We start from the raw sequence: 57,671 nt of genomic DNA, 5'->3' as shown, positions 1-57,671 counted from the left end.
CGCCCTGTCGCTCGGTTTATGGCACAGTTTTGGTCACGTCAACGCACTCGATGCGCAGCGCGCGCTGCTGCGTAAAGCGTTCGATCTGGGAATCACCCACTTCGATTTAGCCAATAACTATGGGCCACCCGCCGGCAGCGCAGAGGAGAACTTTGGCCGCCTGCTGCGCGACGATTTTGCCCCCTACCGCGATGAGCTGATTATCTCCACCAAAGCGGGCTACGATATGTGGCCTGGCCCGTATGGCTCCGGCGGATCGCGCAAGTATCTGCTCGCCAGCCTCGATCAGAGCCTTAAGCGTCTGGGCGTCGACTATGTCGATATCTTCTATTCCCACCGCGTCGATGAGAAAACACCGATGGAGGAGACCGCTGCCGCGCTCGCGCAGGCGGTGCAGAGCGGCAAAGCGCTCTACGTTGGCATCTCCTCCTATTCGACGGAGCGTACGCAGCAGATGGCCGCGCTACTGCGCGAGTGGAAAGTGCCGCTGCTTATCCATCAACCCTCCTACAACATCCTCAATCGCTGGGTCGATAACACCGGGCTTTTAGACGCGCTTGAGGAGAACGGCGTCGGCTGTATCGCCTTTACGCCGCTGGCACAGGGATTGCTGACAGGCAAATATCTCAACGGTATTCCCGAAGGGTCGCGCATGCAGCGTGAAGGCAAAAAGGTGCGTGGCCTGACGGAGAAGATGCTCACCGAAAGCAATCTCGCCAGCCTGCGCCTGCTGAATGAGATGGCTGAACGCCGTGGGCAGTCGATGGCGCAGATGGCGTTAAGCTGGCTGTTAAAAGATAGCCGTGTGACATCGGTCTTGATTGGGGCCAGCCGCCCGGAGCAGCTGGAGGAGAATGTGCAGGCGTTAAACAACCTGAGCTTCAGCGCCGATGAACTGGCGCAAATTGATAAGCATGTGGCCGACGGGGAACTGAACCTGTGGCAGGCATCGTCAGATAAATAAAAGTGACGTGCCGGAGGGCGCAGTTTGCCGGAGGGCGCTGCGCTTATCCGGCCCAGGCTCCACCAAAAATTAATGCTTGCCGCGGGTTAAACGATCCAGATAGCCCATCACAAACGCGGAGAGCACAAACGTCAGGTGGATAATCACGTACCACATCAGCTTGTTATCCGGGACGTTCTTCGCATCCATAAAGACGCGCAGCAGGTGAATCGACGAAATGGCGACAATCGACGCCGCCACTTTGTTTTTTAACGAGGTGGCATCCATTTTCCCCAGCCAGCTCAGCTTCTCTTTGTGCGGGCCAATATCCAGCTGCGAAACAAAATTTTCATAGCCGGAGAACATCACCATCACCAGCAGACCGCCGACCAGCGTCATATCCACCAGCGAGAGCAGCGTGAGGATCAGATCCGCTTCTGCCAGCGAGAAGATGTTGGGGATAACGTGAATAATCTCCTGGAAGAATTTGATGGCCAGCGCCAGGAGAGCAAGAGAGAGGCCAAAATAGACCGGGGCGAGCAACCAGCGCGAAGCGTACATTGCGTTTTCCAGAAAGCGTTCCATGTTCCGTAGTGTCTCGTCAGATAGCTAAACCGGCGCTCAGTATAGCCTGACACCGTCAGCCTTTTGCAACACTCCGTCTGACTTAACTACACCTCGGCGGGGTTAACCCACGGACGCTGGTTCTCCGGCCAAATCAGCACCACCAGCGCAGGATAAGCTTCGGTGCTGAACTCCTGGAAACACTGGCGCAGGTTGAGCACATCCAGATCGCTCGGCGAGACTTTTTCACCATTAACGCAGCGTTTTTTAATGTTGTCGTAGTACTTATACACAGCGGAGCTGAGATCGCTGCAACGGCGCTGGGCTTCAAATAAACCTGGCGTGTTATTTATCTCCGCCATCTTCATACGCTTAATCGTCGCTTGCAAAAAATCGATATATTCATGGTTAACACGCCAGTACCACTCCGGGGTAATCGCGTTCATTAACGTCGAAAAATGATCTTCGCCCTCTTCTTTTGACAGCGGCGTTAACTGTGGTGCTTGCTCATTAATTTCACTAAGGGGAGTCTTTTTATTGTACTCATGCATCAATAATAAAACGCCGCCCGTTAGCAGCAATAAAGTAATAACAAAATACAAAATACTGTCCATCGGCAGACTCCTTTTTTTTGATTTTAAAATTGCCTCATGATATTGTCAACGAACCTCGCCCCTTAATATTCTCTCCCCTGTTAAATAGTAAAGGATAATAGAAATGCTTCCCGAGAACCTTGTCCCGGCGCGCTTTCATCTTTCTGCCGTTGAAACCGGGGCAGCACCAGAGGGAAAAGAGCCTGATTTTCCTCAGGATATTGGCCCGCTTTCTGAGCATGCGCAAAATATATTAGCTAACGCCAGCCGCAGCGGGCAATCACGTAATATGCTGCTTGAAGAGCACGATCGCCATATTAAAGAGCGCTTATTCCGGGTCGTTAAAATTGAAACCTTTGCGCGTTTACTTAATGATTTGCAAGCCGAAGGTGAGATTGATGCTCAGACTCTGAGCAAAATAATTTCCGATAAGACGCAAACTATTAACGAGGCAGGTAATGAGATTTGGCTTAATCTGATTACCCGCGAAAAAGATGCGCCAATCTTTTATAAACTTGGGGATGAATAACGTGGCTGAAATTGAAAATAATAACGTCTATATCAATTACAGCGAAAGCAAAAGCGACGAATTTATCTTAAAGCAAAATATCGATGCGCTGGTACAGAGTAAAAACGAGACGATTCAACGCATTGCCCAGGATTTAGTCTCTATTCCTGCTGCGCTGGTGCGTTTGAAGTGGCAAAACCGCCGTGAAATTTACCCCTTGCAGGTGAAAGAGGAGATTTACGGCGCAGCGATTGCCGCCATTATCGAACAGCACCCTGAGCTGCGCGAAAAGATCATGGGCCGGCTGGAGGCTAACTATCAGCACCTGGTCAGCCGCGAAAGCGCGACACTGCGCTGGAGCCGCAAACTGAGCGAGGGCGTATACCGCACCTCGACAGTGCAGACGGTGGCGGTGAGCGAAAAGCCAGCCAAAGTGACCAGCAAGGGAAGCCACCCCACCGGATCAAGAAAATCCTGAATTTGTCTGCGAAGTCAGCGTGAACTTCTATCCTTAAGGTCTAAGCAACCGATATGGAGGATACTTAATGGCAACTGACCAGACAAAAATCCAGGATCCGACCACCCAGTACTACACCGGTGAATATCCTAAGCAGAAGCAGCCCTTCCCCGGCGTGCAGGCGAAAATGGAACCGGTTCCCGATTGTGGTGAAAAGAGCTATGTCGGCAGCGGGCGGCTGAAAGGTCGTAAAGCGTTAGTGACCGGCGGCGACTCCGGTATTGGTCGCGCAGCAGCGATCGCCTATGCCCGCGAAGGCGCAGATGTCGCTATCAACTATCTTCCTGCCGAAGAGGAAGATGCGCAGCAGGTGAAAGAGCAGATTGAAGCAGCCGGGCGCAAAGCCGTGCTGATCCCGGGCGATTTGAGCGATGAAGAATTTGCCCGTTCTCTGCCGCATACAGCGAAAGAGCAGCTTGGCGGCCTGGATGTGCTGACGCTGGTAGCGGGTACGCAAACCGCGATTGAGGATATTGCAGACCTCAGCAGCGAGCAGTTTATCTATACCTATAAGGTCAACGTTTTCGCGCTCTTCTGGATCACCCAGGAGGCGATTCCGCTGATGCCGCGCGGGGGTAGCATTATTACTACCTCGTCGATTCAGGCTTATCAGCCAAGCACCCATCTGCTTGATTACGCCTCGACCAAAGCGGCTATTCTCAACTACACCCGTGGGCTGGCGAAACAGGTCGCCGAGAAAGGCATTCGCGTGAACAGCGTCGCGCCAGGGCCAATCTGGACCGCGCTGCAGATTTCCGGCGGTCAGCCGCAGGAGAAACTGCCGGAGTTTGGCCAGCAGACGCCGCTCAAACGCGCCGGTCAGCCAGCCGAGCTGGCACCTGTTTATGTCTATCTGGCAAGCCAGGAGTCGAGCTATGTAACCGCTGAGGTGCATGGCGTAACGGGTGGTGAGCACCTGAGTTAAGCAGGCATAAAAAAAGCTGGCTCCGGCCAGCTTTTTTTTATCTCGTTCGCGGGTTACTTCGCTTTCGCGACCTCTTCCCCTACCAGACCGATCTTCAGATAGCCCGCCTGGTGCAGGCTGTCCATCACTTTCATCATCGTCTCATAATCAACGGTCTTATCTGCGCGGAAGAAGATGGTGGTATCTTTTTTGCCTTCGGTCACCGCATTCAGCTGGTTGATCATCGTCTCTTCCGTCACCGGATCGTTGCCGATAAACATGCTGTTATCCGCCTTCACGGAGAGATAGATCGGTTTTTCCGGGCGCGGCTGCGGCTGGCTGGAAGAGGCAGGCAGATTGACCTTAACGTCAACGGTAGCAAGCGGCGCCGCCACCATAAAGATAATCAGCAGCACCAGCATCACGTCAATAAACGGCGTGACGTTGATTTCGTGCATTTCGCCGTTATCGTCGAGGTTTTCATTAAGACGCATTGCCATAGCCAATCAACCTACGCGTAATTTCTGGGTGGTACGAACCGGCTGCGCGTTGCTGGCGGCCAGATCCAGATCGCGGCTTTGCAGCAGCAGCACCTGAGCGGCAACATCGCCGAGGTTGGCTTTATAGTTACCAATCATGCGCGCAAAGATGTTGTAGATCACCACCGCCGGGATAGCGGCGACCAGGCCGATAGCCGTTGCCAGCAGCGCTTCAGCGATGCCCGGCGCGACAACCGCGAGGTTAGTGGTTTGCGTCTGCGCGATGCCGATAAAGCTGTTCATAATGCCCCAGACGGTACCAAACAGACCGATAAAGGGCGAAATCGCTCCGATGGTGGCGAGAAAACCGTTGCCGCGGCCCATATGACGGCCCGTTGCCGCCACGCGCCGCTCAAGGCGGAAACCGGTGCGCTCTTTGATGCCTTCGTTATCTTCGCTGCCTGCGGAGAGTTCCAGCTCGTTCTGCGCTTCGTTGATCAACATCGCGCTCAGGCTGCGGGCGTGGAATGTCGAGGCGATCTCGGTCGCCTGATCCAGTGAGCGGGCATCAGCCAGCTGCTGCTGTTCACGCTTGAGACGGCGCTTTTGGCCGAGGATCTCAACGCTTTTACTGAAGAAAAGCGCCCAGGTGACGACTGACGCCAGAATCAGACCGATCATCACGATTTTCACCACGATATCGGCGTGCTGATACATACCCCATACGGAAAGATCCGTCTGCATCAAATTATTACCCACTCTGTTTCTCCGGGACGCAAATCACAAAAAACACTGCGCCATAATAGCAAAAAGTCGTCGAATTGATAGTAGTTCTCATTAGTATTTACATAGTGCACAACACAACCGGCTATTTCCTTGCGTTGACGCAGTAAACCGGCGCGTCTGCTGGTTTTATAGAAAAATTCACCGCCTCTGATGCATCATTTCGCAATCATGGTAGTCTGGACATCCAGACGTATAAAAACAGGTTGAGCAGACATGACGGCGAAACATCTTGATACCGCGCTGGTAAACGCCGGGCGGAGCAAAAAGTATACTCAGGGTTCGGTGAATACGGTGATTCAGCGCGCCTCCTCCCTGGTGTTTGAAACGGTCGAAGCGAAAAAGCACGCCACACGCAACCGCGCTAACGGCGAGCTTTTTTATGGACGGCGCGGGACGCTGACCCACTTCTCGCTGCAAGAGGCGATGTGCGAACTGGAAGGCGGTGCCGGTTGCGCGCTCTTCCCCTGCGGCGCGGCGGCAGTGGCGAACACTATTCTGGCCTTTGTTGAACAGGGCGATCATGTATTGATGACCAATACCGCCTACGAACCGACGCAAGATTTCAGCACCAAAATTCTCGCTAAACTGGGCGTTACCACCAGCTGGTTTGATCCGCTGATTGGCTCAAGCATCGTGCAACTGGTGCAACCCAATACCAAAGTGGTGTTCCTCGAATCGCCCGGCTCCATCACCATGGAAGTGCATGATGTTCCCGCCATCGTGCAGGCGGTGCGCAGCGTCGCGCCGGAGGCCATCATTATGATCGACAACACCTGGGCGGCGGGCGTGCTGTTTAAGGCGCTGGATTTTGATATCGATATCTCCATTCAGGCGGGCACCAAATATCTGATTGGTCACTCCGATGCGATGGTCGGCACCGCCGTAGCAAACGCCCGCTGTTGGGAGCAGTTGCGGGAAAACGCCTATTTGATGGGGCAGATGCTGGATGCGGACACCGCCTATATGACCAGCCGCGGCCTGCGCACGCTGGGGGTGCGTTTACGCCAGCATCACGAAAGCAGCCTGAAAATTGCCGAGTGGCTGGCGGCGCATCCGCAGGTGGCGCAGGTCAATCATCCGGCGTTGCCGGGCAGTAAAGGGCATGAGTACTGGAAGCGGGATTTCAGCGGCAGCAGCGGCCTCTTCTCCTTTGTGCTCAACAAGCGTTTAAATGATGCAGAGCTGGCTAACTACCTCGATAACTTTTCGCTCTTCAGCATGGCCTATTCATGGGGCGGCTTTGAATCGCTGATCCTCGCCAACCAGCCAGAGCATATCGCCGCTATTCGCCCGGAGGGGCGTGTCGACTTCGACGGCACGCTGATCCGATTGCATATTGGTTTAGAAAACGTTGATGATCTTATCGGTGATTTAGTGGCAGGCTTTCAGCGCATCATGTAAACCAGGATTAACGGGGCAAAAAGTAAGAATATTCTCCCTTTGTTGCGCCCCGGATCGAGGTCTTTTTGGCGAAGTGGAGTACAATAGCCTCCTCTACGCGGTTCCACAGGAAAGCCCATGGCTGTTATTCAAGATATTATTGCTGCGCTCTGGCATCACGACTTTGCTGCGCTGGCCGATCCGCACGTTGTCGGCGTTGTCTATCTCGTGATGTTTGCCACGCTCTTTTTAGAGAACGGCCTGCTTCCTGCCTCATTTTTACCGGGCGACAGCTTACTGCTGCTCGCCGGGGCGCTGATTGCGCGCGGCTGCATGGACTTTGTCTCAACGCTGCTGATCCTCACCTCAGCCGCCAGTCTCGGCTGCTGGCTGAGCTATGTTCAGGGGCGCTGGCTGGGCAATACGCGTATCGTCAAAAGCTGGCTGTCGCAGTTGCCGGTGAAGTATCACGAGCGCGCCACCTGTATGTTTGACCGTCACGGCCTGCTGGCGCTGCTGGCCGGGCGTTTTCTGGCCTTTATCCGCACCCTGTTGCCAACGATGGCCGGTATCTCTGGCCTGTCGAACCGCCGCTTTCAGCTCTTCAACTGGCTGAGCGCCTTGCTGTGGGTCGGCGTGGTGATCTCGCTCGGCTACGCCATTAGCATGATCCCATTTGTGAAGCGCCACGAAGATCAGGTGATGACCTTTTTAATGGTGCTGCCGGTGTTCCTGCTGGTGGTCGGCCTGATTGGTGCCGTCACCGTGGTGCTAAAGAAGAAGTTCAGCAACGCCTGATCCCCCGCCCTCTTCCCGCGAAGAGGGCGTCCGTTATGCCCCCTGCATGGTGCGAATGCGCGCCAAATCCTCTCCCGGCGTCACGCCGAAATAACGCTTAAATTCGCGGCTGAACTGCGACGGGCTCTCATAGCCGACACGCATCGCCGCCGCGCTCGCTTTCATGCCATCGTGTACCATCAACATCCGCGCTTTGTGCAGACGGTAGGTTTTCAGATATTGCAGCGGCGAGGTGCTGGTCACCGATTTGAAGTTATGGTGAAACGCCGAGACGCTCATATTCGCTTCCGCCGCTAACTGGTCGACGCTGAGGTTTTCGGTGTACTGGCTCTCAATGCGCTTTAAGACGCGGCTAATCAGGCTGAAGTGGGTCTGGCGGCTCACCAGCGCCAGCAGCGCACCACCGCGCGGCCCGGTCAGCACGTGGTAAAGCATCTCGCGGATAATCTGTTTACCCAGAATGCGCGCGTCCAGCGGCCGCTCCATCACATCCAGCAGGCGCTCCGCCGCGCAGAGGATCTCTTCTGATAACACCGCCGAGTTAATGCCGCTGGCGGCGTTCTCCGGGCGAAAATGCTCATCTTCACCGATATCCATCAGCAGCTCCTGCAATTGCAGGATGTCGACATTAAGACGAATGCCCGCCAGCGGCACCTCCGGCGTGGCAAAGGTTTCACACTCGAAGGGCAGCGGCACCGTTAACAGCAGATATTCGTTGGTGTCATAGCGAAAGACGCGCTCGTTGATATACCCGATTTTATGGCCGGAAAAGAGAAACACGATCCCCGGCTGATACATCACCGGCGTCCGGGTACCGGGCTGCGTACCATAGAGCAGACGAATATCCGGCAGCAGCGCGCTCAGTCTATTTTCATTATTTTTCAGTCTTTTAACTTTTTCAGTCAGATGCAGGCAGATCGCTTCACGGTTCATGGTTTGCCACCCCGGCGGCCAGTTTTAACCGCTCTAGTGTGCAAACTTTTGTGACATTTCTCCAGCCGGATAGAGAAACAGGCAAGACATCGGCAGGAATGTGCATTGAGCCTGTACACCCGCGCGCCCACAATGATCGGCATCGGGCGGCCTGCCGCTTCAGATTTTTCACCTCATAAGAAGGGAACGAGCAATGAATAACTTTAATCTGCATACCCCAACGAACATTCTTTTTGGCAAAGGCGCGATTACCGAACTGCGCGCGCAAATCCCTGACAACGCCCGCGTGCTGATCACCTACGGCGGCGGCAGCGTGAAGAAAAACGGCGTGCTTGATCAAGTTTATAGCGCGCTGGACGGAATGGACGTGCGCGAGTTCAGCGGTATCGAACCGAACCCGACCTACGAAACGCTGATGAAAGCGGTGCAGGTAGTGCGCGATGAGAAGATCACCTTCCTGCTGGCGGTCGGCGGCGGTTCAGTGCTGGATGGCACCAAATTTATCGCTGCCGCTGCGCACTACGCCGAGGGCGTCGATCCATGGCACATTCTGCAAACCCGCGGCAGCGAGATCAAAAGCGCCATTCCGATGGGTTCCGTGCTAACGCTGCCAGCCACCGGTTCTGAATCCAACGCCGGAGCGGTAGTTTCCCGTAAAGCGACCGGCGATAAGCAGGCGTTCCACTCCCGCTTCGTACAGCCGGTCTTCGCGGTGCTCGATCCGGTTTACACCTACACCCTGCCCCCGCGTCAGGTGGCGAATGGCGTTGTTGACGCCTTTGTCCATACTGTAGAGCAGTACGTCACTTATCCAGTGGATGCCAAAATTCAGGATCGCTTCGCTGAAGGCATTCTGCTGACGCTCGTCGAAGATGGCCCGAAAGCGTTGCTGGAGCCGGAGAATTACAACGTGCGCGCCAACGTTATGTGGGCGGCGACCCAGGCGCTGAACGGCCTGATTGGCGCGGGCGTGCCGCAGGATTGGGCCACCCATATGCTGGGCCATGAGTTGACGGCGATGCACGGGCTGGATCACGCACAAACGCTGGCGGTGGTACTGCCTGCGCTGTGGAATGAGAAGCGCGACACCAAACGCGAAAAACTGCTGCAATACGCCGCACGCGTATGGAATATCACCGAAGGCAGCGACGATGAGCGCATTGACGCGGCAATTACCGCCACGCGCGACTTCTTCGAGCGTATGGGCGTGCCGACGCGTCTTTCCGGCTACGGCCTCGATGGCAGCTCCATTCCGGCGCTGTTGGCTAAACTGGAAGAGCACGGCATGACGGCGCTGGGCGAGCATCAGGATATTACGCTGGATGTGAGCCGCCGCATCTACGAAGCCGCGCGCTAAGCGCTTCTCCACCCCGGCTTTCGTTTTTGGGTTTTTCGACCACACTTAATGCAAACCAGCTTACCGGGCCTGTCCCGGTAAGCCTAGCGAAAGGAGAAATGCATGACACATCCAACGGTGATTAAACTCGCTGACGGCAATCTGATGCCGCAACTGGGTCTTGGCGTGTGGAAAGCGAGCAACGAGGAAGTGGTTACCGCCATCCATAAAGCTCTGGAAGTGGGTTATCGCTCTATCGATACCGCTGCGGCTTACAAGAACGAAGAGGGTGTTGGTAAAGCCTTAGCCAGCGCGGGCGTGCCGCGTGAAGAGCTATTCATCACCACCAAGCTGTGGAATGACGATCAGAAACGCCCGGCCGAGGCCTTTAAAGAGAGCCTGGAGAAGCTTCAGCTCGACTATGTCGATCTCTATCTGATGCACTGGCCGGTTCCGGCAATCGATCACTATGTCGAGGCCTGGAAAGGGATGATCGAACTGCAACAGCAGGGGCTGATTAAGAGTATCGGCGTCTGTAACTTCCAGACCCACCATCTGCAAAAGCTCATTGATGAAACCAGCGTCATTCCGGTGATTAACCAGATTGAACTCCATCCGCTGCTGCAACAGCGCCAGCTGCATGCCTGGAATGCGACGCACAAGATCCAGACTGAGTCCTGGAGCCCGCTGGCACAGGGCGGCGAAGGGGTGTTCGATCAGAAAATCATTCGCGATCTGGCGGATAAATATGGCAAAACCCCGGCGCAGATCGTTATTCGCTGGCATCTCGACAGCGGCCTGGTGGTGATCCCGAAATCGGTCACCCCTGCGCGCATCGTTGAGAACTTTGACGTCTGGGATTTCCGCCTCGATAAAGATGAACTGAGCGAAATCGCCAAACTGGATGAGGGCAAGCGCCTGGGTCCGGACCCGGATCAGTTCGGCGGTTAAACGGTAATTAAGTAGGCCGGATAAGGCGAAGCCGCCATCCGGCATAATGCCAGCGCCATGCCTTGCCGGATGGCGCTGGCGCTTATCCGGCCTACAAATTACCTTATCGCGTCGCTTTTTTCCTCTGCTGCGCAATCGGCGTATGTTTGGTTAATGCCGGTCGCGCGCTGCGGCTCTGGCGACGCGCTTCGCGCATCTCTTCCACCGTTGGCGCAGGTACCAGGCATTCGCGGCGGGAACCAATCAGGTGCTTTTTCCCCATTGCTTCCAGCGCCTGGCGCAGCAGCGGCCAGTTAGCCGGATCGTGGTAGCGCAGCAGCGCTTTATGCAGGCGACGCTGCTTATCCCCTCTCGGCACCACCACCTCTTCACTCTTGTAATCGATCTTCGACAGCGGATTTTTGCCGGTGTAATACATCGTCGTCGAGTTCGCCAGCGGCGACGGGTAGAAGTTCTGCACCTGATCGAGACGGAAACGGTGGCGCTTCAGCCACAGCGCCAGGTTCACCATATCCTCATCACGCGTGCCGGGGTGCGCAGAGATAAAGTAGGGGATCAGATACTGCTCTTTGCCCGCCTGCTTCGAGTAGGTGTCGAAAAGCTGCTTAAAGCGGTCATAGCTGCCCATGCCCGGCTTCATCATCTTCGACAGCGGCCCCGCTTCAGTATGTTCCGGCGCTATTTTCAGATAGCCGCCAACGTGATGCGTCGCCAACTCTTTGACATAGCGCGGATCTTCCACCGCCAGATCGTACCGCACGCCGGAGGCGATCAGGATCTTCTTGATGCCGCGCAGATCGCGGGCACGCCGGTAGAGATCGATGGTCGGCTGATGGTTAGTGTCCATATGCGGGCAGATCTCCGGGTAGACACAGGAGAGGCGTCGGCAGGTCTGCTCGGCGCGCGGCGAGGTGCAGCGCAGCATGTACATATTGGCCGTCGGCCCGCCAAGATCGGAGATCACTCCGGTAAAACCGGGCACCGTGTCGCGAATCGCTTCGATCTCATTAATGATCGAATCCTCGGAGCGGCTCTGAATGATGCGCCCTTCATGCTCGGTGATGGAGCAGAGCGAGTACCCTATAATCTTAATCATTTAGAATTTTTTTTGCGTGTAAAATCAATGGAATGAAAGATTCCATTTTTTCTAAAAATGACAAAACAGATGAAAAGCCAGCCTAGCTCTGCTCATAAAACTCAATTTTTGCACTGCTGTATGATACCAGTGATTACAGGTGCCGAGTTTAACATCATGAAAAGTAGCCCCATTATGAATGATATAACGCCAGCAGCGGTGCCTGACTTCTGACTGAACACCATTGAAACATAGTACATATTTGGGGTAATAACAGACATAGCAATCACGAAAAGTAACTTATGCAGATAACTATTTATTAGGGTCTTAACCTCAACCCTTTTATAAAAAGCCATCGAAACTTAAGCAGCTATCAGTGAATAAAAAACCATGTCATATAATTCACCGACTCATTAAATGCCTCTCGCAAAACAAAAGCACTTCCTGGCATATCCTACCGCATTAAATAAATCAAAAATAATACTGAATATTTTTTAAAAGAAAAAACCACAGCATAACTTCAGTTGTTATGATTAATCCCTGAATGATGATTTCTTCGCATTATATATCATGCTTAATGCATACCAGGCAATAAGAGAGGAATACCCAAAGACCACTGCTGTGGCCTTCAGATATACGTTTAAAGAACGGATTCAGTCGGGGAGCGTACCACTATTTTCTGTAACGTCCGCTTTCTCTGGTAACATTCTGTTTTTAATATATTGTGAATTCCTGCAGATGAGAGGAAAAATCTCCGGGTTATTAATTATACAGCTCGTTGCCGTACGTGCATCCTCCGGAGACCACGATGAAAATGAAAATGTCTGACGGTCAAGCCATTGAGACAATGATTCATTATCAACAGAAGCGCTAAACAGCGCCGCGATAGCCCTGCGTTCAACACCCTTCTCAGGTTCAATAAACGACAACTCATTATGAAAACGGGTAATAATAGCAATACGGCTATCAGTACGAATATGTCTTTCAAGTAAGACATCGTGCAACTCATCAAGTACAGTCTCTCTCTGGGTATCATCCAGGCAAGACCACAGAAAATGAATGTTCCCGGCATTTGTGACAACGTCTGGCTCTGCATCACGGAACCATGATGCAAAGACACCCACACTGCCTCCCATCCGGATACGCAGTCCCTGTAGTTGCATTTGTTCAAGGATAAAGCGAATGTTTACAGGAAGAACCGTAAAACACTCAACAAGCCTTTCAGAAGAATTAAATACTCCACATGCCAGGGCGTTCAGCTTTTCCTTAAAAATATCAAAATGCTCACCTGACTGATATATGTCATGGAGGAATATTGGGCCCATAGCATTTACATCAGATTCATCGATTTTCTCTGCCAGGGCTTTTTGACGCTCCCGCACAAATGCCAAAAGAGAGGTTGTATCTGTTGCTTCTTTGATGACGTCATACTGACCTTTAACAAAACTCAGGGCAGGTATATTCTCCAGAAAACCTGCATTAACAATCCTGCCAACAGCATTTTTGATATACGGCAGTACATTTTTATCCTTGAGTGCTTTAAAGATACTCTCGGCAGAACGAAGATAACGAAGATATGCAGCCACAGCCCGGTCAAACTGCTCCTCACCAGTGTATTCACTGTACGACTCGATACCGGCATAGTTACCATGGAGCACCATGTGAGCAACAGCCTGTGCAGCAAATTCCGCAGGGAAGAGATTCCTCGTCGCCGTATTATTAAGATAATATTGATTTAAAACATTATTGTTCCAGTCCGGGCTCAGAACAATTTTTCTGAAATGGATAACGTCTTCAACAACCTGACGATTTTTAAGCGTCGTTATTGCAGAGCTAACTTGAACCCCACCTGTACCATCATTCCTTCCAATAACGTTTTGTACCGCCTTCGATACAATATTGATATGCCGGATTATTCCCGGATTAAAAAGGTCTACCTGCGGTTGCTCAGCTGCATAGCGTAACATCTGCTCCCGACCGTCATTTCCGATATCCAGTGTGCCAATTTTCAGGTTTGGCAAGGTATCTTCATTATTGACAAGATATTCCACATAAAATACGCCATCAACAAAGTTCGCCATTTTATCCAGTAGTGATTCACCGGCCAGAACAGAGTATGAATCAGCTTCCTGCAGCAATGCCTGCGTGGATTCAGCCTCCCATTTTCCTGAATCTTGAATTTCATCAAGTTTACTGACAACAAACGATATCTGCCTTTCGATGAAAGGCTCCATGCTTATCCGCCCGTCAGCCATCAGTCTCTGCAGACTCAGCACGAAACCTTCATCATACTTTTCTCTGAGTGAAACAGCATAACTCTGATTCATCATTTGCACTGCGACTCTGAGTTGCAGTTCGGCCAGAGCCTGACATTTCTCATCCATCCGGCTAAAAGAAACCAGCCAGTCACGCATCTGAATATGTGGTGCCACTCGCTGCCATGCTTCAGCGAAGCCCCACAAAGCCGTCTGTTCTTCAAGCCGTGGAATATTTATGGCGCCGATCGCGTCTTTAAGAGGCGTATCGAGCAACTCGCTCCTGGCAAGCTCCACTGTGGACTGATAGTGGATGCTCATCAGAAACTCGCTCCACCTTTCCGTATCATTATTAAAAATTCGGGATATTTGTTGATAAGTCAGCGAGAGCATCTCGTCAAAATCATCCGGAGCAATGCCGGGTTCGGTCTGACTAGCTTCGGGATCGCGCAGTAATACCTTAATATCCCGCTCTCCGTATCTGACCACCAGTAAGTAGAGGGCAATAAGAATATAGCGATGCTCTTCTGTTGCAGGAACGGTAAGGTTCAGAATATAAATATCATTAACAAACTTCTTCATTAATCGCGGTGTGATACGAGGATACTCAGAGGGTTTCCAGCGCTCAAGCAACACCGTAGCTTCCTGGCACGCTATCCCTGCATCCTCGTTTACTGTTTCTTTCCAGTACTGCCTTAACGCTTCCTGCCATCCTGCCGAAATAAGAGGAGGTACCTGAAAACTTACGGGAATCCGCTTTGCAATAAACTCCCGCCCGCTGAAACCCGCCACAGAAAGTGAGGCTGAAACCTGTCTTGCCGAATAGGGCACCACTATCCTGAAGTGTTCATGAGTGGCACCGGCAATAAGCTCCATATCACTCCAGAGCTCTTTCACTTTGTCTGCACTGATTCGGTCCAGGTTATCAATGATAAGGATGAAGCGATCTCCATGTGAAATGACCCCTTTTGAGGTAAATCCCTGCAGAGCTTCAGCCAGCTCAATAGCTCCGACCTCCTTATTAACCAGCCAGGTCTCTTCAATCCTGTCAGTACTATTGCGTTTGAACAAATCACCGATACTCGAATATCCTTTCTTTCTGTACCATTCCATGTTCTGCAGGCATGCCAGTCCTGCGACCATAATGGCAGGAGAAAGAAACGCGGCAACCTCAACATAAAAAAGCCACCCTATTAATGACTCCTTGTTAGCAAAATACTGATTAAGGTCTGTCAGCAAATAACGAAGCATCTGCACGGAAAGCAATGACAGAAAAATAAAAACGACGGTCAGCCAGCTCAGCGTGCTGCTGACTCTTTTATCGTATTCAACGATGTTACCCAGAGCCTGATTTTTATACTTATCCAGCACATCACGGGAACCCGGACATTGCAGGCTGACCCCATGATGGATGACATCGATAAGCGCTTTCTTGGTTGAGCCATGATGGTAACGTTCTGCATCAAAGTTAATGAACGTAAACTCACCTTTAAGCTTTTTCTGCAGAAACTTCAATATTGTTGACTTACCTGAACCCAGCTCTCCTTCCAGACCAATAATATTAACATCAGGTGTCCTGATGACCTGAGCCATATTTTCTGCCACTTTTTCATGACTGCTGCCTCTGAACATATCCTGGTCAGCGGGTGATTCCGTCTGCAATCGTAGAGTCATTCAGCAATTCCCTTCGTTATAACGTTAGATTTTTTCAGTATCAAACACGGTGCAGAGCCCGCAGCAACCAAATGACTGCAGCCGGGGCAGTTTAGTTTTAAGCATGCACAAGCCGATTATGATGGAACGCCTTTCACACATTAATATTGAACTGAAGCAATGAAAACATTAATGTGTTTGTTGTGACTGGCTGTAGGGGCCTGGAAGAAATTCCAGAGCCTGACAAACCGGAACGGGGCTGGCTCTGCTCCGGTTTTCTCTAGTTCATCCTGAATCCCACGTTCCTGTTACTTATCCCGTCTCACTCATTCAGCCATTGTTAAGCTTCTTCTGTGTAACCTGCGAATAATACGGATGCAGAATCAGTGCAATGGATTATACATACCTGCAGCGCACCTTACGCTGAGCTGAATCGAATTTTAGGGAACGTCCTTCGCCATTACCCTGACCAGCCAGCTGAACAAGTTTTATCGTCCGGTCCCAGGAATAACATGTTCTCTGCCTGGAACAGCCTTCATCAGGGTCAAACCAGACGTTATTCACAGGTAAAAGGAGACAGCAACAGAGCTGAAGTCTGACATTATTCATGACTATGTCTGCCATCGGATATTTTAGCTCATCTCGGTGACAGCGGTTGTGAAAAACTGCCGTTTTTTACATCGGCACATTGCCCGTGCGCAACCTCCCCCCATAGCGAAATACCGCCCTGCAGAAGATCGGTCATGCCCAGTAGCCCCTGGAACATCAGCATCTTTTCAAAAAAGGTTTTACAGCCTATAGTCTGTAAAACACAAAATACACCTCACCTGCTGTATTACAGTGCGGTCCTCCCTACTCAGTCTGCGAGGCAGATCACTTATGAATAATCAGTTCCCGATAAAAACGCTCAACCAGCTCAGACCTGTGCTAATCGGGTTTCGCAAAATGAAGGGCTTCACGCAAAAAGAGGTGTCTGAGCGACTTGGTGTAACGCAGCAAACCTATGCCCGTTTGGAAGCAAAGCCTGCCAGCGCCAGTATTGATCGCCTGTTCAGAGTATTCAGTATTCTGGGCATAGAAATAACGCTATCATCTCTTTCCCCTTCATTAGCCACATCCCGCACAGAAATGAGGGTTACTTTTGACAGCACTCCCGCCAGACGGGAGAAATGGTGAATTTTAGAAGTCAACTAGTTTTGCCGACTGGCGCCAATTACTCTGTCCGTATCCATTGAGTGGTAGTTTTAAGCCACGCTGGTTACTGGCTTCGCTGTCTTTTTACGATAACTCTCTCCTTTTAGTTCGAACATATAGGGGTCAGTTTGGATTTCGAAAATCATTGTAGGTTAAGGTTATTTTTTGCACTGCCTGGCTGCAATAAGGGAAATTGACCACGTTGACAGGCAGCTTTGAGCTTTGAGTTCAACCGATGGATGCAACACACTTATTAAACCGCTCTGCGGGTGATTCATAGTCTAGCTTTTTTCTCGGTCTTTCATCTAGCTGTCTGACAACACAGTTAAGTCTTTGCTGGCTGTGAACCGATAAGTCAGTTCCTTTTGGAAAATATTGTCTGAGTAGCTTGTTCGTATTTTCATTTGAGCCACGTTGCCATGGAGATCGAGGATCACAGAAATAAATCTGTATGTCTGTCGCTACAGTAAACCGAGTGTGGCTGGTCATTTCAGCGCCTCGATCCCATGTTAGTGTTTTATAAAGCTCAACAGGTAACTCCCGCGCTTGTTTGATGAGTGCAGATATGACAGTTATGGTTTTGTTATCCCTGATTTTGGTCAGAATAACAAAGCGGGAATGGCGTTCAACGAGGGTGACGATATAGGAGTTTTTCGAGCCTTGGATCAGATCACCTTCCCAGTGACCAGGTATGGCTCTGTCTGCGGCTTCCGGTGGCCTTTCGCTGATAGGTATCGCATTCGGGATTTTCCCTAATCCTTTCCCTTTAAGTGATGACGTTCGGGATCTACGCACCGCTTTTCCGCTTCTGAGGTAATCGCCTTTTGTTCTGGCGTGTAGTAAATGCGAGTTCTTCGTTTCATGACAACGTCCCCCTTGATCAAGGATAGCGTTGCATTGACCCGTTGAACTCACAGCGATTAAAGGACATTGCTAAAAGCATTCTGTGAGAAGTAACAGGGAGAAGGTTAATCCCATGATGTGTCTGATCATATAAGCACCGGTATGACTACATGTTTGTACTTATGTTTATATGAACGTATGGCGCAACATACCTATCATTACGTGTGGCGCCATGAGGGTCTCGGTTCGTCTAACCGTTTTATTATGGGTTCTATGGGTTCTGTTTCCAATACTGTATTACAACAGGACTGGCCCACACTGGCATCAATGAGTCAAATAAAAGGCTGAAAACGTCGTCGGGTTTTCCTCTAGTGAATATCCATCCTTTATCAATATGTTTCTCAGTAATGCCGAACACATCGCCATCATACATATACATATCGAATTTAGGATTTTTTATATTCTGAGATTTCACTTCCTTCATGTATTGGCCATTTTCATCCATGATAATTCCCTCTATTTTTTTAGCCCAAGCACAGATTTTATCTCGATAAATTGAAACTCTCGCAGCGGTTACAGCTGTCGTAACTCCCATTCCTAATGGTGCATAAACTTTACCTCCTATCTGGAGGGGAAGATTAATTCCACTTTTTCTCAAATTTGCAATATCCGTATCGGAAATTAGTTGGTTAGTAGCCAGTCCTGAAACACCTTTCATCTCATACACTTCTGCCTCAGCTGGCCAGTTGCGTATAAATGTTTCAATCAAATCTTTTTGAGAAAATAGATCGGGCTCGATAGCTTTATCATGACTTTTGATATCAATGAAAAACACTGCGTTATTGTACACCTTCAGGAATAACACCCACTCTGAACGGTCTGAGTATTTTTCAGCTGGATCTACTGGATTCAATGGCAGATGAAGGTGATGGATACCCCAATCAGCCCAAAGGTTATCCGTTCGTTTCGCCGTTTTTTTACCACTTGTGTCATTAAATAATGTCAATGTTTTACTCTGGTAAGGATTAACATTTTCACCTGAATTAAATAACTCCTCTATTCTCTGCAATCCCACTTTTGCATCATCTGGAACATTTGCCGTGAATCGGTCTGATTTAAGAACTACCCGTCTCCCTGGGGCTATATATCGTAAAACAAAATCACACCACCTCAGTAGAGGATCATGAAGATTCGAGTGCCCAGACTCATCGTATGATAATTCAAATGCCTGGATGCCTTTCTCTGCAATTTCATTAATATCTTTGATTAAATCAATATTTTTCTGTGTGCCTGACATACCAACTCCATTTAAAAATACAGATTAAAATTTCAGTTAAGTAACCTTTGTTCGCCGTTATAGCGAGTTTTCTTAGTGATTTCAGATCGCATTTAACAACCTCGAAAACTATAATAATAGTTGAAGCGATTTTTCAAGCTTTACTATATGTTCACTTTTCGCTCTCAGTGGACCTTAAAGTGGTTTATTACCTATAAAAGAGAATCAGATTATTGCGCAACCTCTTTTCAGCACCCGCTCCATGGTCGACAACGACACCCTGAACTCTTTGGCCACGGTTCGCAGGCTTTGCCCGTTGGCGGGGGCTGCAATGATCCCCTCCCGGTCTATCCGGGCGCTGTTCCCCTGCCCCACGGTTCGCCCGGCAGCACGCGCAGCGGCAATCCCCTCGCTATGACGCAGCAGCATCATTTCCCTTCCCATCTGGGCCATAACGTCCAGGAGGTAAGCATCAAGTTCCCCATCATGTTCTTCTCGCCGTCGACGGTGATCCCTTCTTTATGGAAGCGAATGCTCTCCTGCCAGTCAGGTCGTGAATGATGTTGGGCAGGTATCGGGTATTACGACCAAGACGGCTACCCGTGAGCCGAGCCATCTTTTTAATCCTGGGCGTAGAAAGCTGTTTTTGTTTGACTCAGCATGCGCTCTAACCGCTGACCCAACATTTTATTAAAGATATTCAGCATCATCTGGTTGTTTGCAGCCAAATTTGTTGGAGTTGTTCTTGCGTCATTTTCATCTCCTTTCAGGTTGCTGTGCCAGCGTTAAAATCATGACGCTATACTGTCAGTTGTATCTGATCAAAAGAGTTACGCAACTTCAAATACGGCAGCTGTATTCCGTACCATTCGCTGATGCTGGCCACCAGCTGCATGGCAAACCTGACCGAATTTCCACATCCTGCAAACAGCCGGCATGCTCCTGGGAATGAAGGGCTGCTCTGATTGAAAAGCGGAAGTTCGCAGTTTGATAAAGGCATTACTTTAATTCTAGCGTGTAAATAATAGGGGGCAGGTCAAGTAAACTAGCAGGCGTGGCGGAGAGACCATTGCGCTGACGCCTGAAAAATGCTAAAAGTATTTATACATAACCCTCTGGATATAAATATGAAATCTTTAAAGAATTCAATAATTTTCTCTGAAAAGCAAAAAATTGAATTCGCTAATGTAATAAAAAAAAATCTCTTCAGCGAAAAGCGTAATAAAGTGACAATTTTTTTATGTGGAGGAGATGTTAACGACAGTAAATATGGGCGATATAAAATTTCTCAAGTTTTATCTAGATATGAAAAGCTGGAGATTTTCTATCCAGAGGATTTGTTTGATGACCTTCTTGCTGGGCAGGGACAATATAGTCTTTTAAGCATGGAGAATATACTAGCTGAATCTGTTGATGCGATAATAATAATCCCGGAAAGCCCCGGCTCTTATTCTGAGCTTGGGGCTTTTGCAAACAATGAAAAATTATCATCGAAAATGATATGTGTACAAGATAATAGATTTAGATTTAAGAAAAGTTTTTTAAATTATGGACCTATTCGGTTACTTAAGAAAAATGGCTCCTCATCAGTGATTAGATGTGATTTTAACGCCCTTGATGATGTTTTATTAAATAAGGGGTTTTATCAATCCTTGATGAAAAGCATTAAAATCATTCAAAAGAAATCACCTGTAAAGAAAAGCGTAGATAATATATTGATGGCGGACAGGTTTATCTTGCCATGTATATATCTTATGGACGGTATCAATAATGTATTACTTTATGATTTATTAAGTAAGGCGACAGGAAAGGCAAATACATTGTGCGAAATTATCGTCAAATCTGTATTGTCAAAATTAATGAAAGAGCGGGTTATTGTTAGAACATCAGAAGGTTATCACATTACAGACGCTGGTATGGAATATGTACTACTTCGATTTGATCGGCTGGTTTTAGATAAGCTACGACTTGAAATGATGAACTTCGAAAATCGTAGAAATATATCATTGAACTATGATAGTATTTTCTCTGCGCACCCTTAGCGAGTCCCTTGCTAGAGGTGACTGGATAGTGTCTCGCTGTCCTGCATTAAATCTACTATTTTGGCAGTTTCCCTCGAACTAGGAGAACATCTCCCGATGTTCTCCGAGAGCGAGGAAACCTGGTATTTATGACGTAAGGGTGCGCGTATTCATGAAGAATTCCTCCAGGACCGATGTTTTTCGCTTACGTAACTTTGGTCTGCCTGTGATGTCTTCAGTAACGGATATGTCAAGAGAGATGCGACTATCTGTTGAACTTTTAACCTTGTTGATCACAAGAGCGGATGACTTTTACAAAGTTTATAGTGTGCCAAAAACAGGTAAAGCTAAAGGTGAAAGGATTATTTGTCAACCCTCTCGAAGGCTCAAGGCTTTGCAAGCATGGGTTTTAAGAAATATATTAGACAAACTCAATTCGTCGCCTTTTTCAACTGGTTTTGAACGAGGCCAGTCCATAAAAGACAATGCAAACCCACATGTCGGTTCGAACTTTATATTAAATATTGATTTAGAGGATTTTTTTTCCAGTATTTCTTCTAATAAAGTTTATACTGTTTTTAATTCGTTGGGCTATAATAAGTACATATCTTCGGTTTTAACAAAAATCTGTTGTTTTAAAAAAAAATTACCGCAAGGATCCCCCGCATCCCCTAAGTTGGCAAACCTTGTTTGCATGAGGCTTGATCACAGGATTAATGGTTATGCAGGAAGACGAGGCATTATATTTACTCGTTACGCTGACGATATAACTCTTTCAGCTCAGTCATTAAAGAAGATTGAAAAAGCAAAGTTTTTTTTATTTTCAATAATACCTACTGAACAATTAGTTGTTAATTTTAACAAAGTAATTGTTAGCGGCCCGAGAAAACAGAAAAAAATCACTGGATTAGTATTGTCAATTGATGATGTTGGCATAGGGAGACAAAAATTCAGAGAAATAAAAAGCAAGATACATTATCTTTCTGTAGGACGCTCTGAAGATTATGCGCATGTTGGTGGATTGTTGGCATTTACAAAAAGTGTAGATGAGAAAAACCACAGACGGCTTGTTGTTTTTGCGCAAAAATTAAATAAGAAATTCAACCTTGATTTGGATAAGTTATTTAAGCACGGTTAATGCTAAGCGTGCAATTTATGATCCCTTCCCAATATCGACGCCAAGTTAAATCAGATTCGGACCGTTTTGCTGACTCCGGATAAACGCCTCCGGCGTCTGGTTATTTAATTATGAATGGGGACTTTGCTGATTATATTCCTGCCGCCAGCACTCGATCTTCTCCTGAGCCTCTTCCAGTGACAGGAACCAGTGCACATTCAGACATTCATCACGGATGACTGCCATTAAATGACTCGACTAGCGAATTATCTGTGGGCTTTCCCGGTAGTGAGAAGTCCATCGTCACCTTATTTTCATACGCCCATCTGCCCAGCGATTTGGAGATAAATTCACTGCCATTGTCTGTCTGCAACCTGAGTGGCACACGGTGCTTTATTTGCTTCAGGCGCTCCATAACGGCAACCACATCCTCGTCATGCAAGCCTTGCCCAACGTGGATTGCCAGACATTCCCGACTAAAATTATCGACTACAGTCAGCGCCCTGATTCGACGTTCGTTGAATAGATCATCAGCAACAAAATCCATGCTCCAGCACTGATCCACCGCACCGACCTCCGAGCAGACGTGCCGGTGTCTGGCCGTGACATGCCGACGGGGACGTTTTGTTCGCAGATTCAGTCCTTACGTACAATAAATCCTGTAGGTTTCTTGTTGTTTACTAACCAGCCTTCACGCCGTAAAAGAATATGGATACGTTGGCAACCATAGCGAACCCGCGCCGCAGCAATCTCACTTATCCTCCGGGCCAGGGCCCTTTCATCTCAGCAGCTGCGATAGTTATACACCGTATGACTCTGCGTCATCTGACGGCAACCTCGGCGCAGACCAATACAATATGCGTCCAGCAGGTAAGCCTCCGTCTCCCATTTATGGACGGGCCTCAGAACTTTTTTCGAATGATATCCTGGAGCATTTCCTTATCCAGACTAAGGTCTGCCACCAGACGACAGAGTTGCTGGTTTTCATCCTCCAGTTGCCGCAGACGACGCAGTTCTGTCACGCCACTCCCGCCAAACTTTTCTTCCAGTTATAAAAGGTGGCTTCAGAAATGCCAATCTTTTTGAACACTTCCTCCACCCGCGTGCCAGTCTCGGCCTATTTCAGCGCAAACGCGATCTGCTCTTCTGTATAGTGGGTCTGTTTCATGACGGACAGGCCTCATTGTTCGTTGAAAGAAAGACCGTAGATTTCAGTTTAGACTGGCTCTTTTTACAGGGATGAGATCAATTTGGCCTGAATCTCAAAAAATGCCCGGAACTAAAACGGGTCTATTCACATACGTCACCAATACACGGTGGTGTTAAGGTAGGATGATTTTCACGATTTAACTTTTGAATAACTTGACTATGGATCGCAACTTGTTGAATCATATGAAACACGGCTGATGTCAGCTGTCGAGAGCATGCAAATAGGGTTTACGCTGCTTTAGCGTCATAAGTGTGAGAAAAGCAGGGAGTAATCGACTATCTCAATCTGTTGATGCACTTCCCGCGTGTGTATATCTATTTTAGTAACTAAAACATAATGCTTTTCTATTTATTGCTAGGTGAGTAAAATGCATAGGATAATCATAAACCAAATTCCCCAGTGCGTATAAATGCTAGAAATAATAGGAAAGAAATCAAACTAATATAATATGGGATTGCGAGATGAAATATTGGTGGGAGTCGGTAAGAACTACAGCATATTGGCGATATGCTCTATTTTCAGGCGAGGCAATAGCAAAGTTTTTTTCTGTCCTTGGCGTGTTATATTTGTTGATTAATTTAGCCGATACTTTCAAGATTTACGAGAAAGGGCAGTATAGCAATTATGGGATTTTCATTCTTATTGGTTTGGCCATTGTCTTTGTGATATTTACAAGGCGCCCAGTGTCACGAGTGTCTTACAAAGTGCCTAAGAAAGATTACTCATTTGAAGTGAAAATAAGTGATTTATTCAAGGAGAGTGGAGAGATAATAATTAGTTCAAACACCACATTTGATACTGATATGAGTTCGGGTCTAATATCTACAGCTAGTTTACAGGGTCAATTTGCAACTCAGTTTTTTAATGGGCAAACAACAGAAATAGACCGACAGATTGAAGAATCACTTGCGCGAGAAAACTATGTAGAAATTGATGGCAAGCCCGGCAAACTAAAAAAATACCCTCTTGGTACTGTTGCTCGCGTTTCAGCTCATGGCAAGAATTTCTATTTTGTCGCAATGTCAGATATTAATCCTGAAGGAACAGCATTTTCAAATAGTAGAATGCTGGACGAGGCTCTTGAAGGTCTATGGTCAAATATGGCACGAAAAGGAGAATTAGGTGATATTGTTATGCCTCTAATGGGGACAGGAAGAGGGCGGGTGGCTATATCAAGAAAGAAAGTAATAGAGCGCATTGCTCAGTCGTTTGCCGATGCGGCTCAAGAACGAGTGTTTTCCAATAAGTTATCTATTATAGTCCGGCCTGAAGATGCATCAAAATTCACTTTAAATTTGTTTCAAGTGAGGGATTACCTAAGTCAAAGCCTTAATGCTTAATTACATAAACGTTATTAAAATATTAATAGAAAGTCTCTGTGATCTACAGTAATTGGAGGAGAATATGGCTTACAGAAATGGAAATTATATAGCGTTCGATGGCTTAGGTGAAACTGATCCAACCAAATCGGATTTTCGCTATTATGCCTCAATTCAGGCATGGGCAGCGGGAAAGGGATACGATTTTAAATATGTAGACAGTCATGATAAAACTTTCGCAGTACGAGATTCTAGTCTGAGAGCAACACTCGAAGCGCGTATAAAAGAGCGTCTTGCTGCATCAAAAAATATTGTAATCATCTTAAGTGATAAAACACGTAAGACTGGAAGTATGCTTTCATATGAAATCGAGAAGGCTGTTGATATTTATAAACTTCCACTAATCTGCGCTTATACAGATTTAAATCAAATGTTGACTCCTTCTGCGTGGAGTCACCGCTGGCCTCTTGCACTCAAAGATCGTATAGAAAACGGAAGTGCTAGAGCTATCCATATTCCATTCAAAAAACTAGCTTTACTAGATGCACTGACCTATACCGTACATAGCCATAATTTGGAGAATGGGTTGCACTATTATTCTCCTGAGGCTCATCTTAAATTCGGGTGCATAGATTAACTGGCCTGAATCGCCACGGATAATCTAGACACTTCTGAGCCGTTGATAATATAGGTTTTCATATTCAGCCGGTGGCATCTGCTCGCTCGAACCATGCCGACGCTTACTGTTATAAAACATTTCGATATAATCAAAAATATCGCTTCTGGCTTCGTCTCTCGTTCCGTAGATCCTTTTCTTAATCCGTTCGCGTTTCAGTAGCTGGAAAAAGCTTTCCGCAACCGCGTTGTCGTGGCAGTTACCGCGACGACTCATGCTGCCTTCCAGACCGTGTGATTTCAGGAACGACTCCCACTCATGGCTCGTGTACTGACTGCCCTGATCAGAGTGAACCAGTACCTGCTTTTGAGGATTACGCCTCCACACCGCCATAAGTAATGTGTTCAGGACAATATCTTTTGTCATGCGGGGTTGCATTGACCAGCCGATAACTTTTCGGGAGAACAGGTCAATCATCACGGCCAGATACAGCCAGCCTTCGTGAGTTCGGATGTAGGTTATGTCCGTCACCCAACGCTCATCCGGTGAGTCCGGATTGAACTGCCGCTGGAGCCTGTTGGGTGTCACGATGCTGGCTTCGCCTTTACGTGCCCGTGTGCTACGGTACCCAACCTGAGCTTTTATTCCGGCACGCTTCATCAGCCGCCAAACCCGGTTCACTCCGCACTGCTGTCCGGTATCACGCAGATCGAGATGGAGCTTGCGATAACCATAGACGCAGCCAGACTCAAGCCAGAACTGTTTGATTGGCCCGGTCAGCATCTGGTCTGTCTGGTGACGCTGCGAATGTGGCTGCTGAAGCCAGAAATAAAATCCACTCGGATGGACATCCAGAATCCGACAGAGCAAACGAACAGGCCAGCAACGGCTGTTGTCGCGGATATATTAAATGACTCTGAGGTGTCGGTTAAACCCGTGGCGATTCAGTTGCAATAACTAATGACTATTCCAAGCAGGTTTTTGCATCTGTTAGTGAAAAGGATGAGGGCGTCGCCTGCGCAATGAAACTTTCACGGCTTTTAGGTTTGCGAACAGAAGAAACCGTTCAGTCTGTAAAATCACTTCAGACATGGAAAAAAGCACTACAGAATGGAGATGAAAAAGTTCGCGTTGTTTTTGGTACGTAAGGAGGACGGCCGAGAGATACCACAATAATAAACCGAACTGAAACTATTGAAGCCATTAACAGAGCAATAACTTATTCTGCTGAAAATAATGGAAAACTTAACGATAAACCTTCCATTCATCTGGCGATAGAACGATACAGGAATATCGTACGTGAGGCAGGACTTGTTGGCGAGTTTGCCCCCCATAGTTTGAGATATGCTTATACTAATGATGCCCTTAAACTCCATAAGGACAAAGGTTTTAGTCAAAAAGAATCAGAGGCGCTCACCTCGATGGATTTAGGCCATGGTGATGGAAGAAGACATTATGTTGCACGGGTTTATAACAAACTGAAGGAATAATCATTGGGCAATCCTTAATAACCCCTTAAAATCTAAATGAGTTTAAGGGGCAATGTTTTGATTATGACCATTTTTTACTTATCGTGATGTATCTTATACGAGAATGTTACGTGTTCCTTCACGTAATTTTCACCTTCAACTTCAGGTTGTATTTCTTCAATGGTTACTTCGCAAACCATTCCACTATTGTTTAACAGCATTGCTTTCTGCCCAACCATCAGAGATACTGTACGTGTTGGCCTCATTTCAGCCCTGAAATCTAATGGGTCTGAATTTTCTCCCTGAAGCTTCCATACAGCTTTGAGGTCATAATCTTTATAGATTCTGACTATATTACTGTTCGCTTCGTCGAACATGATATCGAATTTATGTTCACCGTAACCGACTCTATAGTAGCTATGGTCTCTATGATTGAATGTAACGCGTCCGTTAAGAGCTGGGTTGGTGTAATTCGCCGGATCAAGCAGAGTATCGGCATGCTCAAGTCTTGCGCAGCGCTCTCTGTGGGTTGCAATTGAAACCGCATTGCTTTTGTCGGCTGGCAAACCCGCGATCCAGCGCCAAATCGCTTCAATTTGGCTGGCCCCAGGGTAAGCCATCCTCTCTTCAGGATAATTGAAATCAAAACCTTTAGGATTATGTGGAGTAAGCCAGCCCGGCAATTCGCAACTAGGATTGTCAACAAACATAACTGACAGCCACGTCTCTGGCTTGGTTTCCAAAACATCGCTTATCCATCTGTTTTCAATGGCTACCCCTGAAAGTGGCATGTTATTCGCGCGTTCAACGTAGTTGGCGTCAACGATCATAAGAACATGCGCACAATCTGTCATCTCACGCATAAATCCGCTCAAGCTACTTCCATAGTCGACTCTTTCGTCAATTTTAACGATGAAACCTGCCATATGAAGATGAGAAGCAAAGAGGTGAACCCACTTACAATGCTCTGCTGACGTCCATGCGTAAGAAATAAATAAATCGGTTTTCATTTTTAATTTCCCTTTTTGGCAAAAATCTATTAATGAGGAACCTGTCTATAGGTAAACTCAGCTACTGTATTATTACTAACTATAACATTGGGATCTATGATTAAATTTTATGATTCAACTCGAGTTTTAGAGTTTGTTTCTCCGCTAAATCCAGCATGTGATGAGGTTTTTAACTGAAGAATTTTTCTAGGGACTTGCCGGGTTAAAAATCCTGCAGTACGATACTTCTGCTAACCGTTGTCATCACGACAACTGCCAATGTTCCGGGGATTTGAGAGGAACGCCTTCGGGTAATCACATGCTAATGTCATCACTACCTGAGAGATGACGCTTTCGGGCGGTAACAAATCTGTTTAACCTTTGAAAACAGAGACCCCAGCGGTTAAGGTCCTTTTCTACTTCGCATCGCACTCCCACACACCTGTTTTACTCGTCTGGCATTCTGTGCCTGATTCTCACTTCTGGGGGAAACTTTCCCTCTGGGACGGTTCCATTTTTTATAAGGAATCGTACCGATGCATTATGAATCGCCACGGATAATCTAGACACTTCTGAGCGGTTGATAATATAGGTTTTCATATTCAGCCGGTGGCATCTGCTTGCTCGAACCATGCCGACGCTTACTGTTATAAAACATTTCGATATAATCAAAAATATCGCTTCTGGATTCGTCTCTCGTTCCGTAGATCCTTTTCTTAATCCGGTCGCGTTTCAGTAGCTGGAAAAAGCTTTCCGCAACCGCGTTGGCTTCGCCTTTACGTGCCCGTGGGCTACGGTACCCAACCTGAGCTTTTATTCCGGCACGCTTCATCAGCCGCCAAACCCGGTTCACTCCGCACTGCTGTCCGGTATCACGCAGATCGAGATGGAGCTTGCGATAACCATAGACGCAGCCAGACTCAAGCCAGAACTGTTTGATTGGCCCGGTCAGCATCTGGTCTGTCTGGTGACGCTGCGAATGTGGCTGCTGAAGCCAGAAATAAAATCCACTCGGATGGACATCCAGAATCCGACAGAGCAAACGAACAGGCCAGCAACGGCTATTGTCGCGGATAAAGGCGTACCTCAGTCGGACAGCTTTGCGAAGTACGCCGCGGCTTTTTTTAATATGTCCCGTTCGTCCGTAACCCGCTTCAACTCTTTCTGAAGACGGCGAATCTCGGCCTGAGCATCTGACTGTTCATTGTGAGTGGGAGAATCCGGGCCGTACTTCTTTATCCAGGCGTAAAGACTGTGAGTGGTGATATCGAGACGTGTTGCAACACTGGAAACAGAATGACCACGATCAACAACCTGTTTGACTGCTTCAATTTTAAACTCTTCAGGATAACGCTTACCGCTCATGGGCACCTCTCTTAAAGTCATCTTAAATGACTCTGAGGTGTCTGTTAAACCCGTGGCGATTCAACCTGCCCCCAAGATTAGATACAACCTTCAGTTAGTAATGTCGGTTGGTTTTTCTTCATATTTCCTGTTTCGCCAGTCCGTTGCGAATTCAGCTGGTGTCTGGTAATCCTCGATGAATGGGGACGGCACCCGTTATAATCCTGCTGCCAGTCATTAATCGTTTTCCCGGCATGAAGAATATCGCTGAACCGGTGTTCATTCAGACACTCAACGCGAAAGAGTCCGTTAAAAATTTCAATAAATCCGTTCTGCGTTGGCTTACCTGGCTGGATAAGCCGTAGTTCCACACCATGCTCAAAGGCCCATTAATCGAGCGCGCGGCAGGTAAATTCCGGCCCCTGATCGGTTCTTATTGTCGTCGGATAACCCCGAAAAAACGCGATGCTGTCCAGAATACGCATGACCTGAACGCCTGAAATACCGAAGGCAACAGCGACCGTTGGCCAGAGCGTCCATAACGAAATCCATCGACCATGTAAGGTTCGGCGCATCCGGGCGCAGAAGCGGAAACCGTTCGGTCGCCAGCCCTTTACGGCGTCGTCTGAGTTTTACACTCAGTCCATTAAGGTGGTAAATACGGTATACCCGCTTGTGATTGACGTGAAGGCCCTCCCTACGCAGCAACTGCCAGATGCGCCGGTAACCAAAACGTCTGCGTTCAAGCGCCAGCTCAGTAATACGCCCTGATAAATGTGCATCAGCAGCCGGACGCTGAGCATCATAACGGCAGGTCGACAGGGGCAAACCTGTAAGCCGGCAGGCAAGGCGTTGCGACAGACCGATCGTATCACACATAAATACCACGGCTTCCCGCTTCTGGCCTGTCGTCAGTACTTTCGTCCCAGAGCCACCTTAAGCGCCTCCTTATCCAGCATGGCTTCGGCAAGCAGCTTCCTGAGCCTGGCGTTCTCTTCCTCTGGCGACTTCAGGCGCTTAACCCCGGGCACCTCCATACCGCCATACTTCTTACGCCAGGTGTAAAAGGTGGTGTCGGAAATGGCGCGCTTACGGCAGAGCTCACGGGCAGAAACCCCGGCTTCGGCCTTGCGGAGAATACTAATGATCTGTTCGTCGGAAAAACGCTTCTTGGTGGGGATGTCCTCATGTGGCTTATGAAGACATTACTAACATCGTGGTGTGTTAATCAACGGGGAGCAGGTCAGTTGATGCTCCCCACCAACTTCTTGGCGTGGTCGGGTCAGAGGCGTTTGGGATAACTTCTGCTAATCGAAATCATCGAGATCATCTCCAAAGTGATGGCCTGTTTCAATCATCCACTACATAGACCAATGCATGCGGTTATGCTAGTTTGACGTAATATTTGTTGGGGACAATGGGGAGATATTCCCCATTGCATTGGTAGGATCATCATGAGCGCCGAATTGGTTCGTTATTGCGAATGTAAGTAGCATAAATCGAATTTGAACGCTTTGCCTTTCCTGAACGCGGTGCTACCAACTTGAGCCAAATTTCACCGTTTGCATTTGGTGTTTCTATGGCTGCAATACACCACACACAGCCAAAGTTGGTATAGCTAAGGTGGATTAACATACCTACGTAGAGTTTGTCTCGAGGGATATGTTGACCAACATTATGACGTTGAGAATAAAATTTACTCTTCATGCGTTACTCCTTAGCCTCTAGCCGTTGAACTTCGCTTCGAGTTGAAGCCGTTAAGCTACCGTTTACACTAAGCACTTTCAGAATCACGTACCCAGCTCCCATTTTTTGAGCATCTTCATTAGAAAGATCTGGAATGTTTTCTTGTAGGTCTAGTGCTCTCATGGTTGCGAGTCGTTGCATACCCATAGGTCCGCTAGCTAAAATTTTCATTTCGGCATCATGTAGTTTCAGCACTTCGCCTGTGGCAGTTTTGCTTTCAGAACGAAGGGAAGGGAAATGTAGATCTTTATTCATGTCAGCTGCTCCTGAATGATTGTTTTGATTATCTCCGAGCTAGATTACAACCACCTCTTAATGAATGCAATATTGCTTAATTTTTAATTAGAATGAATTCAAAATCATAAATATTAATTTTTTAAATACAACCTTTGATAGTTTAATATTCAAATCTTATCTTCCTTCTTATTTGAAGTCTAAATGTAATTTTAATGATTGTTTTTTTATTTATTATTATCATAATGAATGCGTCTTACCTTAAAAGAGACCGCTATTATGGTTGCGGATGGAAAATATGAATTTTGAGAAAAGTGGAATTATTGTTGAAAACCCTTATCAAGATGCAAGTAACAACGTGTGTCTGGAACTTATTCAATTACTGCTTGTTGTCGAAAAAATTAAAGCATCGAAAGTAGGAATGAATGCGTTAGAGAGCCTTGTGAGTTTGCATAACTTTCTTAGAGACCAAGAAAGCATTCGAGGGTATTTCTCTTGGAGTTGGCATGTGTCGAGAATGCCGGAGGCTGAGGCTGACGAAATTTTCTCGACGGTTTGTCGAGTTTTAGATACAAAGCAGCAGCCTAGTCTCAAAGACTTTTTTATAGCAGCTAATTCGTATTTAAATCAATTTAGAGGCATGTCAAACCAACCACTAGATAAGCAAGCTATGGAGCGTCAAGAAGAATTTTGGTTAACCATCGCGCCAGAATTGATTAATGAACATGGTTATGACTTTAGAAGCCTACAAAATGATGCTCTGGGTTATTCTCATTTGAGCATTGTCTACGCTTATAAAGAGACTGCAAAGATTTTGGGTGTGATTGAGAAACTCCAAAGTATCGATGATAGCAAAATTGTAGAAGAAGCGATTGAAAAATATGCAAGTGAGATTCAACTCGATCGCTCAAGTATTTTTAAAAAATCAGAACGTTCTCTTCATTTTAGGCACCAGATAAACCAAAAAATTTGCCTCGATTTTGGCGAACATTTTTTTCAACTGGTAAAGTTTGTCAAGAGACTTTTTGCCATCGATAGCATCCCGTACGAAAACTATGATCTTAAAGTAACAATTGAAAATGAAGAATATCAGCACACTCTTTGTAAACCTAAGGTTTGTGATGTGGTGACCATAAAACTACCACGAGAGGCTTTCAACCACGCTAAAGACTCTGGAACTGTCATGTTACTGAACAGAGTTATTTTGACGCGTATTTGGGATACCGTGGATGAGCAATCTACTTTTCGGAGTTATGTCGATGAAAGATATCATCTTGAAAATTTGTCTGAATACTCTTATTGGGCTAGTAACCAAAATGAAACGCTACTAAGCATCGAATTGAGCAAAGGGAGAAAGCTATCAATTTCGTCGATGATGCGAGGATTGAAATTCTCCTATTGGTTCTATTCAGAAAAAGCAAAACAGCAAAAAAGATTGAATATAGGCGAAGCGGTTAAGTTATACGTCAAGGAAGAAGCGCTTCGAGACAGTGCAACAACAGTAAAGTTTTCATTTGAAGCCATCAAGCGAGTAGCTAAAACAGAGCTCGCCCCTTTGATTTGTAAACAGTTGTTCTGGCGTCTTAACAATGATCTCCCGAGTGTTAGGTATAGTTTTTGTCCTTTAAACGATTCTTTTTATCAAAAAGTTAAGCACACGGTATGCGATATAAGAAATATCTTAGACCCCCGAATAAATATAGAAAATTACAGTTCTCTTCTTGAGAAGATCCTTCAGATAGAGATATTTTTAAGGAATGATGATGGGGCTAACTATAGAGACTCTGATCTTGAGTTTTCATGGCAATCAAAATATCCTCAAGACGATGAGATACATAGACGTCGCTTAAAAGAATCAATCAAGCATAAAGACGTGCTCTTTATCTTGAATCATTAAATAAATAATTGTAACGGTAGAGTATGAAATCAAGTTAAAGAGCCTATCTACTTATTTGGTGGCTATTCAGACATCCACCAACAGTTCATTATTTTTGTATGTCAAAGTTACATAAACATCTTTGTTCGAATTTCGAGGTATAACCCATTTGGGGGCAAAAGTGATTTAGAGACGAACGTCCGAAAATGGCACTCATCAGCTCTAAGGTCCCCTCCGGCTCCCCAGTATACCGGGTCGTCAGCTCAACTGCGCTAACCGGTAACTGGGCTTCCTTTTCTGAGCAACGCATTTTTTCACTCTCGCTCCACTGGAGTTCTTCATTGCACAGCGTCAGCAGATAACGCGATGGAGCCCAGCCCTCCGCCAGGGTTCGTTTCTCCAGTTCATGCCATTCAGCACTGGCGCGGGTTAGACGCAGGCTACGCTCAAGGTGACCCTCTGGTCGTTTACCGCGACCGGGGACACCGGAAAGCAAGTGCAACACAAATCACCTCAATGGATAAATTACGCAAGCCCGCCGGCGGGTCAGAGTGTAGCGAGATAACGCACAATATTTAAGACATAATTAAGGGTTTTCCGAACCGTCAGACAACGGACCAATACCACGCGTCCTTCCGTTCAGTACAGCGCTCACTCCCTGACACCACCTGGGAACGAAATGACGTCCCCTTTCTCCCTCCCGGTGCTGCGTTCAAGCTCCCTGACATACTGCTGCAAAAGTATAAAGTTATGTAATAGCTCCACATTTTCAGCCATCAACTTTTTGATTTCTTCCCTTAGTTCATTTCTCTGGCGGCGATACTTTTCTTTCAGTTTGATCTGTTGCGCAATGCCCTGCTCATCAACTGGCGTGGTACCTTGGAGCACCTTTTTCAGACTGCGGATACTCTCCCTGACCAGTCTGTACTCTGGACAGTTATAATTCAGGGTGCCGTTCGCCAGCCCCGCCCGTTTTTCCACAGCATACTGGCTGATACGCTCCCCTGATAACATAAGTTCCCTCAGAGCCTGCTCTGCTCTTGCTTGTGTTTTTTTAACCCCCGACAGTTCATTCGTCATGCTCTATTCATCCTTTTCAAAAAAGCGGACAGCATCTGCATAAAAATCTCTTTCAAGCATTAAAAAATCCCTGTCAGCCTGAGGGGCATTATTTCGCACGGCAATCTCCAGAAGACTGTTATAATGAGCCATCCTGCGTTTCCACACGGGAACAGAATCCACTCCGGCCAGCATGTTCTCGCATCCCGGATTGCAGGACGCTGACTGAACCACCGCCTTAAACTCGCAGTCATGGCCATTCATGCAATAAAAACCGTTTCCAAGCGATACCAGTTTTTGTCCACCTCTTTTAGCCATACTCATCGCTTTTTTCAGCGTAGGAAACGTCATCTGATGTAAGTGCCCACCTCTCTGGGACATCAGTAACTTCCCGCCTTCGCCATAAAGCAGGCCTTCATGCTGATAAGAAACAGCCCTGGAAGCTGATAGTTCGGTCTCGACCCTCTCAATCTCGGCAGCGAATGCCTGCGGTATCGCCCGGCTAAAATGCGACGCGTTGAGTGCGCCGGACATATACCACTCCGTCATACCTCTGATTAAGTGTTTAAACTGCCGGATAAGGTCATTGGTAGAGATCAGATCAAGACGCCTGAGGTGTACAGCAAGTGAACGGCGAAACTGATGTGTTCGCAATGGCCAGAGAGCCCCCTCCCATATCTCCATCGCAACTCGTTCATCATCACGTATGTTTGGATTAAAAAGCCTGAACTCATCAATATCGTCACGTCGGATGAACAGATGGTGTTTTTTCACAAATTTCTTTGCCCACTCAGTCTGGCGCTGCGTCCCCATAAAAGAGAGTTTTTGCTCTGAGAACCACGACCTGATATTTAAAGACAATGGAACATTGTCCAGCGTCTTCCCGTCCAGGCCTGTCATGATTTGATTAATTCTGCGTAAATGCTGAAAAGGTTTTTCCACATAGCGACAAACAACCCAGTCTTCGTGACTTCCCCCCTCCGGCGCGAACTTTTGCAATACCGAACGAAGCCCCAGAATATCACCATCATAAATCAGTGAACCGTGCATCACGCCAAGCACTTCACTGTGTCTCATCCCCGACATAGCCTGTATCACGTTCATGACTTTTAGCGTCAGCTCAAAATGCCAAGCGTTCAGCTTTATGTGATCAACGCAGATAAAATCAGACGCCCAGCGCTTATTTTTGTGTACCGAGAACCAGCCCTGCATCCCGGGGCCAAGTGTAGCGAAAAGCGCCCGAATGTCCCCGGAAGCGATATTGTAGTAATACGCAGCCCGGTAATCAGGTATGCTTTTTGCTGTCCCTCTTTTACGGGCTTCCAGCATCGACGTATAGTAAGGCGAATCATGAAAACCGTTTATGATAGCGCACAGCCGAGAAAATCCGTCAAAATCGAAATCACTGATTTCAGCATCCAATTCAGCAATCAGTCCTTCCCAGACAGACATCATAAGACTGAAGGGCATACAATATGTCTGGTTTGAATCATCCACACAGTTGTAACTGTCGAAGCTCACATCAGGGAAGTAACCGTATTTTCGAAGGCGGGTATGGCCTGTCAGAGATATATCCGCCAAGTCCATAAAGTAATTACGTAATGTTCTTTCTGAACGCTTCCTACCATGCTCATCCTGCTCCTTCATTTTTACAATGAAAGCATTCCGGACAAGCGGAAAACGAAGCTGAAACAGACTGCGATACCCCATAGACTCAATAATACGGGCTCCCGCCACAATGTTTGCACATTTCCGTAGCAGAGACTGCGTCTTCGCGGTTCTCCCGACAATCCAGAGCAGGCTGGCTGAGATGATTTTGGCTTCAAGACGCAGTTCAGGATCCCGTATGCCTGAAAAATTAACAGTTCTTAACGTTTCACCAATACGGGTTCTGACATAGCGGTTGGTCCAGACATCATCCCTGAAATAAATATTCAGCGTCTCCTCATTGATAAAACGCATATCATGTTCATCTGAACTGGCGATAACCAGACAGTTATTCAGACGTTCAAAGCTATTGTTTTCCAGTGCCTCACAGATGATATCCTCAGTCGGAAATTCATCACCAGAGCGAAGCGGCGTTCCGGCAGGAAACTCCGCCATTCGACAACGGCTTACCTCTTTTTTCTTCAAATCTGCCATACTGGAGCCACACCTTCGCGCTGAAGCTTAACGCGTGCTTTTTTCAGGATCGCCTCATCTAACAGCCCAAGCCGTAAATCAATCTTAAGGAGTAACGTTTCATAACGTTCCACAGCATTGGCCGAACCGATGTACAACGGTTTTCCATACTCGATTGCATGCCTGAATGACAGCAGGAGCCATACAGACTCCAGCGTTTCCACAACACAACTTTTTGAACATTCGACACAATTAGAAAAATCCGCACATGCCTTTGGTGTCCGACCAAATCGTTTTTGCTTTTTTATAAAGCGCAATTCAATATCTGTAGGCGGCTCCTGCGATCGACATCCGAGGCCATTAAATAAAAGATCCACACCCTCATCGCTTTCACGCAGATCAATCCCCAGCTCATCGGCAACTTTTACCCGCTCGGATAACGCACGTGTAGCAATGCCCTGATTCATAAGCGTATCAAGTGCAGCACTGAAGTTTTTCTTCGCCACCTGTGGGTTACCTGCAGCATAATTCCGCCTATAAGTGCCCCAGTTATGCTGCGCTTTTTCCGCCGTAACCAGACCATTCTTTAATATTCTGTCCGTATACTGCTCAGATGTTTTGCGTAAGCCGGAAACGGTAATTGATGGAAGAGAGGGATTAAGCTGCCGCATCGTGGCCCATGCCCCCTCAGAGTTACAAAATTTAGTCAGATGACTGGGATTAAGAGAATAAAGCTTACGGTATTTCACCTGCGGCTCACTCAGAAACAGCGCCTGTACAGGAAGGAAGTTATCTGCGGAAACCAGATAGTTAACGATGTCGTCCCTGAGCCTAATAAAAGACAGAAACCAGTAATAGCCAGCACGTTTGGTCACATACTCAGATTTACCTATCGTCAGACGTATATACTTATTCGCTCTCCCCTTATAAACATAATCAGTACTGATACCCTTCTCATCCAGATGTATCTCATCCCGTGTCAGACCCAGAACCTGAGTGGTATTTCCCCATGTGTGGTAACAGAACAGAAAAAAAGAAGAAAGAAAGTAATTTTCCAGAACGCCCCTGATAATGATCTCTGCCCTGCTGACCCCGTTCTCTCCCGGATACCGGAAATGCGCTTCATAAACAGGCGCCAGCAAAGACGGTGAGAAATGTCTCAACCCTTTTTCCGATTTGGTAATATGCTCCCGGATAGATTCCGCAAGGAACTCATTCATGGATGACAACAGCCTCAGGATCTCGGACAGCTCATTCCTAGTATAGCTATCCCTTCCCTGCCGCAGATACGTTCCTTTTGGTAAGAATTCATACTCATACCGTCTTTGAATCTGCCCATCCGTAATCAAAAACCGGTTGACCACGGACAAATAGTGTCTTGCCATCCTGACTGAAATTTTTCGCCGACGAACATCATTCATAAGATGTTTAATATATATGTCCACGCCTTCAGCCGTGCCATAGTCATACTGATTGACTGACTGCCATATAAAAAACATATTGAGATAACGGAAAATGGTTAACCTTCCGGCGGGACGGTAAGACAGAAGAAATCGTTTCAGGGAGGCAATAAAATCGCGTTTTTCAGGGCGGGCAAGATGCGAATGTTCACTAAACCATCCGGGGAGCAACACATAATCTGAAAGATGAGCCTTAAGATAAACGTCAAGTAAATAATATCGGTTCAGATCGCGCTGAGTGATGTGTCCGCTACTTGTTTCCCATGACAGCACATTTTCGGCCATCCACGTTATCTGCGTTTCACTCCGGCTCATATATGGCTCCATCGCTCCCTGCAGCGCCATCTATCATCGCGTCCATGACTCCGGCGACTGCATCCGAAATCTGGTTTTGCTGAAGAAAGACGATGTATTTCATCGTCGTATTTTCGCTTTTATGACCCATCCAGTATTTTACTGTACCCAGCGCATTTGCGGCCTGATCAGGATAGCAACTCAGTGCCGAGCGTAAAAAATGGGTCGCAAACGTTGCCCGCAAATCATGGGGTTTATGTCTGAACACATTTCCCGGTGCAGACCGGGCCAGGCGATGGCGAAAGCTGTACCAGCGGGAGTAAAAGGCTTTTTCAGACACCCGTTTCCCATTTGCCATTAAAAATAAAGGCTCGTGCCGCCCTTCCCCACCATGTTGTGCCCGCCATTTTTGGATCTTCTTTTCATACTCCTCACCCGCCAGATAATCCAGAACATGCTCGTACAATCTTCTGGTGATGAAGAGTTCTCGCGTCATCCCAAACTTCGTATGAACACCGCATCCCGGACCAATATGAAGCCCCCTGATGGTTAACTCAGATACAGGAACACTGGCAAGGTACTCTTCAGTAAAGACTGACGACGGCAGCGTCAGCATTTCATCCAGCCGTAACCCACAATTTTTCATCAACACAATCATTAAACGGAATAACCCGGATTCAGATTTCAGAGCCTCATCCAAGATATAAACCTCTGCATCATTCAGTGGGTTGATTGTCCTTTTTGTTGTGCTGGTTATCCTGATAGCAAGATCCGAACTTATCACCTTGCGTCGCCCATCAACGACTTTTTCGACCAGCGTAAAAAATGAGCTGGCAGTCAACTCACCACACCCGTTCAGGAATACGTAAAACCGTCGGATGACGTTGATGTACACGGCCGCGGTGGATGAGGCGATACGCCCCTGCCTTACGGCCCCCAGAAGATATTCCCTGAAGCCATATGTAGGGCTTTGGTATTTCAGAATCCCCGGCGTGAAAGGGTCAAGTCCGTTATCTTCCAGCCACCTTATCCAGCGTAAAAATGCTCGGGCTAAAGGCTTTAAATCCCTTGCCTGCAGGATAGCCTTATCCATAAGATAAAAGTGTACATATCGGCTCAGTTTTCGATTCTGGATGCCACTAATATAAGGTATTTCTGCATGCAGAAATCCGGGTTCAAATTTCAGTTTCTGCTCTGTTGCATCCAGTTTGCTGACACGTCCGTAACGCGCATGAATGTTAGTGATTATCCTCACCGTATGTCGCCCTGAAACGCCCCCTCATGCCCACACTATAAATCCGGAAGAAGAAAAAACAAACAAGCAGTTTGCCGGGAATGAATATGCAAGTCAGGAGGGAAGTATAAGATGTAACGGCACCGTCACGCTGCAATACATTGCCCCAAAACGTTACCCGGACTATACGTGATAAACATCACAATTCCTGTGAATGAAGAACTTAAGATGTGATTTCCATTTCCCGGCACAAAACTGTGCTCTGAAAAAACAGGCACCGGATACGTCTTAACGTCAAAAGTAAGACTTAATTGATTGAATACAGCCAGAGCCCACCGCAAACAGAATACACTGGATGATTTCGTACACATAGGGTCAAACACGCAAAAAGAACCTGTAACACATTTCGTTTATTTATTACCTTCAGTTGAAAAGGACAGAAGAAAAAGCGCATATAACCATATATTGGATTGGCCCCTATATTTCCATAAGCTTTTTATCACTTAACCCCTACTGGTTCGCCGCCGCAGATATTCCCCTGGCGAACGATATCCCAGTGCACTATGCGGATGCCATTCGTGTAATGTTCGAAGGCCTCCGCAAGGTTCTTTACCGCTGTTAACCCGTCGGGCTTCGGCATGATGCTGATGTAATCGCGCTTCATCATTTTCACGAAGCTCTCCGCCATCCCGTTTCTTTACGGGCTACGTACCACCGTATGTTTAGGCTCCAGTCCTACCATTCTGGCGAACTGACGCGTCTGATGAGAACGATGGGCTGAATCGTTGTCTGTTAGCTACTTAATGGGGGATGACGGCAGACTGTTACCGAAGCAACGCTCCACTGCACCCAGCACCACATCCTGCACGGTTCAATGTCATGTCCACCGGTACTAACCGCCCAGTGCAGTGCCTCTCGATTGCAACAGTCCAGCGCGAACGTGACCCGCGGTTTTTCACCATTATCACAGCTGAACCCGAAGCCGTTAGAGCACCACCGCTGATTACTTTCTCTAGCGGCTACTTTCCATGTATGCACCCGCTTCGAGGACGGTATTGCTTTTTTACGCTCATGCAACAGCATATCCTGATGCATGATTCGGTATAAGCGTTTGGCATTGATCACCGCCATGTCGTTGGTTTCTGATTGTCTGCGCAGCCAATGCCCATACGCGACGATAACCATAGGTGGGCAACGGTATGGATACGGGTCAGCGCTTCAGTATCATCAGATGTGCGCTTGCACCGACGAGCCATGGCATGTAGTTGCGCACGTGACACCTGAGGCAACGACTGACAAGTCTTATTCGCCATCCACCGGCAACAAAGGCACTTATGCTATCAACTTTTTTGTCGGCCATATTCAACGGCTTCTTTCGGAAGCTCGTTTTCCATGCTTGTTTGCCCAACAGGCGCTGCAGCTCTTTAATTTGCTTCATCGCAGATGCCAGCTCCGACGCGGGCACAACCTGTTCTCCTGCGGCACAGCTGTCAGGCTGCCTTCCTGATACTGCTTACGCCACAGGAACAGCTGACTGGCGCAACGCCATGCTGACGGGCGACCAGCGACACGGTCATTCCTGGCTCAAAGCTCTGCTAAACAATGGCGATTTTTCCTGCACGCTGCGCCATCTGCGCTTCTCTTGGCCTAAAACATCAATCATCCGGACTCCAACGACTAGTATAAAAACTAGTATTAAGACTATCACTAACTTAAGTGATACCAATTGCTGGAGATTCAGGGGACCAGTCTATATATATCCCTGCAGGCATTTTCTTTTGTGCTATATATTTTTACAGAGAACCGCAAAGCGTCCAAACACAAGAATATATTTTTTCATCTGGAAAATGAGCTAACTCCCTTTCAAGTGGTTTTAGTGACCTGTGCCGTGATTATGTAATGTCTTTTCTATATGAGGAAAATATGTCATCACTTATATTTTACACAGATGAAGCACAAGCACTGATTGTAACAGATACCCTTGCAGTTACCGATAATGGAGAGCCGTTATCTTTTGTTTCCAAAGCTGGTTACATCCCCCAACTAAGAACCATCATAGCAGGTACGGGTGCAGGTGGATTTTCTAACACCTGGTTGCTTGAAGCATCGACCAGAATGGTCGCCTCAGGTATACAAAGTCTCAATTATCATACACCGGACTGTCTGAGGAGGCTGTGGAAAAAATACAAGCATGACCATGCAATTCCCTCTTCTTCAACGGTGACAACCAGTGTTTATCAGTTCGCAATTTGCGAGGAAACAGGGAATATCGTTTCGTTCGCCTATCGCTCAGTCCATGGCTTCGAATCAGAGCAATTACAATACGGAACAGGAGTAAAACCTGAGTGCCAAATCTTGGATGGGGATTTGTTGCAGATAATTCCTGTAATGATGAATGAGCAAAGGGTTATACAGGCAGCATATCCTCCCTCTGAACGGATCCATATTGGCGGTGAGATGATTGCGCATTATCTGACATCATCAATGTATCAATGCTTTAAGATTGGGGAGTTTGAGGATTTCAGAACTCAGGGAGAGTATATCTCGAGCAGGATTTAGGCAAAACGCTGTTCAGATACAGTGCTTTTAACATACTTGCTGAACATTAAAAGGATATCCCTCAACTACGATCAATAACTTGAATTCTAAAAATAGAAAAGTAGAGTTCAATTCTAAATACATAAAAACAAGAGTAAAGGAGCAGCCGCCGAAACAGCCGCGCATGATATTAATCGAGAAGCGGATCATGTCGTAGGCCGGAATACGGCTCTCGCCATAGGCCGGATGCGGCACGCGCTGGTAAGGCAGCGCAAAGACGCTGTCCATCTCTTCGGTGGAGAGCGGAATGGCTGGCGGGTTGATCCAGATATAGCGATCGCCATGCTTTTGCAGCAGCGCGCGGGCGCAGCCGGGATTGGTTTCGTGGTGCAGAATGCGCGAGGCATGGGCATAGAGCACTTTGTCCGCTTTCACCTTCTCGTAAGAGGGGAGCAGCACATAGGTTTTTTCCCACGGCTTCGGGCGCGGCGGCTGCACGGTCACGCGTTTCGCGGCCTGCGGCTCAACGGGTTTATTATCAGCGCAGGGCAGATCCTCGCCGTACGGATGGGGGATCGGATCGATCTTCCCCGGCGTGTCGAGGCGGGTGGAATCCACCCCGCTCCAGCCTGGCAGCGCCTCTTTTACCATAATCGCCGTATTGCGCACATCGCGGATCTCACCGATCGGCTCACCGGCGGCAAGGCGGTGCGCCACTTCCACCAGCGGGCGCTCGCCGTTGCCGAACATCAGCATATCCGCCTTCGAATCGACCAGCACCGAGCGGCGCACGGTATCAGACCAGTAATCATAATGGGCGGTGCGGCGCAGGCTGGCCTCAATCCCGCCGAGGATCACCGGCACCTCTCGCCACGCCTCTTTGCAACGCTGGGTATAAACCAGCGTTGCGCGATCCGGGCGTTTGCCGGCCACGTTATCCGGGGTATAGGCATCGTCATGGCGCAGCTTACGATCGGCGGTGTAGCGGTTGATCATCGAATCCATATTGCCGGCGGTGACGCCGAAAAAGAGGTTCGGTTTGCCGAGGCGCATAAAGTCCGTTTTGCTGCTCCAGTCCGGCTGGGCGATGATGCCGACACGAAAGCCCTGCGCTTCCAGCATTCTTCCGCAGATCGCCATGCCGAAGCTCGGGTGATCGACATAGGCGTCGCCGGTCACGAGGATGATGTCGCAGCTGTCCCAGCCGAGTTCATCCATCTCTTCGCGCGACATCGGCAGAAAAGGCGCGGGGCCGAAGCAGGCCGCCCAGTACTGCGGCCAGGAGAAAAGATCGCGATCCGGCTGGATCAGGGAGAGTGCGCTCATCGTGCTTCCAGAAAAGGTAAAAAGGGAGTCAAAGGGCGGCGATTATACGCCCTCTTTGTAGGGGAATAGAAGGAGGTTTTTTCAGCACCCGGCAGGCAGAGCGCCGCCGGGTTGGAGGAAATTACGGCGCGGGGTTGACCAGCAGCTGGCCGACTGAGCCGCGATCGGCCATCTCCAGCGTCTGGCTCTGGAACTGGAACGGGAAGTGCGGCCACGAAGGTTGGCCAAACCACACCAGCAGCTCCACCTGGCCGTCGATCCAGACGGTGTCTTTCCAGCCGCGATCTTCCGGGAACGGCAGCGCGCCGTTGACGCTGCGCAGCATAAACATTGCGCCTTCAATATGGAACGACTGCGGCATCTCTGCGCGCACCGTCCAGCGCTCCCAGGTGCCCTGCTGGGCGGTCACATCGATGCGCTGTGGATCCCACAGCTGACCATTGATGCCCGGATCGCTACCGAGGGTCATGTCCCGGCTGCGCGAAGGCGAACCGGCCATCAGATCCGCAGGCAGCAGGCGCATCGGCAGGGTATCCGTCACCAGCGGCAGCAGACCGGTAGGACGCAACGTCAGCACCAGCGTAGAGATAAGGATGCTCGACGGCTCAAACAGGCCGCGCAGCCGATCCATGATCCCCGCCGCTTCGCCGCAGGTAATCGAAACTTCATCACCGTTGGTCATATCGACCAGCACTTCGCGCCGCTCACCGGGCGCCAGCGAGAGCTGTTTGACCGACACCGGCGCGGGCAGGAAGCCCTGATCGCCCGCGATTACATGCAGCGCACGGCCATCGCTCATCTGCAACAGATAGCGTCGGGAGTTGGAGGCATTAAGCAGACGCAGGCGCACCCAGCCGCGGGAGACTTCGACAAACGGGCTTTGAGCGCCGTTGACCATCAGGGTATCGCCGACAAAACCGCCGCTGCCCGGCTCGCTGTACTCCGGCGTACCGAAGTTATCCAGCCGCTTATCCTGAATGATGACCGGAAAGTCATCCACGCCGTAGTGGTTGGGGATCGGCAGCGCTTTGCTGATCTCATCTTCCACCAGCCACATCCCCGCCAGCCCGCTATAGACCTGCTCAGCGGTGCGGTTCGGCGTATTGGCGTGGTACCACAATGTCGCAGCGCTCTGGCGAATCGGCAGCACTGGCGCCCAGTCATTGCTGGCGCTCATCATGCGCGCTGCGCCGCCCATCAGCGGGCCTGGCACTTGCAGGCCGCTCACGGTCATCGCCACGTTTTCCGTCAGCCGGTTGCTGTAAATCAGCTTTACGTCATCGCCATTCCACACGCGGATGGTTGGCCCGAGATAGCGACCATTGATGCCGGAAACCGGCGCGCGGGTGCCTTTAACAAAAGACCAGTGCGCGCGCTGGAGCGTCATAAAAAGCGGCTGTCCGCGCCGCGATTCCAGCAGCGGCGGAACGGGCAGCGGCGGTTGCTGCCCGGCAGCATTCGCCCTCAGCGGCACTGCGCTGGTACATAGCGCAAGGCCGGAAGCCTGAAGAAACTGACGCCGACTGAGTGACATATTTGCTCCGAGTAATACTGACTTAATACGCCAGAGGGTGTGCGCCTCCGGGTTTGCTCACAACTGACGTTTATACCCGACCGGCGGCTTCGCGTTCTGCCACTTCTTTATCGAGCTCTTCGATTTTTGCCGCCATCAGTTCGCGGCAGTGGGTCGCTAACTGGCGAACCTGATCTTTACCGAACTGCGTAACATCCACCGGCGGCAGCATTTCGACAATCACCAGCCCATTCTTCAGGCGGTTAAGATTCACTTTATTCGAGGTAGTGGAGACGCAGACCGGAATAATCGGCACCCCGGCGGCAATCGCGGCGTGGAACGCACCGGTTTTAAACGGCAGCAGGCCGCGACCGCGGCTGCGGGTTCCCTCCGGGAACATCCAGACCGAGATGTTGCGTTTCTGGATCTGCTTCACCACCTGCGCGATGGTGCCGTGCGCTTTGGCGCGGTTGTCGCGGTCAATCAGAAGGTTGCCGGTCAGCCAGTAGAGTTGACCAAAAAACGGGATCCACAGCAGGCTCTTTTTACCCACGGTAACCGTCGGCGGCAGCACGATGCTGGAGGCGGTGACCATATCGTAGTTGTTCTGGTGGTTAGCAATATAGATAGCGTTGCCGAACTTATCCGCGCCCGGCGGCAAGCGTCTTTCCACTTTCAGCCCGCACACTGGTGCGAGGCGACCAAAAAGATGGCCGAAGGTGGCGACATGTTTTGGGTTTCTTGGACTGAACAGGCAGTAAATCGAGCCGAATAACGAGACCAGAATGGAGTAGATAACGATGATGATGACACGAAAAATAAATAACATAGCGACCTCTGAAGCCCATACCCTGAGCATTATATACACGCCAGCGTAAATCCGCTGATGCTGGCTGCGCCTCGCTGACCGCGATGCGGTTCGGGCTTGTGTTATGCGGCCTTTAAAAAGAACGTATTGTTAATCGCAATCTGCGAATAAACAACGTCTTTACGGGAAATTTCTAAGAAATATCTCCCCGCGCACGGCGGGGAGAGGATGATGAAGATTACTCTTCGCTATCGCCCGCACCCGGACGGGTCGGCGAGTCGATCTCTACACGGTCAATTTTCTGCAAACCGCGCATCAGCGTACCGCGACGTCCGCGCTCGCCGTGCACTTTTTGCAGCTCTTCCGGACGCAGTTTGATCTTGCGTTTGCCGACGTGGAGCGTCAGCGTGCTTTGCGGCGGCAGCAGGTAGAGATGCGCCAGCGCGTCGCTCCCTTTCGCCGCATCGGCGGACGGAATGCCGATGATCTTGTTGCCTTTGCCTTTGGAAAGCTGCGGCAGATCGCTGACCGGGAACATCAGCATGCGCCCGGCGGCGGTGATCGCCAGCAGCATATCGTCGTCGTGCTCAATGGCAATCGGTGCCATCACGCGCGCGTTCTCCGGCAGGTTGATCAGCGCTTTACCGGCACGGTTACGGGCAATTAAGTCATTGAAGGTACAGACGAAACCATAACCGGCATCGGAGGCCATCAGCAGCTTCTGATCTTCATTGCTCATCATCATATGCTCAACCGTCGCGCCCGGCGGCAGCGTCAGCTTGCCGGTGATCGGCTCGCCCTGCCCGCGCGCCGACGGCAGCGAAATCGGATCGACGGCATAGCTGCGCCCGGTGGTATCGATAAATACCACCGGCTGGTTACTCTTGCCCTTCGCCGACGCCTTCCAGCTGTCGCCCGCTTTGTAGCTCAGACCCTGCGCGTCAATATCATGCCCTTTGGCGCTGCGCACCCAGCCCATCTGCGACAGCACGATTGTCACCGGCTCTGACGGCAGCATATCGTGCTCGCTCATCGCTTTGGCCTCTTCGCGCTCGTGCAGCGGTGAGCGGCGATCGTCGCCGAAAGCGGTGGCATCCGCCTGCAGCTCTTTTTTCAGCAGGGTGTTCATTTTGCGCTCGGAAGCGAGGATGGCTTGCAGCTGATCGCGCTCTTTTTCCAGCTCGCTCTGCTCGCCGCGGATCTTCATCTCTTCCAGCTTGGCAAGGTGGCGCAGTTTTAACTCAAGAATGGCTTCAGCCTGGGTTTCACTGATGCCGAAACGCGACATCAGCACCGGCTTCGGCTCATCTTCGCCGCGGATAATCTCAATCACTTCGTCGATATTGAGGAACGCCACCAGCAAACCTTCAAGGATATGCAGGCGCTTGAGCACTTTCTCCAGGCGGTGATTAAGGCGGCGGCGCACCGTATCGCGACGGAAGGTCAGCCATTCGGTGAGGATCTCCAGCAGGTTTTTCACCGCCGGGCGACCATCAAGACCAATCATATTGAGGTTGATGCGGTAGCTCTTCTCCAGATCGGTGGTGGCGAAGAGGTGGTTCATCACCTGATCCATATCGACGCGGTTGGAGCGCGGCACCACCACCAGGCGGGTCGGGTTTTCGTGGTCCGACTCATCGCGCAGGTCATCGACCATCGGCAATTTTTTATTGCGCATCTGGCTGGCGATCTGCTCCAGCACACGCGCACCGGAGACCTGGTGCGGCAGCGCGGTGATCACCACGGCGCCATCCTCTTTTTTCCACACCGCGCGCATACGCACGGAGCCGCGACCGTTCTGGTAGATTTTGCGGATTTCAGCCCGTGAAGTGATGATCTCTGCTTCGGTCGGGTAGTCCGGCCCCTGGACAATATCCAGCAGCTCATCGAGGGTGGTTTTTGGCTGGTCAATCAGCGCCATCGCCGCGTTGGCGACTTCGCGCAGGTTGTGCGGCGGAATGTCCGTCGCCATACCGACGGCAATCCCGGTGGTGCCGTTCAGCAAAATGTTCGGCAGGCGGGCAGGCAGCATTTTCGGCTCCTGCAACGTACCATCGAAGTTCGGCACCCACTCAACGGTGCCCTGCCCCAGCTCGCTCAGCAGCAGCTCGGCATATTTCGACAGACGGGATTCGGTATAACGCATGGCGGCAAAGGACTTCGGATCGTCCGGTGCCCCCCAGTTCCCCTGGCCGTCGACCAGCGGGTAGCGATAGGAGAAGGGCTGCGCCATCAGCACCATCGCTTCATAGCAGGCGCTGTCGCCGTGCGGGTGGTATTTACCCAGAACGTCGCCCACGGTACGGGCGGATTTCTTGAACTTCGCGCTGGCGCTCAGCCCCAGTTCAGACATTGCGTAGACGATGCGACGCTGAACGGGTTTCAGGCCATCACCGATAAACGGCAACGCACGATCCATGATGACGTACATGGAGTAGTTCAGGTATGCGTTTTCCGTAAATTCATGCAGCGCAAGGCGCTCTGCCATATCGCTCATTAATCGTGATTCCTCAACGTATGCGCCCACCTTTTCGGCGGCAATATTGCCGCAGATACTACCCTATCTGCGGCGAGGAGTCATAGCGATGCGCGATTTTTTCACGAGCGGTTAGCGCTTACGGACCGACTTTGCGGATCTCTTTTACGTCGATCTCAACGGAGTTCCAGTCTTTGTCCACTTCACCCTGGATTTCGACCTTATCCTGCGGTCCGACGCTCAGCCCTTTCCAGCGTTTCTGGTCAATATCGACATTGATGGTGCCAGTAGCATCTTTGAAGGAGTAGGTATCATCCGAGATGCGCTCAACGATGTTCCCGCTCAGCGTCACCCAGGCATCATCGCGCAGAGATTTTGCGCTCTCAACGGTCGCTTTACTGCCGTTTGGCCCGGTAAAGCCGCCGCCCTGCTGGGTGGTGGTTTGTTGTTGTGCCGCCCCCGGGCCGGTAAAACCGCCCTGATTAGCAGCAAATGCCGGCGCGGCGCAGAGTGCGAGAACAGCGGTGATAGCAGCAAACTTTTTCATCTTATCTCTCCCTTTTTGTTGGTAAGGCTCCATTAAGCCAGCCACTTCTTAACAACTTCTTAAGGCGTAAAAAGATTATTTTTCGCTGTACAACGCCCGCTGCAAGCGGGTTAACTGCCTCGAGGCCTGAGTACACGGAGAGAGTATGCGAGTTCTGCTGATAGAAGATGATGCGCTGATTGGTGATGGTCTGAAGGCTGGCCTTGGCAAAAAAGGCTTCACCGTCGACTGGTTTACCGACGGTAAGCTCGGCAAAGCGGCGCTGTTTGCCGCTCCTTATGACGCGGTGATCCTCGACTTAACGCTGCCGGGACTTGATGGGTTAACCATCCTGCGCGACTGGCGTGAGCAGAAGCGCAGCGAGCCGGTGCTGATCCTTACCGCCCGTGACGCCATTGAGCAGCGGGTCGAAGGGCTGCGGCTCGGCGCTGATGACTATCTCTGCAAACCCTTTGCGCTGGTGGAAGTGGCCGCCCGGCTGGAGGCGCTGATTCGCCGCACCCACGGCCAGGCGCAAAGCCTGCTGCGCCACGGCCAGGTCACCCTCGACCCGGTAAGCCTGGTCGCCACCTTTCATAACGAGACGCTGGTGCTGAAACCGAAAGAGTTCGCCCTGCTGGAGCTCCTGCTGCGCAACGTCGGGCGCGTGCTGCCGCGCAAAGCGATTGAAGAGAAGCTCTACAGCTGGGATGGGGATGTCTCCAGCAACGCGGTGGAGGTGCATGTGCACCATCTGCGCCGCAAGCTCGGCAGCGACTTTATCCGCACCGTTCACGGCATCGGCTACACCTTAGGAGAGGCATGAAATTTACGTTTCCCCATAGCCTGCGGCTGCGTCTGACGCTGCTCTTTTTGCTGCTTTCGCTGGCGGCATGGCTCTGCGCCAGCGTCGTTGCCTGGCAGCAGACGCGCGACAAACTCGACAAGCTGTTTGATACCCAGCAGATGCTGTTTGCCAAACGCCTGAGCGTGATGAAGCTCGATCAGCTGCAAAGCGCCGCGCCGCAGGTGACTAAAAAGAAGATTAAGCATGGCCATCTTGATGATGACGTGCTGGCTTTCGCCATCTACTCGACCGACGGCAAACTGCTGCTGCACGATGGCGATAACGGGCGCGATATCCCCTACTCCTGGCGTCGCGATGGCTTTGACGATGGGCAACTGCGCGATGATGACGATAAGTGGCGCTTTCTGTGGCTGACCGCGCCCGGCGGTGAGTACCGCATTGTGGTCGGCCAGGAGTGGGAGTATCGCCAGGAGATGGCGCTGGAGATCATCACCTCACAGCTGACGCCGTGGCTGGTGGCGCTGCCGTTAATGCTGCTGCTGTTAATCGCCCTGCTGACCCTTGAGCTGCGGCCATTAAACAAGGTTGCGCTGGCGCTGCGTTCGCGCGCGCCGGATCGCGCCGATGCGCTGGAGACCCGCGGCGTGCCCGGCGAAGTGCGCCCGCTGCTGGATGCCCTCAACCAACTCTTTGCCCGCACGCACACCATGATGCTGCGCGAGCGGCGCTTTACCTCTGACGCCGCCCACGAACTGCGCAGCCCGCTGGCGGCGCTGAAAGTGCAGACGGAAGTCGCACAGCTCTCCGATGACGATCCCACCGCGCGCGCCAGAGCGCTGAGCCAGTTACACCTCGGGATCGATCGCGCAACCCGGCTGGTCGATCAGTTGCTAACCCTTTCGCGCCTCGATTCGCTGGAGCATATGGAGGATGTCGAGACGCTGGAGCTGGATGCGCTGCTGCAATCGGCGGTGATGGAGACCTACCACAACGCGCAGCAGGCGGGAATTGATCTCCGCCTGCATCTGAATGCCCACGGCGTGCGCCGCCAGGGCCAGCCGCTACTGCTTAGCCTGCTGGTGCGTAACCTGCTGGATAACGCCATCCGCTACAGCCCGCCGGGCAGCGTGGTGGATATCACCCTTGAAGCCGATAGCCTGAGCGTGCGGGATAATGGCCCGGGCGTCAGCGACGAGGCGCTGGGGCGGATTGGCGAGCGCTTCTATCGCCCGCCGGGACAGATTGAGACCGGCAGCGGGCTGGGGTTATCGATTGTGCAACGCATCGCCGCCCTGCATCAGATGCAGGTCACCTTTGCTAATCATCCGGAGGGCGGTTTTATCGTTACTCTGCGCTGGTAGCGGGATTATTGCTTATTGCGCAAAAGTCTTTGCCATTATTGCCAATTTAATCGCCCCGTTGATGCGGATAGAATCGCCGACAAACGTATTTATCCGGGAACAAAAAATGAGCAATATTCTGATTATCAACGGTGCGAAGAAATTCGCCCACTCCAATGGCGAACTGAACGATACCCTGACCGACGTTGCGGCAAGCTTCCTGCGTGATGCCGGGCACGAAGTGAAAACCGTGCGCACCGACGGCGATTACGACGTTAAGGCGGAAGTAGAGAACTTCCTGTGGGCCGACACGGTGATCTGGCAGATGCCGGGCTGGTGGATGGGCGCGCCGTGGACGGTGAAGAAGTATATGGATGATGTCTTTACCGAAGGCCACGGTTCACTCTATGCCAGCGATGGCCGTACCCGCTCTGACGCAGCGAAAAAGTATGGCTCCGGCGGGTTAATCCAGGGCAAAACCTACATGCTGTCGCTCACCTGGAATGCACCAATCGACGCCTTTACCGATAAAGAGCAGTTCTTCCACGGCGTTGGCGTTGACGGCGTTTACCTGCCGTTCCATAAAGCGAACCAGTTCCTCGGTATGGACGCATTGCCGACATTTATCGCCAATGACGTGATCAAAATGCCGGATGTCCCGCGTTATATTGCAGAATATCGCAAGCATCTGGCGGAGATTTTTGCTTAACTGTAGCTGGACTTAAAAGGAGTAAACCATGTTGACAGTAGTAGCAGAGATCCGCACTCGCCCGGGGCAGCACCATCGCCAGGCCGTGCTTGATGAGTTCGCGAAAATTGTACCGGTTGTACTGCAAGAAGCAGGCTGCCACGGCTATGAGCCGCTGATCGACCACGCCGCTGGCGTCAGCTTCCAGACAACCGCGCCGGATTCCATCACGATGGTTGAGCGTTGGGAAAGCGTGGCGCATCTTGAAGCGCACCTGCAAACGCCCCACATGAAAGCGTGGAGCGAAGCAGTAAAAGGCGATGTCCTCGAGACCCATATCCGTATTCTCGAATCGGGTCTGTAACAGCCTTCCCCTCACCGCCAGGCGGGGGGAGAATACTCAGGCCGGCGCTTGCCGGCCCTTTGTTTACCAGTACAACTTCCAGCTCAGCGAGAAACGCGCCAGCGCTTCGACATAGAAGTAATCCCCCCAGCTTGCACACTCATCCACCCCTTTATTGCTCGACAGATGGTAGACCGAGTGCTTAAGCAGGCCGTTGGTCGCCTCCTGCTTGCCCGCCAGATAGTGCTTACTCAGCGATGACATAATGCGCATTGCCCACTGCTGGTAATGGGCGCGATCCGGGTCGGTCACCGGTAACTGCTTAACCAGCTCCAGCAAGCCGCAGACCGCAATCGCCGCCGACGAGGAGTCGCGCAGCGCGTCGGTACCCACCAGCGCCAAATCCCAGTGGCAGACCGCATCTTCCGGCAGGCGGTTGAGGAAGTAGTTCGCCAGCCGTTTTGACAGCGCCACCATCTCTTTATCGCCGGTGTAGATATAGCTCAGCAGGAAGCCGTAAATGCCCCACGCCTGGCCGCGCGACCAGCAGGAATCATCGGCGTAGCCCTGCTGGGTATTGCCATAACGCGGCGCGCCGGTCTGCACATCCATATAGTAGGTGTGAAAGGTGGAAGCATCTTCGCGGATAAGGTATTTCGCCGCCTGGCGCACGTGGGCTTCGGCGGCATCGGCAAAGCGCCGGTCGCCGGTTTGCTCCGTCGCCCAGTAGAGCAGCGGCAGGTTCATATTGCAGTCGATGATCATCCGCCCGGCCTGGGCAGAATCGGTAAGATCGCCCCACGCCTGGATGATCTGCGCTTTTTCATGAAAGCGCTCCAGCAGTGCCTCGGCCGCCAGTAGCCCAAAGCCGCGCGCATCGCGATTGCCGGTTAAGCGCCAGGCCGCCACGCAGGAGAGCGTATATAAAAAGCCAAGATCGTGCGTGTTGGTATCTTCACGCCCGGCGATGCGCAGGCCGAAGGAGCGCACGTGGCGCTCGGCCAGCGCGCGAAACGCCTCGTCGCCGCTCATCTCCCACGCCAGCCACAGCTGTCCGGTCCAGAAGCTGGTGGTCCACTCAACGTTGCCGGTCAGCGGGTAAAAGCCGTCGACGCAGGTCTCCGCCGGGAATTGCTCGCCGAACTCGGTTAAATGACGGCGAATCAGCTCAAGGGTGTGGCTACGTGCAGAGTCCAGCTCATCTTTAAAGGCCTGCGCATCGGGCGCATCCGGGCATGCACGTAACGTTTCCTCGTTGATTTTACTTAACATTGTTCGGTTCCTTCTCTGGTCGATAATCACATAGCCATTACCCTGCCGTTTTCGCATCCAGCGTGCGGGCTTGCCGCCATTTGCTCTGGCAGGCGGACAGGGTAAACAGGGAGATAAAGGTAAAGGTCAGCGCAATTGCGCCCATGATGATGTAGGTGTGTTCAAAGCCGATGCGGTCATACAAAATCCCGGCAGGCGACGAGACCACCACATTGCCGACATACAGCATCGCCTGATAGCCCAGCAGATACATGGTGGCATTAACGCGTTTATCGAAATGCTCGGCGATATATTTAAATACCGACACCAGCAGCAAACAGATTTCGAGACCGTAGAGCGGTTTGAGGATTGAAATAAGCAGATGCGATTCGCACAGCCCGGAGATAATTAACCGCGCGCCGACAATCAGGCCGACAATTAATAACCCGCGCTTGGCGCCAATAAAGTTCACAAACAGCGGGATGACCATATACATGACAAATTCCATGCCCGACTGCACCGTGCCCAGATAACCAAACACCGCATTGCCTTCATGCACGTCGTCAAAGAAGGTAACGAAGTAGCGCGAGAACTGCTGTTCGGCGATAAACATCATCCACGCGACACCGGCGACATAGAGGCAGAAGGCCCAGAATTTGCGGTTGCGCAGCAGCGCATAGACATCGGCAGGGGCGATCTTCTCTTTAGTCAGCACCTCGCCCGCGTGAGCGGAGTGGACATTCACTTTCAGGCTCAGCAGCACCGCCAGCATGATCAGCGACGCCACGGAACCCATGATGAAGTTATAGGCTGGCGAGAGGTTGAACAGCAGGCCAGAGAAAGAGGAAGCCACTGCCCAGCCCAGCGATCCCCACATGCGGATCTGCCCAAACTCCATGCCGTTTAAGCGGCTGTAACGGTCGGTATAGGATTCGCACGCCGCCACGCCCGCATACCACGCGAAGCTTAAATAGATAGCGCCAACAATAATGCCGACCAGGGTGCTGGACATTAATAGCGGCTGATAGACATAGATAAAGAACGGTGCCATTAAGGCTGACATCAGCACGACAAAATAGAGCAGGTATTTGCTCATGCCGATTTTATCCAGGATATAGCCATAAATCGGTTTCAGAATAACGGAGAAGATACCGTTAACGGCAAAGACCGTGCCGATCACCGTCCCGCTTAAATTGGCTTTTTGCCCCAGCCAGATCGCCAGTAAACCAATGCTTGCCGACCAGGTAAAAAAGTAGAGAAAGATAAAAGTGCTGATTTTGTAATACTCAGTTTTATTATTTATGGTGATTTTTTCCATACTATCCTCGACGAAAGCATGTAGGGTTCAGCGTTATTTCCCGGCCAGCGCCGGGCATCAAAGTGCAATCTCGATACGGTTTTTCTGCCCCGGTTGATGGATCACCAGCGCGTTATTGTTGATAAGTAATTCCGGTAAGAGCGGGTTGAAGGCCAGTTCGCAGGTTGCCGCCTGCACGGCACACGCCAGCCACTGCTGGCCTGCAGCAATCTCTGTGCGTAGCACGGGAATGGACGCGCAGGGCGAAAACATGATGCTGCTGTTGGGCGGCGTGATGACGCTGTCCGCCTCGCGGGGAACATCAGCAAGCAGGTTGAAAATGCCGCTCACACCATTGTCGGCGACCACCAGGCTGCCGCCCTGCTCAGCGCGATGGGGCGCTTTCAGCACCGCAAAGCCCCCTTCCACACTGGTCAGCGCGCGGGCGGTATCGATGCGGTGAACGCGAAGATGCCACTCACCGCAGGGGATCAGCCAGGTGGCGATCTGCACGTCATGCCACGGCGACCAGCGGGAGAAGATCGCCTGCTCGCTTATCACCACTTCGTCGCACTCGCGGCGGCCGCGAAAGTAGTTATCCCCTTCGCTCAGCAGCAGCATTGAGTCGCAGGCGGCATGCTTGATGCCATAGCGCCCGCGCTCAATGGTGAAACCAAAGCGGCTGGAGTAGGCAAACTTGGTGTATTTCGCTTCGGTATTGACGTAGTTGTTCAGCTCCAGCTGTCCGGCGGTCAGCATCCAGACATGCTTTGACTCTTCGCTGTGCACGATAAGCTGACCGGCAGGGGCAACCACGCGCTGCGCGTCGAGCCGCGGTAACGGCTGCTCTTCGGCGCACCAGAAGGGGTGAGAGGCGGGCAGCGCGAGGATCAAGAAGACCTTCAGCGCCCAGTAGGGCGAGCCGGGCGAGTTGTAATCCTCACACATCGCCAGGTTCGGGTAGGCAAAACCGAGCGTCAGAATGCCGTCGCGATCGAAGATGGGCTGTTTAAGCCACCAGCGCAGATGGCGCAGGATCACGCCTTTTACCACGCCCGGCGTAAAGACCGGCAGGTCAGCAAAGGCGACGGCGCTCCAGAAGGCGACCATCGCAAAACGGTAGGTGAGGCTGCGGCCAAACGGCACTGACTCCCCTTCTGCCGCTGACATATAGATAAAGTCCTCAGCAAACAGGCTGGCGCGCTCGCGAATGGTTGCCGCGCGCGGTGCGTCCTCATCGCCATTCAGCGTGGCGTAGATCAGGCCGTAAAAATGAAACGCCATCGAGATGTAGTAATCTTTTGGCCGACCGGGGCCGTCGGAGTACCAGCCGTCGCCAAGATAGTAGGCATCCATCATCGCAAAGCGGCGTTTAATCGCCTGCGCATCCCACGGCAAACCGGCGCGTTTGAAGCCCAGCTGCACCATGATGGCGAAGAAGTTCCAGTTGCTGTCGGGCATTTCCGCTTCGGTGATCTGGTTAAGCCAGCGGTAGAGGTTGTCCGTTTCCTGCGCACTGAAGTTGAGCGTGAATTTATCACCCAGCAGTGCCAGCCCGAGACCGTAGGCCGCCATCTCCACCAGCCGCTGGTCGTATGCCACGGTGTCGCCCCAGTAGCCGCTATCCTGCGGATCGGTACCGCGCTTGATCGCTGCCAGATATTTCTCGCTGAAGGTTTGTGCATCGCCGCCCGCCATCAACGGGAACAGCCCCCACAGCGCGCGGGAGAGCCCCTCCATTTCAGCAATCTCATCGCTGTAGTGGGCGCTGGTAGCACCAAGGGAGAATTGCGCCGCACCGGCCGGAAACTGTTTATCCAGCGCGTCGAGCATAGTAGTCAGCGCGCTGACCACCTCGTCGCGGGATGACAATGGATTTGATTTTTTCTCGTGCGCCGCCTGCATAACCTTCCCTCCCCTGATGTGTGGCAGAAGAATAGTTAATGAACAGCGCGGGGAAATGTTACCTCTGTCACACCGCCGTAACTTCTCTGAACCCGTTATTGAGAAAATTTAAAACCGTGGTTTATAAATGGCTACAGGGAAGTAAAAATTGAGATTGATTGCACCATGACTTCAGGCTTGCAGGCAGAGCGGCTGGAACTGATTACCCTCAACGACGCGATCGTGTCATTTAGCCGCCTTTACGCCAACACCGTGCGTTACCACCACTGGCATCAGTGCCTGGAAGTGCTCTACGTCGAAGAGGGGTTTGGCGTGGTGATTGTTGATAATCGCCACTACACCATGCGGCCCGGCAGGCTCTTTTTCTTCCCGCCCTTTACGCTGCACCGGGTGATGGTGGATGAACAGGCGCAGGATTGTTATCGCCGCACCATTATCCATGTCGATCACCATGTGGTGCTCAAACACCTGCGCGATTTTCCGCACAATCATCAGCGTCTGCAACGCCTCTCCCTGCGCGGCGGCGCGGCGGTGGTGATGGACGCGGCCGATATCCATCCCCATATCGATCATCTGTTTAGCTGTTATGGGAAGCTGGCGGAGAACCGCAGCCTGAATGTCGAGCAGGTCGCCTGCCTGCTGCTGAATCTGCTAAGTATGTTACCGGAGGATATTGAGAAATTACCGGAAGAGCAGAGCGGGATCGCCACGCCGGTAATGTTCTGGCTACAGGAGAATTATCGGCAGAAGTTTAGCCTGCAACGGCTCGCCGCGGATCTTGGTAAGTCGCGTAGCTATGTCTCGCGCCGCTTTCATTTCGAGACCGGCGAGCCGATCCATCAATATTTAAACACCCTGCGTCTGCGCAAAGCGTGCGACTCGCTGCTTCATACGCCGCTCAGCATCCGCGAGATCGCCCTTGATGTCGGGTTTTCCGATGTCACCTACTTTATTAGCGCCTTTAAGCGCGGCATCGGCGAAACGCCGTTGCAGTACAGGAAGAATCATCGCAACGAACAAGCCCTTAAAAAGCACCTTTAAAAGCGCTTTTTAATGCACCATAATGGCCCCTCTTTGACAGGAGAACGACTATGCCATTCCAGATTCTGACGACCACCGCAGCCAGCATCACCGAACTGAAACGCGACCCGATGGGGACATTTAATGCCGGTGAAGGCGCGCCGGTTGCCATTCTTAATCGCAATGAACCCGCGTTCTACTGCGTCCCGCCCGCGCTCTATGCGCGTCTGATGGAGATGCTTGAAGACGAAGAGCTGGGGCGCATTGCGGACGAGCGTGCTGATGAACCCACTATCGAGGTCAAGCTGGATGACCTATAAGCTGGCGTTCAACGTATCGGCACTAAAGGAGTGGAAGAAGCTGGGAAGCACCGTTCGCGAGCAGTTCAAAAAGAAGCTTCAGGAGCGCCTCGAAAACCCGCGCGTCCCCGCAGCACAACTCCATGGGCGCAAAGATCAGTACAAAATTAAGCTACGCGGTGCGGGATACCGGCTGGTCTATAAGGTCGAGGATGAGATCATTACCGTGACGGTGATTGGTGTGGGCAAACGCGAGAACGATGATATCTACACTGCCACCCGCTTCAGATAAGCTGCACAGCGTGCCGGATGGCGGCTTACGCCTTATCCGGCCTACATAAAACCCGAAGAGTTATAGCTGATTGCCGGGCCAGGTTGCGCACAACATGCCGGATGGCGGCTTACGCCTTATCCGGCCTACATAAAACCCGAAGAG

At 50.3% G+C, this 57,671-nt stretch carries 44 protein-coding genes and 9 pseudogenes (1 of these 53 running past the window's edge); 24 read left to right on the top strand and 29 right to left on the bottom strand.

Features of this window, described 5'->3' with window-relative positions:
- Positions 1 to 964 carry the 3' portion of an aldo/keto reductase gene (locus N7V53_RS16945; RefSeq protein ID WP_023480944.1) on the top strand. 77 nt of this gene lie to the left of the window's left edge, so 964 of the gene's 1,041 nt are visible here — the last part of the coding sequence; its start codon lies off the left edge, out of view; the stop codon is at positions 962 to 964.
- A 69-nt stretch (positions 965 to 1,033) separates the two neighbouring features.
- On the opposite strand, the gene N7V53_RS16940 is transcribed toward N7V53_RS16945, so the two are convergent.
- The gene (locus tag N7V53_RS16940; protein WP_124967260.1) at positions 1,034 to 1,528 is read right to left on the bottom strand and encodes a TIGR00645 family protein; all 495 of its coding nucleotides are present in this window, start codon (positions 1,526 to 1,528) and stop codon (positions 1,034 to 1,036) included.
- 86 nt (positions 1,529 to 1,614) lie between these two features.
- Positions 1,615 to 2,121, bottom strand: coding sequence for an RNA helicase (locus N7V53_RS16935; RefSeq protein WP_279794151.1), 507 nt, complete (start codon positions 2,119 to 2,121; stop codon positions 1,615 to 1,617).
- A gap of 103 nt (positions 2,122 to 2,224) precedes the next feature.
- Between N7V53_RS16935 and N7V53_RS16930 the strand changes: the two genes are divergently transcribed.
- The 3 genes from N7V53_RS16930 (at position 2,225) to N7V53_RS16920 (ending at position 4,050) form a co-directional block, all read left to right on the top strand.
- Positions 2,225 to 2,629, top strand: coding sequence for a hypothetical protein (locus N7V53_RS16930; protein WP_279794150.1), 405 nt, complete (start codon positions 2,225 to 2,227; stop codon positions 2,627 to 2,629).
- Positions 2,622 to 3,086, top strand: coding sequence for a hypothetical protein (locus tag N7V53_RS16925; protein WP_051372112.1), 465 nt, complete (start codon positions 2,622 to 2,624; stop codon positions 3,084 to 3,086). The genes N7V53_RS16930 and N7V53_RS16925 overlap by 8 nt, the downstream gene beginning before the upstream one ends.
- 67 nt (positions 3,087 to 3,153) lie before the next feature.
- Positions 3,154 to 4,050 (top strand): SDR family oxidoreductase, encoded by an 897-nt coding sequence (locus N7V53_RS16920; RefSeq protein WP_076769217.1) that lies wholly within the window; start codon positions 3,154 to 3,156, stop codon positions 4,048 to 4,050.
- 53 nt (positions 4,051 to 4,103) lie between these two features.
- Here the strand turns inward: N7V53_RS16920 and exbD are convergent, their stop codons facing one another.
- The gene (gene exbD, locus N7V53_RS16915) at positions 4,104 to 4,529 is read right to left on the bottom strand and encodes a TonB system transport protein ExbD (protein ID WP_042718016.1); all 426 of its coding nucleotides are present in this window, start codon (positions 4,527 to 4,529) and stop codon (positions 4,104 to 4,106) included.
- 6 nt (positions 4,530 to 4,535) lie between these two features.
- Positions 4,536 to 5,267 carry a tol-pal system-associated acyl-CoA thioesterase gene (exbB, locus tag N7V53_RS16910; protein WP_023480942.1) on the bottom strand — a complete coding sequence of 244 codons (732 nt, stop codon included), beginning with the start codon at positions 5,265 to 5,267 and terminating at the stop codon, positions 4,536 to 4,538.
- Positions 5,268 to 5,507: 240 nt separating this feature from the next.
- On the opposite strand from exbB, the gene metC reads away from it, so the two are divergent.
- Together metC and N7V53_RS16900 are read left to right on the top strand one after the other, a co-directional pair.
- Positions 5,508 to 6,695, top strand: a complete 1,188-nt coding sequence (metC, locus tag N7V53_RS16905) for a cystathionine beta-lyase (RefSeq protein ID WP_279794148.1) — start codon at positions 5,508 to 5,510, stop codon at positions 6,693 to 6,695.
- Positions 6,696 to 6,812: 117 nt separating this feature from the next.
- Positions 6,813 to 7,472: a DedA family protein gene (locus N7V53_RS16900; RefSeq protein WP_279794147.1), complete on the top strand. Its 660-nt coding sequence runs from the start codon at positions 6,813 to 6,815 to the stop codon at positions 7,470 to 7,472.
- Positions 7,473 to 7,505: 33 nt separating this feature from the next.
- Here the strand turns inward: N7V53_RS16900 and N7V53_RS16895 are convergent, their stop codons facing one another.
- Complete coding sequence (locus tag N7V53_RS16895) at positions 7,506 to 8,405, bottom strand: AraC family transcriptional regulator (RefSeq protein WP_023480896.1); 900 nt, start codon at positions 8,403 to 8,405, stop codon at positions 7,506 to 7,508.
- Positions 8,406 to 8,598: 193 nt separating this feature from the next.
- On the opposite strand from N7V53_RS16895, the gene yqhD reads away from it, so the two are divergent.
- Positions 8,599 to 9,762 (top strand): alcohol dehydrogenase, encoded by a 1,164-nt coding sequence (gene yqhD / locus N7V53_RS16890; protein ID WP_023480895.1) that lies wholly within the window; start codon positions 8,599 to 8,601, stop codon positions 9,760 to 9,762.
- 102 nt (positions 9,763 to 9,864) lie between these two features.
- Positions 9,865 to 10,692 carry a 2,5-didehydrogluconate reductase DkgA gene (gene dkgA / locus N7V53_RS16885; protein ID WP_042718007.1) on the top strand — a complete coding sequence of 276 codons (828 nt, stop codon included), beginning with the start codon at positions 9,865 to 9,867 and terminating at the stop codon, positions 10,690 to 10,692.
- Between the two features lie 103 nt (positions 10,693 to 10,795).
- Here the strand turns inward: dkgA and N7V53_RS16880 are convergent.
- A pseudogene (locus N7V53_RS16880) lies at positions 10,796 to 11,761 on the bottom strand (DUF3362 domain-containing protein); the annotation flags it as partial.
- A 659-nt stretch (positions 11,762 to 12,420) separates the two neighbouring features.
- Positions 12,421 to 15,696 carry a P-loop NTPase fold protein gene (locus N7V53_RS16875; RefSeq protein ID WP_279794146.1) on the bottom strand — a complete coding sequence of 1,092 codons (3,276 nt, stop codon included), beginning with the start codon at positions 15,694 to 15,696 and terminating at the stop codon, positions 12,421 to 12,423.
- A gap of 858 nt (positions 15,697 to 16,554) precedes the next feature.
- On the opposite strand from N7V53_RS16875, the gene N7V53_RS16870 reads away from it, so the two are divergent.
- Positions 16,555 to 16,851 (top strand): helix-turn-helix transcriptional regulator, encoded by a 297-nt coding sequence (locus N7V53_RS16870; protein WP_279794143.1) that lies wholly within the window; start codon positions 16,555 to 16,557, stop codon positions 16,849 to 16,851.
- Positions 16,852 to 17,097: 246 nt separating this feature from the next.
- Here N7V53_RS16870 and N7V53_RS16865 read toward each other — a convergent pair.
- Positions 17,098 to 17,682, bottom strand: a pseudogene (locus N7V53_RS16865) (IS30 family transposase); the annotation flags it as partial.
- Between the two features lie 301 nt (positions 17,683 to 17,983).
- Complete coding sequence (locus N7V53_RS16860; RefSeq protein ID WP_279794142.1) at positions 17,984 to 19,009, bottom strand: hypothetical protein; 1,026 nt, start codon at positions 19,007 to 19,009, stop codon at positions 17,984 to 17,986.
- A 393-nt stretch (positions 19,010 to 19,402) separates the two neighbouring features.
- Between N7V53_RS16860 and N7V53_RS16855 the strand changes: the two genes are divergently transcribed.
- The 3 genes from N7V53_RS16855 to N7V53_RS16845 all read left to right on the top strand — a co-directional run bounded on the left by N7V53_RS16855 (position 19,403) and on the right by N7V53_RS16845 (position 22,147).
- A complete protein-coding gene (locus N7V53_RS16855) occupies positions 19,403 to 19,549 on the top strand; it encodes a hypothetical protein (RefSeq protein ID WP_279794140.1) in 147 nt (48 codons plus the stop codon).
- A gap of 566 nt (positions 19,550 to 20,115) precedes the next feature.
- The gene (locus N7V53_RS16850; protein ID WP_279794138.1) at positions 20,116 to 21,030 is read left to right on the top strand and encodes a retron St85 family effector protein; all 915 of its coding nucleotides are present in this window, start codon (positions 20,116 to 20,118) and stop codon (positions 21,028 to 21,030) included.
- Between the two features lie 151 nt (positions 21,031 to 21,181).
- The gene (locus N7V53_RS16845; protein WP_023480798.1) at positions 21,182 to 22,147 is read left to right on the top strand and encodes a retron St85 family RNA-directed DNA polymerase; all 966 of its coding nucleotides are present in this window, start codon (positions 21,182 to 21,184) and stop codon (positions 22,145 to 22,147) included.
- Between the two features lie 108 nt (positions 22,148 to 22,255).
- On the opposite strand, the pseudogene N7V53_RS16840 reads toward N7V53_RS16845, so the two are convergent.
- Positions 22,256 to 23,294, bottom strand: a pseudogene (locus tag N7V53_RS16840) (IS3 family transposase).
- 503 nt (positions 23,295 to 23,797) lie between these two features.
- Between N7V53_RS16840 and N7V53_RS16835 the strand changes: the two are divergent.
- Entirely contained in the window at positions 23,798 to 24,676 is an 879-nt protein-coding gene (locus N7V53_RS16835) for a macro domain-containing protein (RefSeq protein WP_023480853.1), read from the top strand.
- A gap of 64 nt (positions 24,677 to 24,740) precedes the next feature.
- Positions 24,741 to 25,292 carry a hypothetical protein gene (locus N7V53_RS16830; protein ID WP_023481060.1) on the top strand — a complete coding sequence of 184 codons (552 nt, stop codon included), beginning with the start codon at positions 24,741 to 24,743 and terminating at the stop codon, positions 25,290 to 25,292.
- Between the two features lie 24 nt (positions 25,293 to 25,316).
- On the opposite strand, the pseudogene N7V53_RS16825 reads toward N7V53_RS16830, so the two are convergent.
- A pseudogene (locus tag N7V53_RS16825) lies at positions 25,317 to 26,177 on the bottom strand (IS3 family transposase); the annotation flags it as partial.
- Between the two features lie 41 nt (positions 26,178 to 26,218).
- Here N7V53_RS16825 and N7V53_RS16820 point away from each other — a divergent pair.
- Positions 26,219 to 26,761: pseudogene (locus N7V53_RS16820) on the top strand (integrase domain-containing protein); the annotation flags it as partial.
- 74 nt (positions 26,762 to 26,835) lie between these two features.
- On the opposite strand, the gene N7V53_RS16815 reads toward N7V53_RS16820, so the two are convergent.
- The 5 genes and pseudogenes from N7V53_RS16815 to N7V53_RS16795 form a co-directional block, all read right to left on the bottom strand.
- The gene (locus N7V53_RS16815; protein ID WP_023480740.1) at positions 26,836 to 27,750 is read right to left on the bottom strand and encodes a TIR domain-containing protein; all 915 of its coding nucleotides are present in this window, start codon (positions 27,748 to 27,750) and stop codon (positions 26,836 to 26,838) included.
- Between the two features lie 541 nt (positions 27,751 to 28,291).
- Positions 28,292 to 29,094 (bottom strand): annotated as a pseudogene (locus N7V53_RS16810) (IS3 family transposase).
- Between the two features lie 90 nt (positions 29,095 to 29,184).
- A pseudogene (locus N7V53_RS16805) lies at positions 29,185 to 30,254 on the bottom strand (IS3 family transposase).
- Between the two features lie 271 nt (positions 30,255 to 30,525).
- Positions 30,526 to 30,780: a hypothetical protein gene (locus tag N7V53_RS16800; RefSeq protein ID WP_023480867.1), complete on the bottom strand. Its 255-nt coding sequence runs from the start codon at positions 30,778 to 30,780 to the stop codon at positions 30,526 to 30,528.
- Positions 30,781 to 30,783: 3 nt separating this feature from the next.
- Positions 30,784 to 31,074, bottom strand: a complete 291-nt coding sequence (locus N7V53_RS16795) for a hypothetical protein (RefSeq protein WP_023480786.1) — start codon at positions 31,072 to 31,074, stop codon at positions 30,784 to 30,786.
- 277 nt (positions 31,075 to 31,351) lie between these two features.
- Between N7V53_RS16795 and N7V53_RS16790 the strand changes: the two genes are divergently transcribed.
- On the top strand, positions 31,352 to 32,950 hold the full coding sequence (locus tag N7V53_RS16790) for a hypothetical protein (RefSeq protein ID WP_279794136.1): 1,599 nt from the start codon (positions 31,352 to 31,354) through the stop codon (positions 32,948 to 32,950).
- A gap of 630 nt (positions 32,951 to 33,580) precedes the next feature.
- Here N7V53_RS16790 and N7V53_RS16785 read toward each other — a convergent pair.
- The 5 genes and pseudogenes from N7V53_RS16785 to N7V53_RS16765 form a co-directional block, all read right to left on the bottom strand.
- Complete coding sequence (locus N7V53_RS16785) at positions 33,581 to 34,009, bottom strand: hypothetical protein (protein ID WP_279794134.1); 429 nt, start codon at positions 34,007 to 34,009, stop codon at positions 33,581 to 33,583.
- A gap of 3 nt (positions 34,010 to 34,012) precedes the next feature.
- Positions 34,013 to 36,130, bottom strand: a complete 2,118-nt coding sequence (locus N7V53_RS16780) for a hypothetical protein (protein WP_279794133.1) — start codon at positions 36,128 to 36,130, stop codon at positions 34,013 to 34,015.
- Positions 36,118 to 37,884 (bottom strand): hypothetical protein, encoded by a 1,767-nt coding sequence (locus N7V53_RS16775; RefSeq protein ID WP_279794131.1) that lies wholly within the window; start codon positions 37,882 to 37,884, stop codon positions 36,118 to 36,120. The genes N7V53_RS16780 and N7V53_RS16775 overlap by 13 nt, the downstream gene beginning before the upstream one ends.
- Positions 37,871 to 39,118, bottom strand: coding sequence for a site-specific integrase (locus N7V53_RS16770; protein ID WP_279794130.1), 1,248 nt, complete (start codon positions 39,116 to 39,118; stop codon positions 37,871 to 37,873). Before N7V53_RS16770 ends, N7V53_RS16775 begins: the two co-directional genes overlap by 14 nt.
- Before the next feature lie 456 nt (positions 39,119 to 39,574).
- Positions 39,575 to 40,805: pseudogene (locus N7V53_RS16765) on the bottom strand (IS3 family transposase).
- 215 nt (positions 40,806 to 41,020) lie between these two features.
- Here N7V53_RS16765 and N7V53_RS16760 point away from each other — a divergent pair.
- Entirely contained in the window at positions 41,021 to 41,656 is a 636-nt protein-coding gene (locus N7V53_RS16760; RefSeq protein ID WP_279794127.1) for a hypothetical protein, read from the top strand.
- Positions 41,657 to 41,791: 135 nt separating this feature from the next.
- Here N7V53_RS16760 and N7V53_RS16755 read toward each other — a convergent pair.
- From N7V53_RS16755 to N7V53_RS16735, 5 genes and pseudogenes are all read right to left on the bottom strand, one after another.
- Positions 41,792 to 42,961: pseudogene (locus tag N7V53_RS16755) on the bottom strand (YgiQ family radical SAM protein); the annotation flags it as partial.
- Positions 42,962 to 43,082: 121 nt separating this feature from the next.
- Entirely contained in the window at positions 43,083 to 44,495 is a 1,413-nt protein-coding gene (gene ftsP / locus N7V53_RS16750; RefSeq protein ID WP_270221533.1) for a cell division protein FtsP, read from the bottom strand.
- Positions 44,496 to 44,565: 70 nt separating this feature from the next.
- Positions 44,566 to 45,303 carry a 1-acylglycerol-3-phosphate O-acyltransferase gene (locus N7V53_RS16745; protein WP_042718002.1) on the bottom strand — a complete coding sequence of 246 codons (738 nt, stop codon included), beginning with the start codon at positions 45,301 to 45,303 and terminating at the stop codon, positions 44,566 to 44,568.
- A gap of 217 nt (positions 45,304 to 45,520) precedes the next feature.
- A complete protein-coding gene (gene parC, locus N7V53_RS16740; RefSeq protein ID WP_023480898.1) occupies positions 45,521 to 47,779 on the bottom strand; it encodes a DNA topoisomerase IV subunit A in 2,259 nt (752 codons plus the stop codon).
- A 118-nt stretch (positions 47,780 to 47,897) separates the two neighbouring features.
- Entirely contained in the window at positions 47,898 to 48,305 is a 408-nt protein-coding gene (locus tag N7V53_RS16735) for a YgiW/YdeI family stress tolerance OB fold protein (protein WP_023481031.1), read from the bottom strand.
- Positions 48,306 to 48,450: 145 nt separating this feature from the next.
- Between N7V53_RS16735 and qseB the strand changes: the two genes are divergently transcribed.
- The 4 genes from qseB to N7V53_RS16715 all read left to right on the top strand — a co-directional run bounded on the left by qseB (position 48,451) and on the right by N7V53_RS16715 (position 51,484).
- On the top strand, positions 48,451 to 49,110 hold the full coding sequence (qseB, locus tag N7V53_RS16730; protein ID WP_279794124.1) for a quorum sensing response regulator transcription factor QseB: 660 nt from the start codon (positions 48,451 to 48,453) through the stop codon (positions 49,108 to 49,110).
- On the top strand, positions 49,107 to 50,453 hold the full coding sequence (gene qseC / locus N7V53_RS16725; protein WP_279794123.1) for a quorum sensing histidine kinase QseC: 1,347 nt from the start codon (positions 49,107 to 49,109) through the stop codon (positions 50,451 to 50,453). The genes qseB and qseC overlap by 4 nt, the downstream gene beginning before the upstream one ends.
- Before the next feature lie 106 nt (positions 50,454 to 50,559).
- Entirely contained in the window at positions 50,560 to 51,141 is a 582-nt protein-coding gene (locus N7V53_RS16720) for an NAD(P)H-dependent oxidoreductase (RefSeq protein ID WP_279794122.1), read from the top strand.
- Positions 51,142 to 51,169: 28 nt separating this feature from the next.
- On the top strand, positions 51,170 to 51,484 hold the full coding sequence (locus N7V53_RS16715) for a putative quinol monooxygenase (protein ID WP_023480887.1): 315 nt from the start codon (positions 51,170 to 51,172) through the stop codon (positions 51,482 to 51,484).
- Between the two features lie 63 nt (positions 51,485 to 51,547).
- On the opposite strand, the gene N7V53_RS16710 is transcribed toward N7V53_RS16715, so the two are convergent.
- From N7V53_RS16710 to N7V53_RS16700, 3 genes are read right to left on the bottom strand one after another with little or no spacing between them, the layout of a single operon-like run.
- Positions 51,548 to 52,735 (bottom strand): glycoside hydrolase family 88 protein, encoded by a 1,188-nt coding sequence (locus N7V53_RS16710; protein ID WP_279794119.1) that lies wholly within the window; start codon positions 52,733 to 52,735, stop codon positions 51,548 to 51,550.
- Between the two features lie 37 nt (positions 52,736 to 52,772).
- Positions 52,773 to 54,032 (bottom strand): oligosaccharide MFS transporter, encoded by a 1,260-nt coding sequence (locus tag N7V53_RS16705; RefSeq protein WP_279794118.1) that lies wholly within the window; start codon positions 54,030 to 54,032, stop codon positions 52,773 to 52,775.
- A gap of 57 nt (positions 54,033 to 54,089) precedes the next feature.
- Positions 54,090 to 55,916: a DUF2264 domain-containing protein gene (locus N7V53_RS16700; RefSeq protein ID WP_279794117.1), complete on the bottom strand. Its 1,827-nt coding sequence runs from the start codon at positions 55,914 to 55,916 to the stop codon at positions 54,090 to 54,092.
- 165 nt (positions 55,917 to 56,081) lie between these two features.
- Here N7V53_RS16700 and N7V53_RS16695 point away from each other — a divergent pair, with 165 nt between their 5' ends.
- Genes N7V53_RS16695 through N7V53_RS16685 form a run of 3 tightly spaced genes read left to right on the top strand, consistent with a single transcriptional unit; the run spans position 56,082 to position 57,527 of the window.
- Positions 56,082 to 56,957 (top strand): AraC family transcriptional regulator, encoded by an 876-nt coding sequence (locus tag N7V53_RS16695; RefSeq protein WP_279794116.1) that lies wholly within the window; start codon positions 56,082 to 56,084, stop codon positions 56,955 to 56,957.
- Positions 56,958 to 57,007: 50 nt separating this feature from the next.
- A complete protein-coding gene (locus N7V53_RS16690) occupies positions 57,008 to 57,256 on the top strand; it encodes a type II toxin-antitoxin system Phd/YefM family antitoxin (protein WP_042717989.1) in 249 nt (82 codons plus the stop codon).
- Positions 57,246 to 57,527, top strand: coding sequence for a type II toxin-antitoxin system RelE/ParE family toxin (locus N7V53_RS16685; RefSeq protein WP_279794114.1), 282 nt, complete (start codon positions 57,246 to 57,248; stop codon positions 57,525 to 57,527). The genes N7V53_RS16690 and N7V53_RS16685 overlap by 11 nt, the downstream gene beginning before the upstream one ends.
- Positions 57,528 to 57,671: the final 144 nt, after the last annotated feature.

The sequence above is a fragment of the Kosakonia sp. HypNH10 genome, assembly GCF_029850615.1.
Classification (GTDB): domain Bacteria; phylum Pseudomonadota; class Gammaproteobacteria; order Enterobacterales; family Enterobacteriaceae; genus Kosakonia; species Kosakonia cowanii.
This window is presented reverse-complemented; position numbering and strand designations above follow the sequence as displayed.

Bases quoted from the DNA above. Each gene is read 5' to 3' on its own strand.
- N7V53_RS16745 (WP_042718002.1), bottom strand. From the start codon at position 45,303: ATGTTATTTATTTTTCGTGTCATCATCATCGTTATCTACTCCATTCTG.
- N7V53_RS16855 (WP_279794140.1), top strand. From the start codon at position 19,403: ATGACGCAGCAGCATCATTTCCCTTCCCATCTGGGCCATAACGTCCAG.
- N7V53_RS16930 (WP_279794150.1), top strand. From the start codon at position 2,225: ATGCTTCCCGAGAACCTTGTCCCGGCGCGCTTTCATCTTTCTGCCGTT.
- N7V53_RS16800 (WP_023480867.1), bottom strand. From the start codon at position 30,780: ATGAAGAGTAAATTTTATTCTCAACGTCATAATGTTGGTCAACATATC.
- N7V53_RS16690 (WP_042717989.1), top strand. From the start codon at position 57,008: ATGCCATTCCAGATTCTGACGACCACCGCAGCCAGCATCACCGAACTG.
- N7V53_RS16795 (WP_023480786.1), bottom strand. From the start codon at position 31,074: ATGAATAAAGATCTACATTTCCCTTCCCTTCGTTCTGAAAGCAAAACT.
- N7V53_RS16790 (WP_279794136.1), top strand. From the start codon at position 31,352: ATGAATTTTGAGAAAAGTGGAATTATTGTTGAAAACCCTTATCAAGAT.
- N7V53_RS16710 (WP_279794119.1), bottom strand. From the start codon at position 52,735: ATGTTAAGTAAAATCAACGAGGAAACGTTACGTGCATGCCCGGATGCG.
- dkgA (WP_042718007.1), top strand. From the start codon at position 9,865: ATGACACATCCAACGGTGATTAAACTCGCTGACGGCAATCTGATGCCG.
- exbD (WP_042718016.1), bottom strand. From the start codon at position 4,529: ATGGCAATGCGTCTTAATGAAAACCTCGACGATAACGGCGAAATGCAC.
- N7V53_RS16705 (WP_279794118.1), bottom strand. From the start codon at position 54,032: ATGGAAAAAATCACCATAAATAATAAAACTGAGTATTACAAAATCAGC.
- N7V53_RS16850 (WP_279794138.1), top strand. From the start codon at position 20,116: ATGAAATCTTTAAAGAATTCAATAATTTTCTCTGAAAAGCAAAAAATT.
- qseB (WP_279794124.1), top strand. From the start codon at position 48,451: ATGCGAGTTCTGCTGATAGAAGATGATGCGCTGATTGGTGATGGTCTG.
- N7V53_RS16715 (WP_023480887.1), top strand. From the start codon at position 51,170: ATGTTGACAGTAGTAGCAGAGATCCGCACTCGCCCGGGGCAGCACCAT.
- yqhD (WP_023480895.1), top strand. From the start codon at position 8,599: ATGAATAACTTTAATCTGCATACCCCAACGAACATTCTTTTTGGCAAA.
- N7V53_RS16860 (WP_279794142.1), bottom strand. From the start codon at position 19,009: ATGTCAGGCACACAGAAAAATATTGATTTAATCAAAGATATTAATGAA.
- N7V53_RS16875 (WP_279794146.1), bottom strand. From the start codon at position 15,696: ATGACTCTACGATTGCAGACGGAATCACCCGCTGACCAGGATATGTTC.
- N7V53_RS16760 (WP_279794127.1), top strand. From the start codon at position 41,021: ATGTCATCACTTATATTTTACACAGATGAAGCACAAGCACTGATTGTA.
- N7V53_RS16830 (WP_023481060.1), top strand. From the start codon at position 24,741: ATGGCTTACAGAAATGGAAATTATATAGCGTTCGATGGCTTAGGTGAA.
- N7V53_RS16700 (WP_279794117.1), bottom strand. From the start codon at position 55,916: ATGCAGGCGGCGCACGAGAAAAAATCAAATCCATTGTCATCCCGCGAC.
- N7V53_RS16935 (WP_279794151.1), bottom strand. From the start codon at position 2,121: ATGGACAGTATTTTGTATTTTGTTATTACTTTATTGCTGCTAACGGGC.
- parC (WP_023480898.1), bottom strand. From the start codon at position 47,779: ATGAGCGATATGGCAGAGCGCCTTGCGCTGCATGAATTTACGGAAAAC.
- N7V53_RS16895 (WP_023480896.1), bottom strand. From the start codon at position 8,405: ATGAACCGTGAAGCGATCTGCCTGCATCTGACTGAAAAAGTTAAAAGA.
- N7V53_RS16785 (WP_279794134.1), bottom strand. From the start codon at position 34,009: ATGACGAATGAACTGTCGGGGGTTAAAAAAACACAAGCAAGAGCAGAG.
- N7V53_RS16920 (WP_076769217.1), top strand. From the start codon at position 3,154: ATGGCAACTGACCAGACAAAAATCCAGGATCCGACCACCCAGTACTAC.
- qseC (WP_279794123.1), top strand. From the start codon at position 49,107: ATGAAATTTACGTTTCCCCATAGCCTGCGGCTGCGTCTGACGCTGCTC.
- metC (WP_279794148.1), top strand. From the start codon at position 5,508: ATGACGGCGAAACATCTTGATACCGCGCTGGTAAACGCCGGGCGGAGC.
- N7V53_RS16720 (WP_279794122.1), top strand. From the start codon at position 50,560: ATGAGCAATATTCTGATTATCAACGGTGCGAAGAAATTCGCCCACTCC.
- N7V53_RS16695 (WP_279794116.1), top strand. From the start codon at position 56,082: ATGACTTCAGGCTTGCAGGCAGAGCGGCTGGAACTGATTACCCTCAAC.
- N7V53_RS16735 (WP_023481031.1), bottom strand. From the start codon at position 48,305: ATGAAAAAGTTTGCTGCTATCACCGCTGTTCTCGCACTCTGCGCCGCG.
- N7V53_RS16900 (WP_279794147.1), top strand. From the start codon at position 6,813: ATGGCTGTTATTCAAGATATTATTGCTGCGCTCTGGCATCACGACTTT.
- N7V53_RS16685 (WP_279794114.1), top strand. From the start codon at position 57,246: ATGACCTATAAGCTGGCGTTCAACGTATCGGCACTAAAGGAGTGGAAG.
- N7V53_RS16835 (WP_023480853.1), top strand. From the start codon at position 23,798: ATGAAATATTGGTGGGAGTCGGTAAGAACTACAGCATATTGGCGATAT.
- N7V53_RS16870 (WP_279794143.1), top strand. From the start codon at position 16,555: ATGAATAATCAGTTCCCGATAAAAACGCTCAACCAGCTCAGACCTGTG.
- ftsP (WP_270221533.1), bottom strand. From the start codon at position 44,495: ATGTCACTCAGTCGGCGTCAGTTTCTTCAGGCTTCCGGCCTTGCGCTA.
- N7V53_RS16775 (WP_279794131.1), bottom strand. From the start codon at position 37,884: ATGAGCCGGAGTGAAACGCAGATAACGTGGATGGCCGAAAATGTGCTG.
- N7V53_RS16780 (WP_279794133.1), bottom strand. From the start codon at position 36,130: ATGGCAGATTTGAAGAAAAAAGAGGTAAGCCGTTGTCGAATGGCGGAG.
- N7V53_RS16845 (WP_023480798.1), top strand. From the start codon at position 21,182: ATGAAGAATTCCTCCAGGACCGATGTTTTTCGCTTACGTAACTTTGGT.
- N7V53_RS16815 (WP_023480740.1), bottom strand. From the start codon at position 27,750: ATGAAAACCGATTTATTTATTTCTTACGCATGGACGTCAGCAGAGCAT.
- N7V53_RS16940 (WP_124967260.1), bottom strand. From the start codon at position 1,528: ATGGAACGCTTTCTGGAAAACGCAATGTACGCTTCGCGCTGGTTGCTC.
- N7V53_RS16925 (WP_051372112.1), top strand. From the start codon at position 2,622: ATGAATAACGTGGCTGAAATTGAAAATAATAACGTCTATATCAATTAC.